This is a genomic window from Blastococcus saxobsidens DD2, assembly GCF_000284015.1.
GTDB classification, from domain to species: Bacteria; Actinomycetota; Actinomycetes; order Mycobacteriales; family Geodermatophilaceae; genus Blastococcus; species Blastococcus saxobsidens_A.
The window spans coordinates 3,306,990-3,364,116 of the sequence record NC_016943.1 but is presented as its reverse complement, the minus strand read 5'-3'; the positions used below and the strand labels follow the sequence as shown (position 1 = coordinate 3,364,116).

54 protein-coding genes and 1 pseudogene (2 of these 55 only partly in view) are annotated in these 57,127 nt (G+C 72.0%); 41 read left to right on the top strand and 14 right to left on the bottom strand.

The features are described from left to right. The 9 genes from BLASA_RS15965 to BLASA_RS15925 all read left to right on the top strand — a co-directional run. Positions 1–856 carry the 3' portion of a nuclease-related domain-containing DEAD/DEAH box helicase gene (locus BLASA_RS15965; protein WP_041775804.1) on the top strand. The gene continues 656 nt to the left of window position 1, outside the view, so 856 of the gene's 1,512 nt are visible here — the last part of the coding sequence; its start codon lies off the left edge, out of view; its stop codon occupies positions 854–856. Next, complete coding sequence (locus BLASA_RS15960) at positions 853–4,038, top strand: helicase-related protein (RefSeq protein WP_014377242.1); 3,186 nt, start codon at positions 853–855, stop codon at positions 4,036–4,038. Before BLASA_RS15965 ends, BLASA_RS15960 begins: the two co-directional genes overlap by 4 nt. Continuing rightward, on the top strand, positions 4,019–5,824 hold the full coding sequence (gene drmB, locus BLASA_RS15955; RefSeq protein WP_014377241.1) for a DUF1998 domain-containing protein: 1,806 nt from the start codon (positions 4,019–4,021) through the stop codon (positions 5,822–5,824). The genes BLASA_RS15960 and drmB overlap by 20 nt, the downstream gene beginning before the upstream one ends. A gap of 141 nt (positions 5,825–5,965) precedes the next feature. After that, positions 5,966–7,018 (top strand): hypothetical protein, encoded by a 1,053-nt coding sequence (locus tag BLASA_RS15950; protein WP_166486565.1) that lies wholly within the window; start codon positions 5,966–5,968, stop codon positions 7,016–7,018. Then, entirely contained in the window at positions 7,015–7,446 is a 432-nt protein-coding gene (locus BLASA_RS15945; protein WP_014377239.1) for a hypothetical protein, read from the top strand. Before BLASA_RS15950 ends, BLASA_RS15945 begins: the two co-directional genes overlap by 4 nt. Positions 7,447–7,534: 88 nt before the next feature. Then, positions 7,535–7,969, top strand: a complete 435-nt coding sequence (locus BLASA_RS15940; protein ID WP_014377238.1) for a ribbon-helix-helix protein, CopG family — start codon at positions 7,535–7,537, stop codon at positions 7,967–7,969. After that, positions 7,966–8,319, top strand: a complete 354-nt coding sequence (locus BLASA_RS15935; protein ID WP_014377237.1) for a DUF5615 family PIN-like protein — start codon at positions 7,966–7,968, stop codon at positions 8,317–8,319. Before BLASA_RS15940 ends, BLASA_RS15935 begins: the two co-directional genes overlap by 4 nt. A 124-nt stretch (positions 8,320–8,443) precedes the next feature. Next, positions 8,444–11,704 carry a TM0106 family RecB-like putative nuclease gene (locus BLASA_RS15930; RefSeq protein ID WP_014377236.1) on the top strand — a complete coding sequence of 1,087 codons (3,261 nt, stop codon included), beginning with the start codon at positions 8,444–8,446 and terminating at the stop codon, positions 11,702–11,704. A gap of 86 nt (positions 11,705–11,790) precedes the next feature. After that, positions 11,791–12,567 (top strand): endonuclease/exonuclease/phosphatase family protein, encoded by a 777-nt coding sequence (locus BLASA_RS15925; RefSeq protein WP_014377235.1) that lies wholly within the window; start codon positions 11,791–11,793, stop codon positions 12,565–12,567. Positions 12,568–12,757: 190 nt separating this feature from the next. On the opposite strand, the gene BLASA_RS15920 is transcribed toward BLASA_RS15925, so the two are convergent. Together BLASA_RS15920 and BLASA_RS15915 are read right to left on the bottom strand one after the other, a co-directional pair. Next, positions 12,758–14,161, bottom strand: a complete 1,404-nt coding sequence (locus BLASA_RS15920) for an ADP-ribosylglycohydrolase family protein (RefSeq protein WP_014377234.1) — start codon at positions 14,159–14,161, stop codon at positions 12,758–12,760. Positions 14,162–14,226: 65 nt separating this feature from the next. Beyond that, positions 14,227–15,009 carry a thioesterase family protein gene (locus BLASA_RS15915; RefSeq protein ID WP_014377233.1) on the bottom strand — a complete coding sequence of 261 codons (783 nt, stop codon included), beginning with the start codon at positions 15,007–15,009 and terminating at the stop codon, positions 14,227–14,229. Positions 15,010–15,173: 164 nt separating this feature from the next. Here BLASA_RS15915 and BLASA_RS15910 point away from each other — a divergent pair, with 164 nt between their 5' ends. The 6 genes and pseudogenes from BLASA_RS15910 (at position 15,174) to BLASA_RS23605 (ending at position 20,196) form a co-directional block, all read left to right on the top strand. Continuing rightward, positions 15,174–15,821: a hypothetical protein gene (locus BLASA_RS15910; RefSeq protein WP_041775802.1), complete on the top strand. Its 648-nt coding sequence runs from the start codon at positions 15,174–15,176 to the stop codon at positions 15,819–15,821. A gap of 172 nt (positions 15,822–15,993) precedes the next feature. Next, positions 15,994–17,295: a 3'-5' exonuclease gene (locus BLASA_RS15905; protein ID WP_014377231.1), complete on the top strand. Its 1,302-nt coding sequence runs from the start codon at positions 15,994–15,996 to the stop codon at positions 17,293–17,295. Further along, positions 17,292–18,944: a nuclease-related domain-containing DEAD/DEAH box helicase gene (locus BLASA_RS15900; RefSeq protein ID WP_014377230.1), complete on the top strand. Its 1,653-nt coding sequence runs from the start codon at positions 17,292–17,294 to the stop codon at positions 18,942–18,944. Before BLASA_RS15905 ends, BLASA_RS15900 begins: the two co-directional genes overlap by 4 nt. Positions 18,945–18,954: 10 nt before the next feature. Further along, positions 18,955–19,272, top strand: a complete 318-nt coding sequence (locus tag BLASA_RS15895) for a hypothetical protein (RefSeq protein WP_014377229.1) — start codon at positions 18,955–18,957, stop codon at positions 19,270–19,272. Continuing rightward, positions 19,257–19,682, top strand: a pseudogene (locus BLASA_RS26595) (DUF6884 domain-containing protein); the annotation flags it as partial. The gene BLASA_RS15895 and the pseudogene BLASA_RS26595, both read left to right, overlap by 16 nt. A 301-nt stretch (positions 19,683–19,983) precedes the next feature. After that, positions 19,984–20,196, top strand: coding sequence for a hypothetical protein (locus BLASA_RS23605; RefSeq protein WP_051005042.1), 213 nt, complete (start codon positions 19,984–19,986; stop codon positions 20,194–20,196). 281 nt (positions 20,197–20,477) lie between these two features. Here the strand turns inward: BLASA_RS23605 and BLASA_RS25625 are convergent, their stop codons facing one another. Continuing rightward, positions 20,478–20,612 carry a zinc-binding dehydrogenase gene (locus tag BLASA_RS25625; RefSeq protein ID WP_014377227.1) on the bottom strand — a complete coding sequence of 45 codons (135 nt, stop codon included), beginning with the start codon at positions 20,610–20,612 and terminating at the stop codon, positions 20,478–20,480. A gap of 515 nt (positions 20,613–21,127) precedes the next feature. Here BLASA_RS25625 and BLASA_RS15885 point away from each other — a divergent pair. Further along, on the top strand, positions 21,128–21,778 hold the full coding sequence (locus BLASA_RS15885) for a DUF4352 domain-containing protein (protein WP_014377224.1): 651 nt from the start codon (positions 21,128–21,130) through the stop codon (positions 21,776–21,778). 174 nt (positions 21,779–21,952) lie between these two features. Here the strand turns inward: BLASA_RS15885 and BLASA_RS15880 are convergent, their stop codons facing one another. Beyond that, positions 21,953–22,861: a phosphorothioated DNA-binding restriction endonuclease gene (locus tag BLASA_RS15880; RefSeq protein ID WP_166486804.1), complete on the bottom strand. Its 909-nt coding sequence runs from the start codon at positions 22,859–22,861 to the stop codon at positions 21,953–21,955. 107 nt (positions 22,862–22,968) lie between these two features. Here BLASA_RS15880 and BLASA_RS15875 point away from each other — a divergent pair, with 107 nt between their 5' ends. From BLASA_RS15875 to BLASA_RS24605, 4 genes are all read left to right on the top strand, one after another. Then, complete coding sequence (locus BLASA_RS15875; protein WP_014377221.1) at positions 22,969–23,844, top strand: NUDIX hydrolase; 876 nt, start codon at positions 22,969–22,971, stop codon at positions 23,842–23,844. Between the two features lie 239 nt (positions 23,845–24,083). Next, the gene (locus BLASA_RS23600) at positions 24,084–25,025 is read left to right on the top strand and encodes a DUF4253 domain-containing protein (protein WP_014377220.1); all 942 of its coding nucleotides are present in this window, start codon (positions 24,084–24,086) and stop codon (positions 25,023–25,025) included. A 12-nt stretch (positions 25,026–25,037) separates the two neighbouring features. Continuing rightward, positions 25,038–25,754: a helix-turn-helix domain-containing protein gene (locus BLASA_RS15865; RefSeq protein WP_331371100.1), complete on the top strand. Its 717-nt coding sequence runs from the start codon at positions 25,038–25,040 to the stop codon at positions 25,752–25,754. Further along, complete coding sequence (locus BLASA_RS24605; RefSeq protein ID WP_014377218.1) at positions 25,751–26,671, top strand: hypothetical protein; 921 nt, start codon at positions 25,751–25,753, stop codon at positions 26,669–26,671. Before BLASA_RS15865 ends, BLASA_RS24605 begins: the two co-directional genes overlap by 4 nt. A 26-nt stretch (positions 26,672–26,697) precedes the next feature. Here BLASA_RS24605 and BLASA_RS15855 read toward each other — a convergent pair whose 3' ends face one another. Beyond that, on the bottom strand, positions 26,698–27,198 hold the full coding sequence (locus tag BLASA_RS15855; protein WP_014377217.1) for a hypothetical protein: 501 nt from the start codon (positions 27,196–27,198) through the stop codon (positions 26,698–26,700). A 63-nt stretch (positions 27,199–27,261) separates the two neighbouring features. Between BLASA_RS15855 and BLASA_RS25620 the strand changes: the two genes are divergently transcribed. The 4 genes from BLASA_RS25620 to BLASA_RS15835 all read left to right on the top strand — a co-directional run bounded on the left by BLASA_RS25620 (position 27,262) and on the right by BLASA_RS15835 (position 30,538). Beyond that, positions 27,262–28,506, top strand: a complete 1,245-nt coding sequence (locus tag BLASA_RS25620) for a plasmid pRiA4b ORF-3 family protein (RefSeq protein WP_014377216.1) — start codon at positions 27,262–27,264, stop codon at positions 28,504–28,506. A 120-nt stretch (positions 28,507–28,626) separates the two neighbouring features. Then, the gene (locus BLASA_RS15845; protein WP_331371099.1) at positions 28,627–28,998 is read left to right on the top strand and encodes an NUDIX domain-containing protein; all 372 of its coding nucleotides are present in this window, start codon (positions 28,627–28,629) and stop codon (positions 28,996–28,998) included. A gap of 26 nt (positions 28,999–29,024) precedes the next feature. Further along, positions 29,025–29,420 (top strand): hypothetical protein, encoded by a 396-nt coding sequence (locus BLASA_RS15840; RefSeq protein ID WP_014377213.1) that lies wholly within the window; start codon positions 29,025–29,027, stop codon positions 29,418–29,420. A gap of 275 nt (positions 29,421–29,695) precedes the next feature. Further along, the gene (locus BLASA_RS15835; protein ID WP_014377212.1) at positions 29,696–30,538 is read left to right on the top strand and encodes an ERCC4 domain-containing protein; all 843 of its coding nucleotides are present in this window, start codon (positions 29,696–29,698) and stop codon (positions 30,536–30,538) included. A gap of 92 nt (positions 30,539–30,630) precedes the next feature. On the opposite strand, the gene BLASA_RS15830 is transcribed toward BLASA_RS15835, so the two are convergent. After that, positions 30,631–31,530 (bottom strand): SMP-30/gluconolactonase/LRE family protein, encoded by a 900-nt coding sequence (locus BLASA_RS15830; RefSeq protein WP_014377211.1) that lies wholly within the window; start codon positions 31,528–31,530, stop codon positions 30,631–30,633. 140 nt (positions 31,531–31,670) lie between these two features. On the opposite strand from BLASA_RS15830, the gene BLASA_RS15825 reads away from it, so the two are divergent. After that, the gene (locus tag BLASA_RS15825; protein ID WP_014377210.1) at positions 31,671–32,876 is read left to right on the top strand and encodes an HNH endonuclease signature motif containing protein; all 1,206 of its coding nucleotides are present in this window, start codon (positions 31,671–31,673) and stop codon (positions 32,874–32,876) included. Positions 32,877–33,196: 320 nt separating this feature from the next. After that, the gene (locus tag BLASA_RS15820) at positions 33,197–33,895 is read left to right on the top strand and encodes a hypothetical protein (protein ID WP_014377208.1); all 699 of its coding nucleotides are present in this window, start codon (positions 33,197–33,199) and stop codon (positions 33,893–33,895) included. A 55-nt stretch (positions 33,896–33,950) separates the two neighbouring features. Here BLASA_RS15820 and BLASA_RS15815 read toward each other — a convergent pair whose 3' ends face one another. After that, entirely contained in the window at positions 33,951–35,042 is a 1,092-nt protein-coding gene (locus BLASA_RS15815; protein WP_014377207.1) for a DUF5925 domain-containing protein, read from the bottom strand. Between the two features lie 95 nt (positions 35,043–35,137). On the opposite strand from BLASA_RS15815, the gene BLASA_RS15810 reads away from it, so the two are divergent. Then, on the top strand, positions 35,138–38,320 hold the full coding sequence (locus BLASA_RS15810) for a carboxyl transferase domain-containing protein (RefSeq protein ID WP_014377206.1): 3,183 nt from the start codon (positions 35,138–35,140) through the stop codon (positions 38,318–38,320). 16 nt (positions 38,321–38,336) lie between these two features. Here BLASA_RS15810 and BLASA_RS15805 read toward each other — a convergent pair whose 3' ends face one another. Next, entirely contained in the window at positions 38,337–39,452 is a 1,116-nt protein-coding gene (locus BLASA_RS15805) for a transglycosylase domain-containing protein (RefSeq protein ID WP_014377205.1), read from the bottom strand. 128 nt (positions 39,453–39,580) lie between these two features. Between BLASA_RS15805 and BLASA_RS15800 the strand changes: the two genes are divergently transcribed. The 3 genes from BLASA_RS15800 to BLASA_RS25170 all read left to right on the top strand — a co-directional run bounded on the left by BLASA_RS15800 (position 39,581) and on the right by BLASA_RS25170 (position 41,265). Next, positions 39,581–40,519, top strand: a complete 939-nt coding sequence (locus BLASA_RS15800; protein WP_014377204.1) for a Rieske 2Fe-2S domain-containing protein — start codon at positions 39,581–39,583, stop codon at positions 40,517–40,519. Beyond that, positions 40,516–41,004: a hemerythrin domain-containing protein gene (locus BLASA_RS15795; protein ID WP_014377203.1), complete on the top strand. Its 489-nt coding sequence runs from the start codon at positions 40,516–40,518 to the stop codon at positions 41,002–41,004. The genes BLASA_RS15800 and BLASA_RS15795 overlap by 4 nt, the downstream gene beginning before the upstream one ends. 111 nt (positions 41,005–41,115) lie before the next feature. Further along, on the top strand, positions 41,116–41,265 hold the full coding sequence (locus tag BLASA_RS25170) for a hypothetical protein (protein ID WP_014377202.1): 150 nt from the start codon (positions 41,116–41,118) through the stop codon (positions 41,263–41,265). A gap of 67 nt (positions 41,266–41,332) precedes the next feature. On the opposite strand, the gene BLASA_RS15785 is transcribed toward BLASA_RS25170, so the two are convergent. Together BLASA_RS15785 and BLASA_RS15780 are read right to left on the bottom strand one after the other, a co-directional pair. Next, positions 41,333–42,118 carry a hypothetical protein gene (locus BLASA_RS15785; protein WP_014377201.1) on the bottom strand — a complete coding sequence of 262 codons (786 nt, stop codon included), beginning with the start codon at positions 42,116–42,118 and terminating at the stop codon, positions 41,333–41,335. Further along, positions 42,115–43,053 carry an ABC transporter ATP-binding protein gene (locus BLASA_RS15780; protein ID WP_014377200.1) on the bottom strand — a complete coding sequence of 313 codons (939 nt, stop codon included), beginning with the start codon at positions 43,051–43,053 and terminating at the stop codon, positions 42,115–42,117. The genes BLASA_RS15785 and BLASA_RS15780 overlap by 4 nt, the downstream gene beginning before the upstream one ends. A gap of 168 nt (positions 43,054–43,221) precedes the next feature. On the opposite strand from BLASA_RS15780, the gene BLASA_RS23585 reads away from it, so the two are divergent. The 9 genes from BLASA_RS23585 (at position 43,222) to BLASA_RS15740 (ending at position 50,793) form a co-directional block, all read left to right on the top strand. Then, complete coding sequence (locus BLASA_RS23585; protein ID WP_014377199.1) at positions 43,222–44,529, top strand: sensor histidine kinase; 1,308 nt, start codon at positions 43,222–43,224, stop codon at positions 44,527–44,529. A 73-nt stretch (positions 44,530–44,602) separates the two neighbouring features. After that, the gene (locus tag BLASA_RS15770; RefSeq protein WP_014377198.1) at positions 44,603–45,253 is read left to right on the top strand and encodes a response regulator; all 651 of its coding nucleotides are present in this window, start codon (positions 44,603–44,605) and stop codon (positions 45,251–45,253) included. A 25-nt stretch (positions 45,254–45,278) separates the two neighbouring features. Then, on the top strand, positions 45,279–45,914 hold the full coding sequence (locus BLASA_RS15765; RefSeq protein WP_014377197.1) for a hypothetical protein: 636 nt from the start codon (positions 45,279–45,281) through the stop codon (positions 45,912–45,914). Between the two features lie 71 nt (positions 45,915–45,985). Further along, positions 45,986–46,123, top strand: coding sequence for a hypothetical protein (locus tag BLASA_RS25165; RefSeq protein ID WP_014377196.1), 138 nt, complete (start codon positions 45,986–45,988; stop codon positions 46,121–46,123). A 40-nt stretch (positions 46,124–46,163) separates the two neighbouring features. Next, on the top strand, positions 46,164–46,385 hold the full coding sequence (locus BLASA_RS15760; RefSeq protein ID WP_014377195.1) for a hypothetical protein: 222 nt from the start codon (positions 46,164–46,166) through the stop codon (positions 46,383–46,385). A 28-nt stretch (positions 46,386–46,413) separates the two neighbouring features. Beyond that, positions 46,414–47,364: a D-2-hydroxyacid dehydrogenase family protein gene (locus BLASA_RS15755; RefSeq protein WP_014377194.1), complete on the top strand. Its 951-nt coding sequence runs from the start codon at positions 46,414–46,416 to the stop codon at positions 47,362–47,364. Then, positions 47,361–48,344 carry a 2-hydroxyacid dehydrogenase gene (locus BLASA_RS15750; RefSeq protein ID WP_014377193.1) on the top strand — a complete coding sequence of 328 codons (984 nt, stop codon included), beginning with the start codon at positions 47,361–47,363 and terminating at the stop codon, positions 48,342–48,344. The genes BLASA_RS15755 and BLASA_RS15750 overlap by 4 nt, the downstream gene beginning before the upstream one ends. Continuing rightward, on the top strand, positions 48,341–49,024 hold the full coding sequence (locus tag BLASA_RS15745; RefSeq protein WP_014377192.1) for a maleylpyruvate isomerase family mycothiol-dependent enzyme: 684 nt from the start codon (positions 48,341–48,343) through the stop codon (positions 49,022–49,024). Before BLASA_RS15750 ends, BLASA_RS15745 begins: the two co-directional genes overlap by 4 nt. 356 nt (positions 49,025–49,380) lie before the next feature. Further along, entirely contained in the window at positions 49,381–50,793 is a 1,413-nt protein-coding gene (locus BLASA_RS15740; RefSeq protein ID WP_014377191.1) for an IS1380 family transposase, read from the top strand. 181 nt (positions 50,794–50,974) lie between these two features. Here the strand turns inward: BLASA_RS15740 and BLASA_RS25615 are convergent, their stop codons facing one another. Beyond that, a complete protein-coding gene (locus BLASA_RS25615; protein WP_231839649.1) occupies positions 50,975–51,631 on the bottom strand; it encodes an IS630 family transposase in 657 nt (218 codons plus the stop codon). A gap of 14 nt (positions 51,632–51,645) precedes the next feature. Continuing rightward, a complete protein-coding gene (locus BLASA_RS25610) occupies positions 51,646–52,113 on the bottom strand; it encodes a helix-turn-helix domain-containing protein (RefSeq protein WP_231839474.1) in 468 nt (155 codons plus the stop codon). Positions 52,114–52,385: 272 nt separating this feature from the next. Here BLASA_RS25610 and BLASA_RS15725 point away from each other — a divergent pair, with 272 nt between their 5' ends. Then, on the top strand, positions 52,386–53,570 hold the full coding sequence (locus BLASA_RS15725; RefSeq protein WP_014377188.1) for a CaiB/BaiF CoA transferase family protein: 1,185 nt from the start codon (positions 52,386–52,388) through the stop codon (positions 53,568–53,570). Between the two features lie 146 nt (positions 53,571–53,716). On the opposite strand, the gene BLASA_RS25605 is transcribed toward BLASA_RS15725, so the two are convergent. Next, positions 53,717–54,343, bottom strand: a complete 627-nt coding sequence (locus BLASA_RS25605) for a DDE-type integrase/transposase/recombinase (protein WP_014377187.1) — start codon at positions 54,341–54,343, stop codon at positions 53,717–53,719. Between the two features lie 15 nt (positions 54,344–54,358). Continuing rightward, complete coding sequence (locus BLASA_RS25600; RefSeq protein WP_014377186.1) at positions 54,359–54,958, bottom strand: transposase; 600 nt, start codon at positions 54,956–54,958, stop codon at positions 54,359–54,361. Between the two features lie 1,223 nt (positions 54,959–56,181). Here BLASA_RS25600 and BLASA_RS15715 point away from each other — a divergent pair. Beyond that, positions 56,182–57,127, top strand: partial view of a TAXI family TRAP transporter solute-binding subunit gene (locus tag BLASA_RS15715; RefSeq protein ID WP_166486563.1) — the 5' portion only. It continues 152 nt past the right edge of the window; 946 of the gene's 1,098 nt are visible here — the first part of the coding sequence; its start codon is at positions 56,182–56,184; its stop codon lies off the right edge, out of view.

Here is a 57,127-nt window from a genome sequence, read left to right as displayed (position 1 = left end):
AGCCCTCGCCCGCAGTCCACGGCTGCTCGTTCAGGGGGGCGCGGGCACCGGAAAATCCTTGGTCCTTGCGGAGGCCGCGAAGCAGGAGGCGGATCAGGGCCGCCGGGTACTCGTAACCTTCCGCTCGCCCCACTTGAGTCAGTTCTTCGAGGCGCACCTGAGCGACCGACGCGTCGACGTGGTCCCGTTCGAGGCGCTGCCGAGCGACAGGCAATGGGACGTGGTCCTGGTGGACGAAGCGCAAGATCTCATGAACGCGTCAGACATGGATCGCCTTGACACTGTGCTGGAGGGTGGTCGCGCCGCTGGCCGCTGGCGCATGTTCCTCGATCACAACAACCAGGCCCATGTGGACGGCACCTTCGACGGTGACGTCCACGCACTCGTGGGCGCAGAGGCCGTTCCTGTCGACCTCGACACGAACGTGCGGAACACGCGCGCCATCGTGCACGTGGTGCAGACCTACCTCGGGGCCGACGTCGGCGACCCGGGCATCGTCCACGGGGAGCGAGTCGTCTGGCACGAAGTGCCCGACGACACGAACTTCACCGATGCGGAGGCCCTGGCTGAAAAACTCGTCAGCGGTGGTGCTCGCCGCGGCAACGTGCTGATCATTCGGGTGGCGTCTGATGAGCTGCCTACCCGTAGCCCGCGCGGCTTCGTCACAACTTCCCCCCGCTCTGTGAAAGGCCTCGAAGCCGACCACGTGGTGGTCTGCGACCTCCCGCACGAGTTCGACGACATGGGCACGGCCGGCTTCTACGTGGCCGTGACACGCGCCCGCGTCTCACTTCACCTCGTCTGCTCACCGGCGGACAGGGAGCGACTCAAGCGCCTGCTGAAGGGACTCAAGTGACGCTCACCCCAGCTCAGCACGAGGTCCTCGAGCACCTGCGAGCCAGCTGGATCGGTCCGGACGGTGGGCCGGCGGAGTGCGTGACTAACCTGCCCAACCGGCAGTACGCGGTGGGCATGCTCTTCCCGGCTGATGCGACGGCCGAGGTAGACGCCACCGCTGGTGGCGCGGATCCCGACGTGCTGGCCGATGTCCTCCCGGGCGAGCTGGAGGAAGCAGACGCAGGCGTGCCGCTGGCGGAGGATTGGAGGCCCGCGTCGGTTGCCGTCTCCTTCCTGACCGACGCGGCCTCGGTCCATGTCAGCTTCTCCGGCGGCACTTACGCCTTGCTTGACGACGACGGGCCTCGGCGGTGGCAGCGGCGGCCCTTCGACTTCGAAAGCCTGACGGTCTCGCGTGCGGCACCCAAGCGGGACGTCATGGCGGGTGACGTGCCTGTGGAAGTCGGTTCCCGCTGGCGGAACTTCGCCGGCGGTAGACACCTGGTGACCGTGCACGCTCGTGTCCTGGCGAAGTCGGCAGGCGACGATCGCCTCGACATCCCTTCGATGTTGTTCCAGGTGGCCCTTGCGGTCAGGCCGGCAGATGGCGGACGGATCCACGAGTACGACACTCTCCGGGGTCTGGACCTGGACGCCGAGGCGCGTGAGATCCGACTCCGGTACCGGGCGCGCAAGGTGTTCGCCGTCGGACATGGCATGGCGGCCGACTGGCTGATGCGGGACGGCGTCTGTTCCAGCGTCTCATTGGACCCCGTGCCCTCCTTCATCGTCCCGGCGGTCGAGACCACCGGCTTCCGGGCCGGCACTGCGGAGGCGCAAGCACTGGAGCTGGCGCACCTGGCGATGATCGATTGCTGGCCGGATCAGGTACTGCCGAGCTTGGAAGCCTTCGTGGGGGCCTTCGAGGTCTGGGTGCGGGAACAGGAGGATCGCGTCGCGGGTTTCGAGCGATCGGCCGCGACCGCCCACGCGATCGTCGAGCGTTGTCGCACGTCTGCTGAGCGCATGCGTGCGGGCGTCGACCTCCTGCGTGAAGAGCCGGAAGTCCGCACAGCCTTCGCACTCGGCATGACTGCCATGCGGCTGCAGATGCGCCAGGCCCCCGTCGCACGAGGAGATCGGCAGAAGCCGGTGACGGAGCCACAGTGGCGCCCCTTCCAACTCGGCTTCCTGCTCGTCGCGCTGGCCTCGACACTCGACGAGCGACATGACGACCGCGAGCTCGTCGACCTCATCTGGTTCCCGACGGGCGGCGGGAAGACAGAGGCTTACCTCGCCCTGGCCGCGGTCGAGATCTTCCGCCGTCGTCTGGCGGACGGCGCCAAAGGTGGCGGTACGGCTGTCCTGACGAGGTACACCCTTCGGCTCCTCACTGCGCAGCAGTTCCAGCGAGCCTCCTCGCTCGTGTGTGCCATGGAGCTGATGCGAAGGCATGGCCAGCACGGCGACGACCGTGTTCGAGGCATGAGCCGTTTCTCCATCGGGTTGTGGGTCGGTAACGACGTCACTCCCGGGTCCAGGAGCGCGGCCAAGGGCGCGCTCGACCGACTGCGCAAGGCGGCGCATCCGGAACAGGCGAACCAGTTCCAGGTCGAGGCCTGCCCGTGGTGCGGAACCGCGCAGGTCCCGCGGCAGAAGTCCCTCGACCCGCGGGCGTACGGCTTCCGTCTCGACGGAAAGGACTTGGTGATCCACTGCACCAACGTGCACTGCGAGTTCCACGAGGAGCTGCCGGTCCAGGTCGTCGATGAGCTGCTCTACGAGCAGCCGCCGACCATCCTGCTCGCGACCGTTGACAAGTTCGCGCGTCTGCAGTTCAAGCCCGAAGCCGGCCGGCTGCTGGGCATCGGTACGACCTTCAGGCAGCCGTCGCTCGTCATCCAGGACGAGCTCCATCTTCTGTCTGGACCACTCGGCACGACCGTCGCCGTCTTCGACGCCGTCATACAGGTTCTGCTCGGGCGATCCGGTGGTCGCCCCAAGATCGTCGCCTCCACCGCCACCATCCGCTCAGCCGCCGAGCAAGTGCGAGGGCTGTACGGACGACAGGTCGCGCTCTATCCGCCTGCCGGGTTGGACGAGGACCGTACGTTCTTCTCCCGACCGGTCGAGAGTGGCGAGGGACGTCTCTACGTGGGTCTGATGCCGCAGTCGGTCTCACAGGCCTCGGCCGCCGTGGCAGCAGCTACGCCCTTGCTCGAGGTGCCCGAGGTCCTGAAGGTGGCGTCGCCGGCAACGCCGCGCGACGCCTACTGGACTGCGGTGATGTACCACAACAGTCTGCGAGAGCTCGGCCGCACGGGGACGCTGGTCGTGGACGACGTGAACGGGAGGCTCGAGCCTCGTTCCGAGCGGCTCTCACTGCACCTCCGCCGTGTCCGAGCCGATCGCGTTCTCGAGCTGACCAGTCGTCGCGGACCTGAGGAGCTGCCCAACGACCTGCGGGAACTCGGCCGCAGTGTGGATGAGTCGGACCAGGCGGTCGACGTCGTGCTGTCGTCGAACATGCTGTCGGTCGGCATCGACGTGCCTCGACTGTCACTGATGCTCATGGTGGGTCAGCCGAAGACGACAGCCGAGTACATCCAGGCGACGAGCCGTGTCGGTCGGGGCGACACACGGGGTGTGGTCGCAACGCTCTTCAGGTCCAACCGTGCCCGCGACAGGTCGCATTTCGAGACCTTCCGCGGTTATCACGACGCCCTGTACCGCGGTGTGGAACCGACCAGCGTCACTCCGTGGTCGTTGGCGTCGCGGGACCGCTCGCTGGCAGGCGCCTTGGTGGCGCTGCTTCGGCAGTCCCTCACCGAGCTGGCGCCCAATGCTGCTGCTGCTCGATTCGACCTCGAGGATGACCATCTCAACGCAACGGTGGTGAAGTTGCTGGACGGCCTGCTGCAGCGGGTCAGCGCCGCGGATCAGGACGAGTACGAGGAAACCGAGGAGCATGCTTGGCGACTGATGCGGGACTGGGATCGTCGGGCAGCGCAAGCACGGGAATCCGACGTGGACCTGGTCTACGACCGCCGCCCGGGCGACGACCTGGGTCTACTGAAGAGGTTCGGCCAGACAGGCGAAGGCTGGCTGGTAGCGGACTCCATGCGTTCGGTGGATCCGAACGTCGCCGTCGAGGTGCAGGAGCCTTTCGAGGAGAGGTCCAGTGGAACCGATCAAGCATGACCTGCGCCTGTCGGAGGTGATCGCGCCCTTCGGTGTGGGCGCCATCGTCGATATCCGCGGCGAGTCGCTGATGGCACCGGACACGTCCTGGTGGCACCGCCAGCATGCGCCGGAGATCCACTGCGAGCGGTTGTCCTTGCGTCTGGGTGGCGGTGAGCTGCGGCAGCCGCCGGCCCATGCGGGACGGTCGGGCAAGGACACCAGAGGGCTGACGTACTGGCGCTTTCCGGCCTGGCGCTTCTGCGAGCGCTGCAGCAAGTTGTCGCAACTGACAGGGAAGAGCAAGGGTCGCTGGAGCAACACCTGCGGCTGTGGCGGCGCGCTCGTCCCCATGCGTTACGTGGCCGTCTGCACCAAGGGCAGCCACATCCAGGATGTCCCGTGGTTCATGTGGGCACACCGGGGTGCGGACCGCGGCGTCACCGACGCTGTTCGGCACTGCCGTGCCTACAAGGAGTTGAGCTTCGTTCGTTCCGCCAAGCAGGGTGAGGGCCTCGCCGCGCTCCGCGTCTCCTGCGCTGCCTGCAAGCGCTCCCGCCCGCTGTCGGAACTCGTGCTCAAGGACGCCTTGTCGCGGGACGGCATCCGCTGTACCGGTACGCAGCCGTGGGAGGACTCCAGTCAGGCAGCGCCGTGCGAGCACAGGCTGGCAGCGGCGCAACGCGGCGCGACCGGCAATTACATCGCCGAGCGCCTGTCCGCGTTGGACATCCCCGAGGAGCGACCGGCATCGCTGGAACTCTTGGACAAGGTTCAGGCGCACGTGTACTTCGAGAAGGTGGTCGCCGACAACGGGGGGCCGCAATCCGAGATGGTCGCGGGGTGGATTGCCGACGAGCTCGGCACGACGAAGGAGATCATCCTCGACCTTGCCGCCGGTGGGGAGCAGGTATCGAGGGACGCTCCTCTCCTCGAGCTCAAGGACGGGGAGTGGGCAGCCTTCTTGAAGAAGCTGGGCGCCGGACGGGACCGAAGTGGCGGCGACTTCGTGGTCGACGGCGTCCCCGTCCAAACGCGGCAAGGGTGGCCGGTCGCCCTCGCCGACAACCTGGTGTCAATCGGTCAGGTCCGACGCGTCCGCGAGGTGCGTGCGCTGCGCCGCTTCCAGCGGTGGAACACGGACGCCGACTTCATCGGCCCCGATCTGGGTGTGGATCGCCGGCGTCGACCGGTGTACCCCGCCGTCGAGATGTTCGGTGAGGGCATCTTCCTGCGCTTCGACGAGATGCTCTTGCAGGAGTGGGAGCAACAAGATGCCGTCATCGCACGCGCCGACATCCTGCGTCGACGTCGGGGAGAACTGCCGTGGGCGGCGCGACTCGATGTTCCTGAGCCGCGGTTCCTCGCACTGCACACCATTTCGCACCTGCTCATCCGACGGCTGGCCTTCGCCAGCGGATACTCGTCGGCATCGCTGCAGGAGCGGATCTACGCGCAGACGGACCGTCCTGACCGCACTGCCGGCATCCTCATCTACACCGCGGCCGGCGACGCTCAGGGCACACTCGGAGGCCTGGTGAGGCTGGGGGCGCCCGAGGCCCTCATCCCGTTGCTCGCGGCTGCCCTCGTCGACGCCGATGTCTGTTCGAACGATCCCGTCTGCATCGAGAGCGATCGGCAGGGAAGCGAACAGCTGAATCTGTCTGCTTGCCACGGCTGCACGCTTATCAGCGAGACCTCGTGCGAGACGTCGAACCGCCTGCTCGACCGCCAGCTCGTCCTCGGCGGCAGGCATGTGAAGGGGCTGCTGGAGGCTGTCCTGACGGAACTCCGCAGCGCCGAATGACCGAAAGTCCCGCACGCATCACCGTACGAAGCGGAGACGGTCGAGTGACGCAGCGCCGGGGACCTATCAGAGGCAATCCCGACCACATTCGTACCGCCGACACCACCCGCCCGAGGTGCCTCGTCTGATGTCGCGGCCGGCATGGTGCGCCCCGGGAATCGAGCGATGAGCCCTTACGGTCGTCGCCGACGACCTGGATCACTCATGCCGGAGGACAAAGCCGTGGTTCTACCCCTCATCCCTCTCGTCCTTATCGGGCTCGGCACCAGCACGGGCGTTGGTGGACTGGCCACCGGCGTCATGGGCGCTCTGAAGATGAAGGACGCCGGGGCGACCGCCGAGGCGGCCCAGAAGCGGTACGACGAGTCGCTGGCTCGCACCGAGGAGCGCGTCGGGAAGAGCAACGAGCGCATTCACGGGTACGGCCAGCAGCAGGAGCAGGCCCGGCGGCTGGTGATCGAGCGGATGGCGGCCTTCATCGAGCGGCACAGCGCGCAGGTCAAGCAGAGCGCAGCGCAGTTTCTCGCGGGCATCGATGCGGAGCAGCGTGAGATAGAAGGGTTCGCCGGGGCCCTGACCGCGGACGTGAACTGGCTCAAGGGCGCCGGTATGGCTGCCTTGACCGGAGCCGGCGCTTCCGCGGGCATCCCGAGCGCGGTCACTGCCCTCGGTGCGGCCAGCACCGGCACCGCCATCAGCTCGCTGTCTGGCGCCGCCGCACAGAACGCCACCATGGCCTGGCTGGGCGGTGGATCGCTGGCTGCCGGCGGGGGCGGTGTTGCGGTCGGAACCGCCGCTCTCGGGGTGGTGACCATCGGCCCGACGATGCTCATCGGCGGTCTGACTCTGAATGGTCAGGGCGAGAAGGCGGTGACCAAGGCGAAGGAGTACGAGGCGAAGGTGGCCGTCGCGGTCGAGGACCACGCGGCCTTCCGTTCGTTCCTCGACACGCTGGACACGCGGGTCGACGAAGTGAGCGGCGTCCTTGCCGGACTCGTGGAACGTGCCCAGGAGGCTCTCTCCACGGTGGAGCAGCCCGACTTCGACTGGAAGCAGCACGACGCCGAGTTCCAGCGCGCGATGTCGCTGACGCGCGCGGTGCGGGACATCTGCACCGTGCCTCTCGTCGCCGACGACGGGCAGATGAACTCGGACGTGACCCGCGTGATCCTCACGTACAAGGAGATGAAGTGACGGTCGCCAAGAAGCCGGTGGAGGGGGTCGTCCTCCCGCCCGCTGCGTCCGCGCTGCGCGCGGCGGACGCCCTCGGGGCGCTCAGCAACGTCATCGAAGGCGCCCGCGATTACCTGCGCCTGCGCGAGGAGGAACAGACCAAGCGGGCGAAGATCGACGCCTACGCCACGGTCGAGGTTGCTCGCATCCAGGAAGCGAGCTCCTTCCTCAAGCACTACTTCGAGCAGGTGTTCGCGGAGCGGTCCACGACGATCGACGGCCTCTTCCGCCACCTCGACGTCGCCATGACCAGCGGAGACGGAAAAGCCACCGACGCTGCGCTCCAGGGGATCGTCGACCTGGCCAAGTCGTCACCGCTGGTCGACATGGGCGACCTGAGCCAGGTCCGAAAGGCGATGGACGACCCGGACCACGTGTGGGAGCTGTAGGCGGCTCGGACGCACGATCGATCGGGAACCTGACGCAGCCTCGGCTGCTTCCGTACCGACCAAGGCCCGCCGTGGCTACGATGTAGTCATGGCGACGCCTCGTTCCGTGCGGTTGTCCGACGACGTACTCGGTCGACTCACCGACCTGGCCGGCCGGCGTGGCGCCTCGGTCTCCTCCACCATCGAACGGCTGCTCGACGAGGCGCTGCGTCGGGAGGCTCATCCGGGGATCACCTTCCGGGACGGCCCGAGCGGTCGGCGGGCCGGACTGGCGGCCGGCCCGGACGTCGACGAGGTGATCCGGACCCTCCGTGGCATCCACGAGGAGCGACCGCAGGACGTCGTCGCCGCGGTTGTCGAGATGACCTCGCTGACCGAGGTGCAGGTGCGTGCTGCGGTCGCCTACTACGCCGACCACCCGGCCGAGATCGACGCCAGGATCGCCGCGAACGAGCGGTCCGCCGAGGAACTGGAGGCGGCCTGGCGTCGCCAGCAGGAGATCCTGGCCGGCCCGAGCCGGTGAGGCTGCTGCTCGACGAGATGTACCCGCGACGGCTCGCCGAGCAGTTGCGAGCCGAGGGCCACGACGTCGTCGCCGTCGTCGAGCTACCGGACCTGGTAGGTCACGAGGACGCCGACATCGCGCGCTGGGCCCGGCAAGCCATGCGCGTCGTGGTCACCGAGAACATCGTCGACTTCGCCCCGCTGGACGTCGAGGAACATGCCGGCCTGCTGCTGGTCAACGCCCGCCGCTGGCCGCGTACGCCGAGTGGGCTACCGCGGTTGCTGGCGGCTCTGCACGCCTGGCTCGACGCCCGCCTCGGCGTCGACGACCGCAGCAGGCGGGGTGCCGGCTTGGTCGAGTGGTTGTGAGCGCGCCGTTCCCCGGGCGGCGCCGTCCGTGACAGGGTTCCGAAGGCCCGACTCGCAGCACCACGGGGGAACGTTGCCGCACTCACCGATGTCCGTCGCGCTCGACCCGAGCGGGAACTGAGCCATGCAGCGCATCGACGCCCGGCTGGTGCTCAGCCCCAGTGACCTGACCCGGCACCAGGAGTGTTCCCACCTCACCGCGCTGAACCTCGCGGTGGCCGATGGACGCCTGCAGGCGCCGCTCGACGGGCCGAGCGACCAGACGGTCCTCGTCGCCGACCTCGGGATCGCCCACGAACTCCGCTACCTCGAGTCGCTGGAGGCCGCGGGCCTGCGCGTCGCCCGGCTCCAGGACGCCCGCAGCGAGGCGGCCACCCTCGACGCGATGCGCGCCGGCTACGACGTCATCCACCAGGCCACGCTCTCCGACGGCCGCTGGGGCGGCCAGGCCGACTTCCTCCTCCGCACGGAGGCTCCCTCGGACCTGGGGGAGTGGTCCTACGAGGTCGCCGACGCCAAGCTCGCCCGCCGCATCAAGGTGCCGGCCCTGCTGCAGATGGCCACCTACGCCGACCGGCTCGCCATCCTGCAGGGCCGCGAACCCGAGCACATCTCCGTGGTCACCGGTGACGGCGAGGGGCACCCGTGGCGGCTGGTCGACGTCGCCGCCTACGCCCGTCGCGCCCGCACCCGGCTGGAGGGCTTCGCCGCCGACGTCCCGCCTACCGAACCCGTCCCCGTCGCCTACTGCGACCGGTGCGCGTGGCAGCTGCGCTGCGCAGGCGAACTGCGTGCCGGCGACGACCTCAGCCTGGTCGCCGGCATGCGCCGCGACCACCGGGCGGCACTACGGGACGTCGGCGTCGCCACCCTCGAGCAGCTCGCCGACGCCTCCGACGAGATCCTCAAGGCCTCCGGGATCAGTCGGGGAATCCGCGAACGCCTGCGGGAGCAGGCCCGGGAGCAGCTGCGCGGCCGGGAAGCCGGCATCCCCACCCGCACGCTCCTGCCGCCGCAGGTGGCCCAGGGCCTGCTGCGACTGCCCGAACCCAGCCCCGGCGACCTCTACCTCGACTTCGAGGGTGACCCGCTCTCCGGGGACGGCGACGGGCTCGAGTACCTCGCCGGTCTCGGCGACCGCGCCGGAGACTTCACCGCCCTGTGGGCGCACGACCGCGACGCCGAACGCCACATGGTCGCCGACCTGCTCGATCGCATCGTGGCCGCCTGGCGTGCAGACCCGGGCATGCACGTCTACCACTACGCCGCCTACGAGGTCAGCGCGCTCAAGCGGCTCACCGCCCGGTACGGCGTCCGCGAAGCCGAGCTCGACCAGCTGCTGCGGGCCCAGCGATTCGTCGACCTCTATCCCGTCGTCCGCCAGTCGATGCGGATCAGCAAGGACTCGTACTCCATCAAGAAGGTCGAGGCGTTCTACGGGCGCGAGCACACCGGCGACGTCGCCGACGCCATGTCCAGCGTCGTCGAGTACGAGAAGTGGTTGACCGACCGCGATCCCGCCCGCCTGCAGTCGATCGAGGACTACAACAAGGACGACGTCGACTCCACCCGCGAGCTGCACGACTGGCTGGAGGCCCAGCGGACCGAGCTCGAGGCGCTGCACGGCCCCCAGTCGCGCCCCACCGTGCCCGAGGTGACCGGTCCCGCGCCACGGGCGGACGCCGAGGTTGCCGAGCTCGCGCTGGTCGAGCGGCTCCAGGAACGCCGGCAGGACCTGCTCGGCGACCTCGTGCAGTGGCACCGCCGCGAAGCCCGCCCCGGCTGGTGGGAGTTCTTCAGCCGTGGCGACCTCGAGGACGAGGAACTGATCGAGGACCGAACGGCGATCGGTGGTCTGTCCGGCGGCGGTGAGATCGGCGCCGAGAAGAAGAGCAAGCTCTACGCCTTCACCTTCCCGCCGCAGGACACGAAGCTCTCGGTCGGCTCGAAAGCCTTCGACGTCGACACCCGGGTCCGGGTCGGTGAGGTCCGTGAGATCGACCCCGTCGCCGGCCGGGTCGTGGTCAAGAGCACCAAGCCGCCCGCCGGCCCTCGTGGTCTCGGGCCGGAAGGTCCGCTCGACGACCGCCCGATGCGGGAGTCGATCGCCGCCACGGCCGAGGACGTCCTCGCCGGCCGCCCCTCGCTCGCGCGGGCGCTGCTCGACCGCGTCGTCCCCGCGGACACCCGGCGGCTGCCGGGGGAGGAGGCCGGGGACGCCGTCGTCCGGATCGGCCTCGCGCTGGACGGGGAGGTCCTGGCCGTGCAGGGGCCGCCGGGCAGCGGGAAGACGCGGGCGGCGTCACGGCTCATCCGTGAGCTGCTCGACGCCGGCAAGACCGTCGGCGTCACCGCCACCTCGCACGCGGTCATCGGCAACGTGCTGACGGCGGTCGGCCGGCCGGCGCTGCAGAAGTGCGAGGAACGCCAGTCCTGTGGCGCCCCGGGCGTGGAGTGGTCGAAGGACGGCGACGACGTCGCCGACCGGCTGCTCAGCGGGTCGGTGTCGCTGGTCGGCGGCACCTCCTGGTTCTGGTGCCGGTCCGACCTGGCCGAGGCCGTCGACGTGCTCATCGTCGACGAAGCCGGGCAGTTCTCGCTGGCCAACGCCGTCGCCGTCGCCCGCTCGGCGAAGTCGCTCGTCCTGCTCGGGGACCCGCAGCAGCTGGCCCAGCCGATCCAGGCGCTGCACCCTGGCGACTCGGGGTGCTCGGCCCTCGAGCACCTGCTCGAGGGCCACGCCACCGTGCCCGCAGACCGCGGCGTGTTCCTCGACCGCACCTACCGGATGCACCCGGCGCTGACCGCATTCGTCTCCGATCTCGCCTACGAAGGGCGGCTGGAGTCAGCGGCCGGACGTGAGCGGATCGCCGTCCTGGACGGGGCAGCCGTCTCCGGCAGCGGGCTCGCCGTCCGGTTGGTGGAGCACGGGAAGCCGTCGGCGGCGGCCTGCGCCGACGAAGCGGCGGCGGTCGCGGAGCTGTGGCGCTCGCTGCAGGGCGTGGGATGGGTGGACGCTGTCGGCGTCGAGCGGCCGGTCGGCGCCGGCGACGTGCTGGTCGTCGCGCCGTACAACCACCAGGTCGGGCTCATCCGCGAGCTGCTGCCGGACGGCGCGCGGGTCGGGACGGTCGACAAGTTCCAGGGCCAGGAAGCGCCGGTCGTCATCTACTCGATGACGTCGACCAGCGCGGAGGACGCCCCGCGCGGCGTCTCGTTCCTCTACGACCTGCACCGGCTCAACGTCGCTGTCTCGCGGGCGAAGGCGCTGGCGGTCGTGGTGATGAGCGAGCAGCTGCTCGATGCCGCGGTGCGCACTCCGGAGCAGTTGCGCCAGGTCAACGCGCTGTGCCGACTCGTCGAGATGGCGACCGTCGTCGGCTGAGGAGGCGGGCGCACCTCGACCGCCGGTTCGTCCCCTCGCCTTACCGGGCGCCTCTCGCCCTGAAGCCCTGCACGCAAGGAGTCCCGTTGCTCATCGGAACCTGGAATGTCAACCTGCGTTCATCCATCACCTCGACCCCCGCCTCGGACAAGGCCGCGTGGATCCAGCACCTGGGAGTCGACGTCTGGCTGCTGGCCGAGGTGCACGCGGACTGGAGACCTCGAGGTCGCGAGCTCATCGTCTCACCGGAGAGACAGTTCGATCCGGGCAAGCAGCGGTGGGCCGGTATCGACACATGCCTTCCTCACGTCCCCTTGCGGACCGCGGGTGACCCGGAACATGCGGGGGAGGAGAGCTTGGTGCTGGCCCGCCTCCAGGTCGATGACGCGAAGTTGCCAACCGTCCTGGTCGCCTGTTCGGTCCTTCCGTGGAAAAACCCCGGAGATTTGTGGCCGCGGCTCCCGGGCGGCGGCCAGGCCGAGAAGTTCCGCCACATCCTCGACCACCACGTTCGTCGGATCGACTCCGAACGACAGGACGGTGAGCCCTTGATCTGGGGTGGTGACTTCAACCAGCACCTGAACCGGCCGTTCGAGGGCGCGACCGTCGAGGGTCAGAAGGCACTCCGCGAGGGCTTCAGCTTCCTCGGTCTGCTGGTCTTGACGGAGCGGGCCGAGCACCTAGACCCCGGCATGTACTCGATCGACCACCTGGCCGTGAGCTCTTGCCTCGTGGCCGGCGAGCAGATCGCCGGCGTGCACAGGCCCGCCTGGGAAGGCCGCAAGCTGAGCGACCACCCCGCATATACCGCCATCGTCGGCTTGCAGACCCCGTGCGGCCGAGATGGCGCAGCGTCGTCGTGACTGGGTGCGGTCGTCGTAACGCCGAGCCTGGACCTGATGGACGCCGTGGCCGCCGCGTCACGCGCCATCGAACGGCGGGACGGCCTCCCACGCCGCCACCCGGAGGCCACCTCGAGCGCCCGCTCCGCCCGGTGCAGTTCGAGATGGCGCCTGGGTCGGCTGGGCGGTCCTTGATTCCGCCCTGCCGTTCCTACCGGCCAGCCTTGGACAGTCGCTGCAGCGCAGCGGTGAAGCTGTCGTTCCACAGCCCGAGGTGCGGCCAGCGCTCGGCGACGTGCGCCGTGGCCTCCTCGACCGACATCCCCTTCTCGCGCACCAGCCAGCCGCGCAGCACGAGCCCGGTTCGTGAGGCGCCGCCGTGGCAGTGCACGAGCAGCCGGTGCCCCTCCTGCTGCAGCGCGGCCATGTCATCGAGAACGTCGGCGAGCATGACGTCGAGGTCGGCGTTGTGCTCGTTGTCGGCGATGTACGCCATCCGGTGCACCGGGTGCGGGAACGGCTCGCCGAGCCGGCACAGCGAGATGACCGCGAAATCCTCCTCGCTGTACCGGGCGCCGTCGAGATTGCCGGCCCAGATGCCGGGCAGCACCTCGGTCGGGCCGATCCGCGGAATCACGCCCGGGTCGTAGTTCTGCTGCACCCCGCCGTCCAGCGTGGCAGCGAGCTGCTGCAGGTCAGCCAGATGCCAGACGCGACCTCCGTGCCCGGGCACCCGTCCGTGCACCACCGACGCCCACCGGCTCGGGACGCCACCCATCCCGTACACCGCGCCGGCCAGTCCGCCGGCGACGCAGGCCACCGCGTCGGTGTCCCCGCCGAGGTCGATCACCAGCCGCAGCACCTCGGCGAAGTCGCGACCGTTCCGCAGGGCCCACACCGCCTGGCCGAGCGTCGGCCACACCGCGCCGTTCGACTCGGTGGCCTGGTCAGGCGTCCAGGCCGGCGCCAGCACGGTCGCCCACCGCTCGCGGTGTTCGGGCAGCACCGCCTCCAGCGCCGAGGGGATCGCCGCCAGCGGGTCGTCGCCGTCCAGCGCCACCCGCATCAGCTCGTGGAAGACCGCGCAGCCCTCACCGGCCGACGGGTCGCCGTGGGTGAGCGCGGAGATCCGCCGGGCGGCGTCCATGGTCGGCTCCCGCCCGTCCCGGGAGAACCGGATGGCGGCGGGCGTCGTCCGCATCAGCGAGCCGTTGCCGGCCGCGTGCCCGGAGCGGGCGAAGTGCTCGGCCGCGGCGACGTCCCAGGGCCGGCCCGAGCCCAGGACGGCGCGCGTCTGGTTGCCGATGTCCGGCGGCCCGGCGGCCGCCCAGGTGCGGAACCGCTCGAAGACGTCGGCCTCGTCCAGCCCGCCGCGCTCCACCAGTGACGTCGCCACGAGCAGCGCCATCTGGGTGTCGTCGGTGAACTCACCCGGCTCCCAGTCCAGCGAGCCACCGCCGCACATCTCCGTCTTCGATCCCCGCGCCGGCACCGGGAAGCGGGTGGAGAACTGCCCGGGCGGTCCGAACTCGAACGGTGCGCCGAGGGCGTCGCCGACGGCCGAGCCGACGAGCGCGCCGGCCACTCGGTGGGAGCGGTGCATGCGCGGGGTCACTCCGGCATCCTGGCCGACGGCGGTGCCGCGCGTGCGTGCGGCGCCGAATGAGGCTCGTGGCTTCGTCAGCGGGCCTGGACGAGCAGCGGCTGGGCGACCTCGCCGATCGAGCCGCGCACGTCGGAGAGCTCGCCGTGGCACAGCCCGATGCCGTCGGCGGCGATCTGCGTGCAGCAGGCCAGGTGCACCCACTCGCCGTCCGGCTCTCGGGTCAGGTGGGTGGTCATCCCCGGCGGGATGGACCACCAGCTGTCGATGGGCAGCTCCACGGAGATGCCGTTGGCGGCGTCGGCGGCGATGAGCGCGCGGTCGAGGCCGGTGAGGGGCAGGCCGGCGACCAGGGGGACGCGCACCCGGGTCCAGACGTCGGCCGGCCCGGGGTCCTCCGGCGACCCGGCGGTGTAGCGCCACTCGATGGCCTGCCCGTAACCCCAGTCAGGTAGGCCGAACAACACCTCGGGCGAGGAGTCGGGGACGGCGGGTGGCGGGGTGAGCTCGGTGACCACCGGCGGTGTGGGCCCGACGGCGAGCGACCACACGCGCGCGACGGCGACGGTGCGGCCCGCCACGGTCATCACCGCCTCGGTCAGGTCGATCCGCCGTCCGGGTCGTACGGGGGATACCTCGACGGCCAGCTCGCGACGGGGGATGGCGCCGAAGAAGTCGACGCTGATCCGCGCCGGGCGGGAGCCCGCACCGGTCGCCCGGGCGGCGTCGGCGGCCACGTGGGCCAGCAGCGCGGACGGCGGTCCGCCGTGCTGGGCGCTGTGGTCCCACGGGCTCTCGGTCGCCCGGGTGGGCGCGAACCGGTTCTCGCCCAGCGGCAGGTAGAAGGCCTCGAACTCCATGACGGGCAGTCTGGCCGAGGTGGTCAGCCGGCGACCGGGCGGACGTGCCGTCGACTGATCGGGTGGCACTGCGGCGAACCCTGCCCGGGCGGCCGGTCGTTGTCGGTGGTGCCTGCCATCGTCCGCCACTGCCGTCACGGGACGGCACGAATCAGGGGAGTGGCATGGGCGGATCGGTAGGTGTGCAGGCGGGGCGGGTGTGCCCGGAATGCGGCAAGGAGGACTCGGTCCCGGTCGTCTACGGGATGCCGGTCGGGGACGACTTCGAGCAGGCCGAGCGCGGCGTCGTGGCACTCGGCGGATGCGTGATGATGCCGGGGGAGACGGCGGACTTCGTCTGCCGTAGCTGCGGGCTGGAGTGGGGGAGCGCCTCCGACCCCACCGCGGACGAGGCCGAGTTGGCCGGGCTGCTGGACGTCGAGTACGTCGACCTCGTGTGCGCCCTGGGCACCGGCTGGCGGCGCGAGCCCATGTCGCGCGGCGAGGGCATGGCGCAGTGGTTCGTCAGCGGGGAGCCGGCGCAGCTCGCGGTCGGGGTCCTCGGCCCGTGGTTCGTCCTGGACCGGCCGCTCACCGGCTGGGGGCGGCGCCACCCCGACCCGCTGACCGGGGAGGAGCCGCGGTTCAGCCGCGACGACCTCCTCCACCAGCCGCATCTCGTCGCCGAGATGGCCGAGGCCATCGCGTCCGGCCGGCGCCGGTCGTTCCGCTGGTGCCGGACCTGCCGCCGGCCCACCGCGCCCGAGGCGTTCGTCGCCTCCAAGAGCTCGTGCGCGCAGTGCGTCGCCGCCTTCGGCGACGCGTACGAGTGACCCCGGCCGTTCTGCAGGGACCGGAGGGGACGCCTGCGGGTGCCCTGGGGCTGGTGGGGCGGGTGCGGACCGGTACGGCCCGAAACCCGCGGTTCCGTCGCCCCGCTGTGTCATGGTCCGCCGCGTCCGCACCCTTCGGTCGACGTCCGGCCGCGAGCGCGAAGGAGCCGTCGTGACCGTTGCCGTCGTCGACGTGGAGACCACCGGCCTGTCCCCGCGGACCGACCGGGTCGTGGAGATCGGCGTCGTCCTGCTCGACGACCGCGGCGAGGTCGAGGCCGAGTTCGAGACCCTGGTCAACCCGGGCCGGGACGTCGGCCCGACCGGGCTGCACGGCATCAGCGCCGGCGACGTCGTCGACGCGCCAGCCTTCGCCGACGTCGCACAGCACCTGCGCTCGCTGCTCGTCGGCCGGGTCCTCGTCGCCCACAACGCGCTGTTCGACCTGCGCTTCCTCGCCCGCGAGTTCGGCCGCGCCGGGCTGCCGACCGCCTTGTCGCCGTCGCTGTGCACCATGCGCCTGGCACCGCTGTTCTTCGGGTCCGGCACCCGGTCGCTCCAGGCGCTGTGCGGCTTCCTCGACATCCCGCTCGTGCACGGCCACGCCGCGCTGCACGACGCCCGCGCCACCGCGGAGCTCATGCTGGCCATGCTCGCCTCCGACCTCGGTGGCGGATCGCTGGCCGGTGCGGGTGTCCGGGTCGATTTCGCCGACGACGGCAGCTACCGCGGCTTCGAGGCCCTCGACGGCGGCTGGGCCGACCTGGTCGCCGCCGCGACCGCGTACGCGGACGGCAGCACGTGTCCGCCGTGCCGGACGCTGCCCCGCGACGCCGCGACCGCCGCCGTCCGCGAACGGGACGGCTATCTCGCCGGCCTCGTCGCCTCCCTGCCGGCGCTGGACGACGCGCCGCCCAGCATGGCGCCGTACCTGACCGTGCTGGACCAGGTGCTGGAGGACCGGCTGGTCAGCGTCACCGAGGCCGACCAGCTGGCTTCACTCGCCGGCGAGCTCGGCTGCGGGCCCGACCACGTGACGGCCGCGCACCGCATCTACCTGGAGGCGCTGGCCACCGCCGCGTACGCCGACGGTCTCGTCACCGAGGGTGAGCGCGCTGACCTCGAGCGCGTGGCGGCGCTGCTCGGCATGCGCAGCAAGGACGTCGACCTGGCGCTGTCGGTCGTCCGCAGCGGCGCGCAGGTCTCGCTGCCCCGGCGGGCCGAGGTGTTCTCGCCCGGTGACCGGATCGTCTTCACCGGAGCCATGAGCCGCACCCGCGACGAACTCGAGCAGGCCGCCCGGGACGCCGGCCTGCGGCCGATGTCGTCGGTGTCGAAGCAGACCGGCGTCCTCGTCTGCGCCGACCCGCACTCCCAGTCGGGCAAGGCCAGCAAGGCGCGGGCGCTCGGCGTCCGGGTGATCAGCGAGGCGGTGTTCTGGGAGGCGCTCTCGGTGACCGGGGCACGCACGTGACCGCCCGCCTGTTCCCCGACGACCCGCAGTTCGCCCACGCCTCCGAAGAGCTGTTCGTCCGGACGCTGCGCGACCAGCTGCCCGACGACGCGGCCGTCTTCTGCAACGTCCGGCTGAGCGGTCGCTCGCAGGACCGCGAGGCCGACGTCGTCGTCGCCTGGCCCGGCGTGGGCGTCGCCGTCGTCGAGGTCAAGGGCGGCAGCGTCTCCCTGCAGCGGGGGGAGTGGCGGCAGGGCGGGGACGGCACCGACCGGGTGATCCACCCGGTCGACCAGGCCGTCTCCTGCAAGTACCTGCTGTGCGACTACCTCGCCGAGCACCCGCGCTGGTCCGCCGGCCGGCCCCGGACGGCGCACCTCGTCGCGCTGCCGGCCACCACGCTGGCATCGGACTTCATGGCGCCCGGCCTCGCCCGCTGGATGGCGATCGACACGACCGACATCCCGCACGCCGCCGCCCGGATCAGGGCCGCGCTGGACAAGGTCCGCGACGAGCCCGACCCGCCGTCCGCCGAGGACGTCGAGGCGCTCGTCGACTGCCTGGCCGGCACCGCCATCCCGCAGCAGCACCTGCTCGCCCAGCTCGCCGAGCGCGAGGCCGCCTGCGACCTGCTCACCAGGGACCAGGCCAAGGTCCTCGACCTGCTGGCGTCGTTTCCCCGGGTGGAGATCCGGGGCGGCGCCGGCTCCGGGAAGACCTGGCTGGCCGTCGAGAAGGCCCGTCGCCTCGCCGCGGACGGTCAGCGGGTCGCGATCATGTGCTACTCGCGCGGCCTGGCCGAGTTCCTCAAGCGACGCGTCGAGACGCTGCCGAAGCGGCAACGGCCGGGCTACGTCGGCACCTTCCACAACCTCGGCATCGGCTGGGGCGTGGCTCCGGGCTCGGACGACGACAGCCGCTACTGGGAGGAGTTCCTGCCCGCGGCGATGGTGTCGCTCGCGGCGGAGCTCCCGGAGGGCGAACGGTTCGACGCGATCGTCATCGACGAGGGGCAGGACTTCGCCCAGAGCTGGTGGGACGCCGTGCTGGCGGCGCTTCGTGACCCCGACGCCGGCTCGCTGTACGTCTTCTCCGACGAGGGCCAGCGGATCTTCGCCAGGCAGGGACGGCCGACCGTCGACCTGATGCCCATCCCGCTCAATGAGAACCTGCGCAACACCAAGCAGATCGCCGGCACCTTCTCCAGCCTCGCGCCGGAGCAGATGCGGATCCGGGGCTCGTCCGGTGTGCCGGTGCGGTTCATCCAGTGCTCGTCGGAGGACGCCGTCGAGGCGGCCGACGACGTCGCCGACGCACTGCTGGGTGACGGGTGGCCGCCGGAGTCGGTGGCGCTGCTGACGACGCACCAGCGGCATCCCGTGCAGCGGGAGCGCCAGGAGGACGGTCAGGACGCCTACTGGGAGACGTTCTGGCAGGACGACGAGGTCTTCTACGGGCACGTGCTCGGCTTCAAGGGGCTGGAGCGGCCGGCCGTCGTGCTGGCCGTCAACGGCTTCCGGGACGAGGCGCGCGCGAAGGAGATGCTCTACGTCGCGCTGTCCCGTGCCCGCGACCTGCTCGTCGTGTGCGGGGATATGGACCTGATCCGGCGGGTCGGAGGGGAGGCGGTCGCACGACGACTGCTGGACTCGCTCGCGCAGACCCACTGAGAGGGATGACGTGGAGTTCATCCTCGACGGCGTCACCCACTCGCTCGACGCGGCGACGGTCCCGTCGGTGCTGCGCGACGTGGACCCAGAGCCGGTCCGCGAGCGCTGGATCGACATCGACGGTGTCCGCTGGCTTCCGAAGCAGGTCCTTGCGCTCGCCACCGGCCTGGACCGGGCCGATTTCACGTCCCACCGGGACTCGGGCTTCTCGAGCGCCTCGGCTTCCGCACCAGTCCGTGGGGTTGAGGCCGGCAGCCAGCCGGACCAGGGCGGACGGCGGCTCGTCTGCCTACCGAGCGAACCGGCGGCCAGGTGGACGTCGGCGTAACGGCCACCGCTCCCGACGACGCGGACATCGTCCTGGTCGGCTGCTCCGGGTCGAAGGCAGCCGGCCCGGCCCGCGCGGCTGAGCTCTTCACCGGTGCCGCGTTCCGGAAGGCGCGCGACCTCGCCGTCCGATCCGCGAAGCCCTGGTACGTGCTCAGCGCCAAGTTCGGCCTACTCCACGCCGACGAGCTGATCGCGCCCTACGACGTCTACCTGCCGAAGCAGTCGGCCCGGTACCGCGGCGCCTGGGCGGACTGGGTCGTGGCACAGCTCGGCGAACGGCACGTCTTCCACGGTCTGACCGTGGAGGCACATGCGGGGAGCGCCTACTGCGAGCCGCTCGTCCGTCCGCTCACGGAAGCTGGTGCCACGCTCACCCAGCCCCTTGCCGGACTGGGACTGGGTCGGCGGCTGGCGTGGTACGGCGGCTCGACAGGCGGCGCTGACGAGCCGGTGGGTGACGCTATCGAAGTTCCGGATGTGGCTCATCTGCTGGACCAGCGCAGCGCGGTACCCCCGAGCGAGTTCCTCGCTGCCGGGCGGTCGGCATCCGACCGGCCCGGGCTCTACACCTGGTGGGCCGACACACAGGGTGCCGATGACCTGTCCGCCGGACTTGGGCACCGCGTCGCGCCGGGGCTCGTCTACGCCGGACGGGTAGGCGGCATCCGACGCCAACGGCGTCAGCTCGACCAACACCCTCTGGGGCCGGGTGGCCACGAGGCACCTGGGCGGCAACCGCGAGTTCTCGACCTTCCGCCTGACGCTGGCCGCCTGCCTATCCCGGCTCCGCGAGCAGCCGATCGCGGAATCAGACCTCACGACGTGGATGCACACGCACCTGCGGGTGGCCGCGCTGGCGCTACCGCCGGAGCAGGTGACGGCCGGGGGGCTCTCCTGTTGCAGCTCAGCGGTGCGCCGTTGAACCTGCGCGACGTCCCGCGAACACCGTTGCGCACAACATTGAGCGCCCTTCGGTCGTCCGTCAGGGACCGCTGAATCCCGCCGTTCACATCGCCTGGTCATCTGAGCGGTCGGTCGACTGACCGACTCGAGAGCAAGCCGCGCGAAGGTAGACGAGCGGGCGCTGGAGCCTGGCAGGCTGACGTGTGCCACCGAGCCGACCGCCATCGGAGTGCACGTCGAACGAGTCAGCCCTCCGCGCCTCGTGCGCGGACAGCCGGCCAATGCCGTGCGAATGAGAACTCAGTCCCCGGGGACGACGACGGCGCGACCGCGGACCGTGCCCTCGTGCAGCTTCCGGTAGGCGTCCGGCGCCTGGTCGAGGCCGTACCGCTCGGCCTCCACGTGGATGGCCCCCGCGCGTGCCAGGTCGAGCACCTCTATCAGCTCCGACCGTGTGCCCTAGTAAGGCGTCCGCACCGAGGCCCCATCGGGGGTCGAGAAGGAGCCGGTGGACGGCAGCCCCTACCGATCCCGACAGTCCTTCCACCGCCGTCTAGCGTCCCCGACTTTCGGCGATCTCCAGGGGGCGGCGCGGCGGCACCGATAACCTGCTGAACGGCGGCAGTGCATGGTGCGGCATCGTCCCACCGGCCACGTGCTCGTGCCGACTTTTCCCGAGTAGTGATCGACGCGATCGGGAAGCCGATGGGAAGGCCGTCGATGCGGCACTTGGCTATGCCGCCGTCTCAGGAACACGGCGACCGATCGACGGTGGCGGCTGCGAGCAGACCGTTGGCTCCGTTCCTACTGTGACCCATGAGCCGGGTGCAGCGCGGGTTGTCGTCACCTGACAGAAGTCGGCGTTGTGTTCGGCTACTGCGCGCCGCCACGGTCGGTATCTCCTCGCCTAGGTTTCGGAACAAGACCACTTCCGAACAACGGGGGACAAAATGACGTACGCACCGGCGCCGGAACAGCTGCCGCAGCAGCCCCAGCAGCAGCCTCAGCAGCAGGCCAAGAAGCCGACCTACAAGCGGCTCTGGTTCATCATCCTGGCAGTCATCGTCGTGTTCGCCATCGCAGGCAGCCTCGGTGGTGGAGACGAAGCAGACACGGCTGGAGCTTCGGGAGCCGACACCGGCACCGACGCCGCCGCCCCGGCGGTCGGCGACGTTGCCGAAGTGCCAGTCGAAGCAGACTCGGGGAACCCCGGCATCGGCGAGCCGGCTGCGGACGGCAAGTTCAACTTCGTCGTGAACGGGGTGGACTGCAGCGCTACGGAGATCGGTAGCCAGTACGCGAACACGACCGCGCAGGGTCAGTTCTGCATCGTCGACGTCACCATTACCAACATCGGGAACGAGGCGCAGTCCTTCTTCGGTGACAACGCCAAGCTGTTCAACGCGGAGGGGCAGCAGTTCTCGGCTGACAGCGAGGCCGCCATCTACCTCGAAGACTCATCGTCCCTCTACGAGGAGATCAACCCGGGTAACACGTTGAGCAGCAAGGTTATCTTCGATGTCCCGGCCGGCACCACGCCGACCGCCATCGAGCTGCACGACTCGGCGTTCTCCGGTGGAGTGACCGTCGACCTGCAGTGAGCTAACCCAGCTGAACTCGGGCTCCCCGCCGGTCACGGTGGGGAGCCCGAGCACGTTGGGTGCCTTGCGGTCCTTGGATCCGGGGCGTCCCGAACTCGCACGGTGCGCCGAGGGCGTTGCTGACGGCTGGGCGGGCGAGCGCACCTGGGACGCGATTCCTGCGCGGCACCTGCATCACCCGATCAGTGCCACACCTTGGAAGACTTGCTCCCGGTGCCACACCACGTGCCGGGCCGCGGGCAGGGCGGTGCCACGGCGTGGTCGTAGCCGGTTCCCGTGCAGGTCATAGATGGCGCGCCCGTTCGCCGTCCGCGCCGAGAACCGTTGCGACACAACGACCGCCAAGTCCTCGTCCAGCCCGAGCATGCCTCGGTCGAACAGCTTGTGGTGCAGCGAGCAGAGGGCCAGCCCGTTATCCAGCTCGTCCGGGCCGCCAAGCTTGAACCAGCGGATGTGCGCCGCCTCGATGCCGACGACGGCACCGCCCGCCGCCCCGTCGAAGCCGCAGAAGGCGCACTGCCGGTCCCACGCCTCGATCACGGCCGCCGGCCATATCCGGCTGCGCTGCCGCTGCTCCTGCGTGCCGGCGTCGACCGCGATCCCACGGCGGTCGAGCAGGTCGGGATCGAGGCCGACGGCGACGAGCACGTCCGGGCCGATGGTGGCGGGGAAGTGGCTCTCGACGAGGCTCCGCGCCGCCTCATCGAGCAGTTCCGGCCGGTCCTTCAGCGCCGCCTCGAGCGACGCCTCCAGCCGACCGGTCACCCCCTGCCGGAGGGGGCCGACCGTGTCCATCGGGACGTCCTGGTCGAAGGTCCACACCTTGTCGGCGCGCAGCCGGGTGAACGGGTACGCCGCGCTCTGCGCGCGGCCGGTTCGCGAGGTCGGTCCGAAGTCCTCCAGCAGGTCGGCCAGCTGCTCCTCCGCCTCGGACCAGGGCAGGGTGCTCGTCCCGTTGGCGGCCAGCCGGCCCAGCGCGAGCAACACCAGCAGCGGCTTGTGCGGTGATCGCCGGCCGTCCTGCTGGTGCTGACGTAGCGACGCCAGCTGGTCGAGGAGCTGTCGTGCGGAAGGATCGTTCAGTGACACGTCCGCCACCCTGCCGCACGCCGGCTGCAAGTGGCGCACGGATACGCCGATCCGCTCGGCGCCAGGCTCGTCCGCCGAGCGACGGTGCGAGCATGAGGGCCATGCCTGCCGATCGGACCGAGCTCGTCGAGCGTTACCTGCGCGGGGAGACCGACGTCGTCGAGCCCCGGGACGCTGCCAGCGTGGTCCTCCTCCGCGACGGTGCGGCCGGCCTCGACGTCTACCTGCTCCGGCGCCGTCCCACGATGGCCTTCGCCGCCGGGATGCACGTCTACCCGGGCGGCTCGGTCGACCCCCGCGACCGCGAGGCCGCCGAGCACTGGGCCGGCCCACCGCCCGCCGAGTGGGCCGAGGCCTTCTCCTGCGACGCCGTGCTGGCGGTCGCGCTCGTCTCCGCGGCCGTCCGCGAGACGTTCGAGGAGTCCGGCGTCCTGCTCGCCGCACACCAGGACGGGACGCTGGTCACCGACACGACGGGGGAGGACTGGGAGCGCGACCGGCTGGCGCTCATCGAGGGCACGCTGGCCCTCAGCGACTTCCTGGAGCGACGGTCTCTCCTGCTGCGCGCCGACCTGCTCCGCCCCTGGGCGCACTGGGTCACGCCCGAGTGGCAGACCCGCCGGTTCGACACCCGGTTCTTCCTCGCCGCACTCCCGTCCGGTCAGCGCACCCGGGACGTCGGCGGCGAGGCCGACCGGGTGACCTGGCTGCCGGTCACCGAGGCGTACCGAGGGTTCCGCGACGCGTCGCTGACCATGATGAACGCCACCGCGTCCACCCTGCGCGACCTCACCGCCCATCCGGACGTGGCCTCCGCGATGGCGGGGTCACGCCGCATCCGGCCGATCCTGGGCCGCCCGGTGCTCATCGACGGCCGGCTGGACTACCTGTACGACGGGGACGACGGCCCGGCCCCTCTGGCTGAGCTGGTCGAGCCGTTCGCGGCGTCCGACGCCGACCCGGGCGGCGACACCTGATCCGACGACCGACGTGCCGGTCCAGCTTGGCCGGGACAGCCGTCCGCGGGACGAGCCGACTGTCGGCGTCCCCCCGGGATCGTCCAGGACGGCGGCGAGGCACCGAGCCAGGCCTTCACCCGGCTGGCTCCGTCCAGCGCGGAGCGGCGCCGGTCCTGGGGGTCTGTGGATCCGACGGTCGTGTCCACAGATCTCTCCGAGGGCTCTCGCTCCGGCAGACGCTGCGCCAGGGTCTGGGCATGTCCCGATCTCAGCGGTACCTCCGCCCTTGGTTGCTCGACATGGCGATGTCCGACACGCGGATTTCCGTCCCATCGCTCGCGGACGTCGGCGTCCCGTCATCGCTGCGTCCCGAGCTCCCCGCAGCCGGTCGGCTACGGCTGGGCGACGTCGACCTCGGTGCCGGCCGCCCTGTCGTCGCGCGGGACCTCGCCCCCGAGGCGGGACCCGTGCCCGCGCCGGCGCTCTGGCTGACCGACCGTGGAGGCCCCGACGAGGCGGCCACCTGGCGGCGACTGGTCGACCTCTTCGCCGAGACGGGCTTGTGGCCCCTGGTGCTGACGCCGCTCGGTGGTTACGCCCCCGACCGCCCCTGGGGCTCCGGAGAGCTCGAGCCGGTTCCCCAGGCGCATGTGGATGCGCTGCACCCGGAGGCGGTGCTGGCCGAGGGGTGGGCGGACAGCCTGGTTCCCATCGGGACCGATCCGTACGTCGAGCACCTGCGCCCGTTCGGCGCGGAGTTTCCCGGGCTGTCGGCGTCGCTGCGTCGTGCAGATCCTCCCGCTTCGGTGCCGGGGAGCGCGATCGACCTGGGGAGATGGGGGCGGATCGGCCTGGTGCCGTGTCGTCGTCCCTCCGACGCGATCGCCTCGATCGGCTGGCACGGGGCGATCAACAGCAGAACTGCGGCCCAGGTCTCCGCCGTCCTCCGTAGCTGGGAGGAGCGGTTCGGGATCGTTCTCGCGGGACTCGGGTTCGCCACGCTCACCCTGCTGGTGCCGTACCCGCCGGCGGACGAGTCGGAGGCGCTGCCGATCGCTGCGGAGCTGGCAGCGCTGTGCCCTGATGTGCTGTCGGAGGACGGCCCGGTGGACGGCTTCGGCTACGCATCGGGCGGCACGGTCGAGGGCCTGGCCCGGCTCCTCGTGGACCGCCCGGTCTGGAAGCTGTGGTGGGACTGAACCGGGGCGTCGATTGCCGGCCGGGCCGGCACCGAGTCCAGCGGCCGGTCTGCGGGGGGCCCCCAGGCCGCCGAGCGTCTCGGCGTCGAACCGGAGCAGGTCCGCCGGCTGATCCGTGCCGGACAACTGGCGGCCCGCAGGGTCGGTCGAACGCTCGTGCTCGACGAGGATGCCGTGGAGGGTCGGGCGCGTCTACCGATCACGGCAGGGCGCGCCCTGGCCCCGCGGACGGTGTGGGCCGCGCTGTGGCAGCTCTCCGGGGAGGACGTCGACTGGTTGCTGCCCGCTGACCGCTCCCGGCTGCTGACCCGGCTGCGGGGCTACGACGCCGAGCGGCTGGTCGCCGCCTCTCGCGATCGCGCCGATCGCCACGAACTGCGGGTGCTGCCCGCCTACCGGGACCGGCTCCTCGCCACCGCCGACGCCGTCCCCTCCGGCCTGACCGCGGCGGCTGCCGTCGGCGCCGACGTCGTCGCTGCCGAGGCCGCGGCCGAGGTGTACTGCACCGCAGGCACGCTGGACGCGCTGCGCCGCGAGCTGGGCCTGTCCGAGCGGGGGAACGCCAACCTGGTCGTGCGCGTGCCTCGGTACGAGCGGCTGGGGCTGACCGGCCGCGCCCACATGCCGGCCGCGGTCGTCGCCGTCGACCTCGCCGAGTCGCCCGACGTGCGCACCCGGCGAGCTGGCCTGGACCTGCTCGCCGCCGCGCTGGGCGACCTCACCCGGTGACCGGCGCCGGGGCAGCGGAGTTGCGGGTCGAGCTGCCGGCGCTGGCCGGCCCGTTGGACACCCTCTGGGACCTCGTCCTCGACCTCGCCGGGCAGCTGCCGCCGACCGGCTGGGTGCTCGTCGGCGGCCAGATGGTCATCCTGCACGGGCTGCTCGCCGGTCGGGTGGCCACGCGGGCCAGCCAGGACGTCGACGTCCTCGCCGACCTGCTCACAGACGAGGCCGGCCTGGTGCGCTGTGTGCGCGCGGTGCGAGATCTGGACCTCGAACCGCAGCCGGACGCCGCCGGCAAGGTCTACCGCTTCGTCCGGGCCAGGGACCAGGCCGGCGCCGACGTCCTGGCCCCGGATCAAGATCACACGCCCCCGCGGCGGCGGCTGCGCACGGTCGGTGGGGACACGATCCGCATCGAGGGCGGCACCCAGGCCCTGCAGCGGGCGCTGGCGGCTGTTGCTGGGTTGAGGGTCGTTCATGGGCTGGCAGCGCAGGCGCCGGGGCGGTGGAGAGCGGACGACACGACCGCGATCAGGGTCCAGTGGCCGCCGCCCCTCAGGAGAAGCCGTGATCCAGCTCGATGCCGGGCAGTCGCTGTCCCGCGCCGCCCGCACCGCCGGATCCGGGGCCGGCAGCTACCCCCGGCGTCACAGTTCTCCCGCCGGCAACACGCGACCTGGGGTTTCCCCGGAAGTGCTGGGAGAGGCCTGCCGACGTCCTTACGCTGGGAGCAATCCACGGAAGGACGGGTTGTGAGTAAGCACCTGCTCGACGAGACCGCTGAGTTCACGATGCCCCGGATCGGGCGGCACGCCGCTCCCGAGACGGGCGAGCTGGAGGTCACCCAGCGGTTCGACCCGGGGTTCCAGCAGCGGCGTGCGATGCCCAGCCCCCAGCAGGGCAGGGTCGCAGAAGTCCGCTGAGCCCTGAGTCGTCCCCACAGCGCCGGCTACTCCTGCCCGGTCGGCCGGGCCCCACGGATCCGGGCTCCGGCGCCCCACCGGCAGGCGGTCGGCGCGGCGTCGGGGCGAAGGTCGCCGGTGTCGATGGCCAGCACCTCCTCCCACGCCGGGCCGACGCCGAACCGGACGACGTCGTCGAGATCGCCGGTGAGGACGACCTCCTGCGTCGCGGAGAGCTCGTTCAGCATCGGGACGGCGGCGTCGTCGCCCGCATAGCGGGCGGCCACGGTGACCTCCACCCGGTCGCCGGGCGCGGTGGCGTGCAGGCGGTGCTCCTTGCCGAACTTCCCGGCCTCCGACACATCGAGCACGTCGCCGTCCGTGGCCCGCACCTCGACCTGGCACACCACGCCCTCGGGAACTCCCATCCCGCGGCCGGGGCCGTGCAGGACGCGCAGTGTCCCGCCGACCCCGCTGTCGGCGAACCGCCGGTCGTCGCCGTCGGTGTAGTCGTACGGGTACTTCCCGGGCTTCCGTCGCCGTCCCATCACCAAGCCTCCTCCGCCGGTCCGCCGTCGTTCGGATGTCCCACCCTGGCAGGCTGCCGGGGCATGGGACCCGACGTCGTCGACCTGCTCCGGGCGATCTCTCGCCATGCCGAGCTTCGCCAGGCGGTCCACGACGCCGACCTGCACGCGGCCCCGCCCGCGCCGGAGCCCGACGTCGTCGAGCCGTACCGCTGGTTCCTCGCCCGGATCGGCGACGGTGTGACGCTCACCGGCGCGGGCCACCTGCCGCCGGCGCTGGTCGCCGAGACGATGCACGCCCTCGGCTGGGACGCCGACTGGCTCGGAGCCGGCAACCGGGAGAGCCTGACCGTCCCCGTTGCCGAACTGCGCGAGAGCGCCCGCCGGCTCGGGCTCGTCCGGGTGTACCGCAACGAGCTGCGACCGACGACCGTGGGCCGGCGGCTCGTCGACGACCCGGCCGGCCTCTGGCAGCACATCGCCGCCCAGCTGCCCACCGGGCGCAACGGCAGCGACCGCACCGCGGGGTTGCTCTGGCTGCTGGGCGTCGCCGCCGGGCGCGCGCATCCCGAGGACGCGGTGGCCGCCGGCATGACCGTGCTCGGCTGGGTCTCCGGCGGGACCGGCCGGCCGCTCGATCGACACACCGCGTTCCTGGCGGTGCGCGACACGACCTGGACCGTCTTCGAACGGCTCGGCCTGCTCGGCAAGCGATATCGCGACGAGCCGCCGACCCCGTCGGCGGTCGCGCTGGCGCGCGCCGCGCTGCTGCACGACCAGCCGCCCGTGGCCGGCAGGCGGGTGCCGGCGGTGGAGCTGACCGTCACCCTCCGAAACGTCGAGCCGCCGATCTGGCGCCGATGCGTCGTCCCTGAACAGGTGACGCTGCGGGACCTGCACGGTCTGCTGCAGGCCGCCATGGGCTGGCGCGACGCGCACCTGTGGATGGTCGAGCTCGACGGCGTGCAGTACGGCGACGTCGAGGACATGGACGACCTGGGCGACCCTGGGGCGGTGCGCGTCGGCTCCCTCCCGGACGGCACCGTCTTCCGCTACGACTACGACCTCGGCGACGGCTGGGAGCACGACGTCCGCGTCGAGAGCCATCGGGCGGCTGAGGCGCCGACCTGCCTGGACGGCGCCCACGCCTGCCCGCCCGAGGACTGCGGCGGGCCGCCCGGTTACGCCCGCCTCCGGGAGGTCCTCGCCGACCCGGGTCATCCCGAGCACCCCGACCTCACCGGCTGGCTCGGTGGCCCGTTCGACCCCAAGGCCTTCGACGCCGCCGGGACCAGTCAGCGGATGCGACAGCGCCGGAGGACGCGCTGACGTGGCACGCGCCGCTGCCACCCTGAGCCGCATGCCACCCGTCCACAGCTCCGGCGTCCTGCTGTTCCGCCGTCCCGGCGGCCGGGTCGAGGTGCTCCTCGGGCACATGGGCGGCCCGTTCTGGGCGACGAAGGACGACGGCGCCTGGTCGATCGCCAAGGGGAGCACGACCCGGGTGAGGACGCCGAAGCCGCCGCCCGCCGCGAGTTCGCCGAGGAGCTCGGCCTGCCGGTCCCCGCGGCGGACCTGCACCCGCTCGGCGAGCTGAAGGGTCGCAAGGTGCTCGCCGTCTGGGCAGGGGAGGGCGACCTCGACGTCACCGCCGTCCGCAGCAACACCTTCGAGCTGGAGTGGCCGCCGCGCTCGGGACGCCTGCAGGCGTTCCCCGAGATCGACCGCGCCGCCTGGTTCGACCTTCCCACCGCCCGCACGAAGATCGTTCCGGGCCAGGTGCCCTTCCTCGATCGGCTGGCCACCCACCTCGCCGGTTGAGCCGGCCACCCCGAGAGGAGCTGCAGATGCATCCCGTCCTCGCCCGCTACCTCGACGAGCGGCCATGGTCGCAGGGGCGCACGCGTCGCATGGTGGCCGGGCTGCACATCCTGCAGGAGCTCGCCCGGACGGGTGTCCGGCCGGTGACCTACAAGGAGTTCGCGGAACAGTTGCAGCCGGGGCTGGCGCCGCTCGCGGCGGGCCGGGTGCTGGCCGACATCGGCGAGTTCTGCACCGACGCCGGCTGGCCGAACGTCACCTGCTTCGTCGTCTCCGCCGCCACGGGCGAGTGCTCGCCCGGCTGCCGGCAGATCGGCGACGAGGGCCCGGTCGTCGCCCGGGAGCGGGCCCGGCTCGCGTACGGGGTGCACGGCGGCGGGCCATTGGTCGACCCGGCCACGGTGGACGCGACCGGGCGGTGATCGCCGACCTCGCCATGCGGTCGCCGACCTCACCCTGCAGCGCGGGGTCGGCGACCGCCCGGTGAGTCCGGTGGCCCCTGGGTAGGTCGTGCCACGGCCGGATCCTGCCGTCGTCCCTCCCGGGTGGCGTCCCGCCAGGCCGGTGCGCCGTGCCAGGCTGAGCTCGTGGTCGACGACCTGCTGGTGGCACGCAATCCCGACCCCGGGTCGGCGCTGCCCTATCTGGTGCGCATCCCGCTCGGTCCGGCCGGGGTCGTGGTGAAGGCGAAGGAGCCGTGGCCCGGGCGAGCAAGGTCTACTGCCACCGGGCGGACGAGTGGCCGGCGGACGCCGAGATCGTCGAGCGGCACGCGGTCCGGTCGTGCTCGCGCCGCGGTCCCGCGATCGACCTGGTGCTGGCGCGGGCCCGGGAGAACCGCTCACAACTGGTCGTCACCAGGGCCCGCGGCCGCGAGATGATCTTTTGGCAGTCGCCCCGGACGACGAAGCAGGCCCGGCCCGGGGTGCACCTGCCCACCGCCCGCGCACACGGGCAGGTGCTCGACATCCTGGTCGACAGCGGTGAGAAGTACCCCTACGCGTTCGGTGCCCAGCAGGCCACCACCCGGCGGCGGCGGCTGGCCGCCGGCGACTACGCCGTCGAACGCGACGGCGCCGTCGTCGCCGCCGTCGAGCGCAAGACCCTGGAGGACCTCGCCGGCAGCCTGCTGTCCGGGAAGCTGACCTATGCCCTCGCTGACCTCACGGCGCTGCCCCGCGCCGCCGTGGTGGTCGAGGACCGCTACAGCCGGCTGTTCAAGCTCCCGCACACCCCGGGCGCCCGCGTCGCCGAGGCGTTGGCCGAGGCTCAAGCACGCTTTCCCTCGGTGCCGATCGTCTTCTGCGAAACCAGGCCGCTGGCGCAGGAATGGGTCTACCGCTGGCTCGGCGCCTGTCTCGCCGAGCTCGGGGCGGCACGGTCGACCGCGGACCTGGAGGACTCCTTCACACCCGGTAACCCGGTGCCGGAGGCGCCACGGACGTCGGCCCAGATCCGGGCCTGGGCTCGAGCGCAGGGCATCGAGGTCAGCGACCGCGGGCGCATCCCGGCCGACGTCCTCCGCCAACTACAGGGGTAGCTCCAGGCCGCCATGGCCGCGACGCTGCGGCCCGAGCTCAGCGGGGCGCCGTGCTGAGCGGCTGCCGCGGTTCACCGCTTGGCACCGGCCGGTCAGGGGAAGCCGGCGTGCGGGACGGCGACCTCCGTCGTCACCAGCACCGCCTCGCGCACCGGTGCGCGGGTGTGCTCGTAGAAGTCCGGGGCGCAGCACATCAGCAGCTGGCGGCCGTCGTCCCCACCGAGCGCGCAGGCGAAGACCCCCATCCCGTCCGGGGCCGGGATCTCCTCGGCGATCGCGCCACCGGCTGCGACCCGGAGGACGCGGGAGTTCAGCCCGTCGGCGAGCCAGACGTGGCCCTCGGCGTCCATCGTGCAGCCGTCGGGTGCGACCACGACCTGCCCGATGAGCTCCTCGACCGAGTTCCCCACCGGCTCCGCCCCGAACGACGCCCACACCCGCCGGCCCGACAGCGAGCCGTCCGCGGCGATGTCGAAGGCGGTGAACCGGTTGCCCCAGGTCTCGCCGACGATCAGCGTTCCGCCGTCCGGGGTGATCACCGAGCCGTTCGGGAACCGCAGGTCCTCGGCCACCACGGTCACGGTGCCGTCGGGGTCGACCCGCTTCACCGACGCGGACGCCGGCGCACCGCCGCCCATGAGGTCGAAGCCGAAGTCGCCGACGAACGCCCGGCCGGACGCGTCGACCACCATGTCGTTGAGGTGCCCGCCGCAGACGTCGGAGAGGTCGGCGTGCGTCGACACCCGGCCGTCGGTCACGCGCAGCAGCCGGTGGTCCTTCATCGACACGACCAGCAGCGAGCCGCCGGGCAGCCAGCCCAGCCCGGACGGCTGGTTCTCCACCTCGACGACGACGGTCTCGCCGCCCTCGGGTGCCACCCGGCTGACCGTGTGGCGGTAGAAGTCCGACGCCCACCAGGCGCCGCCGTGCCACCGCGGCCCCTCGAAGTACGAACCGCCCTCCAGCACCGTCCGGAACGCTCGCTCTGCCATGCCTCCGGACGCTACGACGTCCCGGCGGTCAACACGACCGGAGCAACCGTGGACGGCCTCCTGACCTGTGGATTCGTGTCGCGGCCTGTCACTGGCCAGGAGTAGCATTCGTACATCAGTTCGAGCGGCGAGGAGGTGTCGTGAGCGAGCTGCAGTCGGCCCTCGACGCCCTGGCCGCGGACGACGTCCGGAGTCTGCCGCCGCGCCAGCAGCTGGACGAGATCACCGAGCTGCTCGAGGCGCGCAACCGCATCGACGCGCAGCTCGCCCGCCGGGTCCGGGCCGCGGAACTGCAGCAGGCGCCCGAGGACGACGGCATGAGGTCGATGCAGTCGTGGCTGCGCGGTCGCGGCCGGTTGAGTGCTGCGGCCGCCGGTCAGCTCGTCCGCAACGGCCGGGCGCTGGACCACCTGCCGGCACTCGCCGCCGCCTTCGCCGAGGGTGCCGTGACGGCCGAGCAGGTCGCCGTCGTCGCGCCGGTCGTGAAGGAGGACCGGCGGACGGCGGCGCTCGCGCTGGGTGTCGACCTCGCGGATCTGGATGAGGTGTTCACCGCGGTCGCCGCCTCCCGCGACATCCGGCAGCTGGGCCGGGTGGTGCAGCACTACCTCGCCCGGCTCGACCCCGACGGGCCCGAGCCGGATCCCACCGAGGAGCGGGGGCTGACCCTCTCGACATTCTCGGACGGCACGGTGGTCATTCGCGGCCAGCTCGACGCCGTCGGCGGGGAGAAGCTGCAGGCGGCGCTGGAGGCGGTCGTCCAGGCCGACCGTCCGAAGGGTGACCTGCGCACCCGCGCCCAGCAGCTCGCCGACGCGCTGGTCCAGCTCGCCGACAACCAGCTCGCCTCCGGCCACCTGCCGTTCCTGCGCACGGTCAAGCCGACCGTCGTCGTCACCATCACCTCCACCGACCTGTTCGACCCGGCTCCCGGCCCGGCCAGCGCCACCACCGCGTTCGGGAGCCTGCTGTCGGCCGCCAAGGTCCGCCAGCTGGCCTGCGACGGCAGTGTTGTCCCGGTCCTGGTCGACGGCGACGGCCTCCCGCTGGACATGGGACGCACCAAGCGGGTCTATCCGCCGCACCTCCGCCGGGCCGTCGAGCTCCGCGACGACACCTGCGTCTTCGCCGGCTGCGGTGCGCCGAAGTACTGGTGCGAGGTGCACCACCTGATCCACTGGCTCTTCGGCGGTGAGACGTCGCTGGAGAACGGCGCCCTGCTGTGCGAACGGCACCACACCAACGTCCATCACGGGTTCCGGATCGAGCGAGATAGCCAGGGCCGATGGCACACCTATCGGCCCGACGGCACCGAGATCCTGATCGGCACAGCGCTCGCCTCCTGAGCCGTGCCGTACCCGGTCGCGGGGTCCAGCGGGTGGTCACGAGCGGGTGAGCGGCCGTCGCGCGTATGGGTGACGGGGCGAGCCCGTTTCTCACCCCTCCGAGGGGGATATCAGCACTTTCCGTAACCAACGGCCCGCATGGACGGTGCGCGCTCCTAGCCTTTGGTCGCTCACCGTCACCGGAGTTCCGCCCAGGCAGGCTTCGATCAGTCGCACGACGGTGGCGTTCCACGGGGGGATCTGCGACGCGGCGTGAGCCGTTGCGTCTGCACCCCACGGAAGACCGGCGGGGGTGCGGCCCGCCACGGGGGGGACACGCTGTGGCTGCACGGACGTCGAAGGACGAACGGTTCGACCCGTCGTACCGCTCGCTGCCCGTCTACTGGCCCGTCCGCTGGCGGCTCGTGTGGAGCGCCCGCAGCGACCGGCGCGCGGGCCTGCCCATCGGCCTGAACGCCGACACGACCACGGTGCTGCGCGACCTCGTCGCCCGCCGGGACGACGCCTGCGAGCACGAGCGCACCCGGTACTACGCCGACATCCGGGCCATCGACGTGCGCCTGGCCGAGATCGATAGCCAGCTCACCGCCCTGCAGCGCGACCTGGCCGTCCGTACCGAGCAGGCCATCCGCGCCGCCGTCCGGCCGACCGAACAGGAGCTGAACCGCCGCAAGCAGGGGGAGGGGGACGTCCCCGCCGAGCTGGTCCGCCAGCGGCGCGCCACCGAGCACCGGCGGACCGTCGAGGCGGCCAAGAGCGAGCAGCTCGAGGCCCAGCTCCGGCTCGACGCCACCCTCGCCGAGGAGGCGCAGCTGGAGGTCCGCCGGCAGAACCGGGCCGATGTCGCCCGCTCCCGCGTGCTCCGCCTCGTCGAGTACGCCGACCGGCTTGCCGCCGTCTACCGGCGCGCCCTCATCCGCCGCCACCCGCAGCGTGAAGCCCTCGTCACGAGCTGGATTAGTACGCTCGCCGCGCCACCGGCCTGGGTGCTCACCGACGACCTCACGCCGAGCAGGTGACGGCGGGCGGTCTCACCGCCGCCGGGACCGGATCGCCTGCGACGGACGTCGTGGGTCACAGGTAGCCACCGACCTCCTGCGCGAAGGCGTGCGCCGGGTGCGTGCGCTCCTCGCGGATCGCGTACAGCTCCGCCAGCGTCATCGGCCGCTCGGGGGCATCGGTCGACCCGCCCAGCCACGCCTGCGCCTCGGCCGGCGAGAGGCGCTCGAACTCCACCTGGCTCAGGCAGCGGCCCGGCCGGGTGACAGCCGGGTGCAACCGGCCGACGTCCTCGTTCGTCGTGAGCAGCACCAGCACCTGGAGGCCGTGCCCGAGGATGCCGTCGCACAGGTTGAGCAGCCGGCCGAGCGATGCGCCGGCACGTGCCTTGGCGTCGGACCGCAGGTAGTCGTCGCAGTCCTCGGCGACGACCAGGCGCCAGCGCCCGTCGTCGTCCTCGTCCTCGTCGATCCCGGCCACCTGCAGCAGGTACTGCGGCTCGGCGAACAGCCGCTCCGGGTCCATCACGTAGTGCGGCCGGCACCAGTCCGCCCACTCGCGGCTGAGCGCACGCACCGCCGTGGTCTTGCCCGTACCGGGCTCCCCGTGCCAGAGCACCAGCCGCCCGACCCGGCCGGACATGTCCCGTGCCGCCATGAGCGGGACCAGCGACTGCCTCGTCCGCCCCGCGTAGTTCGCCGCGGCGTCGGCCCACGCCGGTGCGGTGACGTGGCGGGAGGACTCCGAGCCGCCTCCCTGCGCGTAGGACCAGAAGGCCATCTGCACCTCACCCTCGGGTGCCGTCGCCACCAGCTCCGCCCCCGCGACGACGTGCGCCACCAGCTCCTCGACGGCGGACACGTTCGCACCCACCACCTCGACCGTCGTCATCCGGTGCTGCACCTCCACCTTCGCCAGCAGGCCCGGGAGCGCCACCACGACGGCGCGGCTGCTCCCGTCCTTGCGGTCGAGACGGACGACCGCTTCCTCGGGCAGCAGGTCGAGCGGATCACCGGCGGCACCGGTCACCTCGCCGGTCCGCTGGTAGGGCATGCCGCCGTCCCACTGGGCCTGCAGCAGCATGCCGCCGGCGAGGTCGAAGCGGTCGAGCCACAGACCGGGCTGCAGGAAGCGGTGCGGAGGAGGGAGCGCGGGGTCGTCGGTCACGGGACTCCAGGCGTTCGAGGGGTGCGCCGGACGGTAACCCGCAGGTACGTCGGAACGGGGACGCGAGTGCCTGCGGGCCGTGCGAGCATCGCCGGGTGCCTCGCCTGCTGATCGCCAACCGCGGTGAGATCGCCGTCCGCATCGCCCGGGCCGCGGCCGCCGAGGGCATCACCTCGGTCGCCGTCACCGCCGCCGACGAGCCGGACGCGCCGCACCTCGCCGCCGCCGACGAGGCCTACGTGCTCGCCGGCAGCGGTCCGGCCGCCTACCTCGATGCCGCCGACGTCGTGCGGGCGGCGCTCGCCACCGGCTGCGACCTCGTCCACCCCGGCTACGGCTTCCTCTCCGAGACCACGGACCTGCCGGAGGCCTGCGCGGACGCCGAGCTGACCGTGGTCGGCCCGCGGCAGGACACCCTCGCCGTCCTGGGCGACAAGGCAGCGGCCCGGGACGCCGCCGTCGCCGCCGGTGTCCCCGTGCCGCGGGGTGGCGACGGCGACCCGGCAACCGTCGCCGGCCTCCTCGAGCGCACCGGCGCCGTCATGCTCAAGGCCCGGTTCGGCGGCGGCGGCCGGGCCACCCGCATCCTCCGCCGGGGCGACGACGTGGCGGCTGCCGTGGCCGAGGTGTCCGACGAGGCCCGCGTCGCCTTCGGCACCGGGGCACTGCTGGCCGAGGAGCTGGTCGAGAGCGCCCGGCACATCGAGGTCCAGGTGCTCGGGGACGCGCACGAGCACGTCGTCGTCCTCGGCGACCGCGACTGCTCGCTGCAGCGCCGGCGGCAGAAGGTCGTCGAGATCGCCCCGGCGCCCGACCTCCCCGACGACGTCCGGAAGCAGCTGCACCGGTCCGCGGCGGCACTGGCTGCCCAGGTCGGTCTGCGCGGCCTCGCCACGGTGGAGTTCCTGGTCCGGCCCGGGTCCTACGTGTTCCTCGAGTGCAACCCGCGGCTGCAGGTGGAGCACACCGTCACCGAGGAGACCCTGGGCCTGGACCTGGTCCGGCTGCAGCTCCGGGTCGCCACCGGCGCCACGCTTCCCATCCTCGGCCTCGCCGACGGCGCGCCCCGGCCGGTCGGCTGGGCGGTGCAGGCGCGGGTGAACGCGGAGACGCTCAGCGCCGACGGCGCCGTCGTCCCCTCCGCCGGGACGATCACCGGGCTCGTGCTCCCCGGCGGTCCGGGCGTGCGGGTCGACACCGCTGCCCGCCCCGGCACCGAGCAGAGCCCGCGCTTCGACCCGCTGCTGGCCAAGGTGGTCGTGCACGAGCGGCACGGGAGCCTCGCCGACGCGCTGCGCCACCTCGACCGTGCGCTGGCCGAGACCCGCGTCGACGGCGTCGCCACCAACACCGCCTTCCTCCGCGCGCTGCTGACCCACCCCCACGTCGCGGGCGCGACCACCACGTTCGTCGACGACCACCTCGCCGACCTGGCCGGGGACACCGTCGAGGTCGAGCAGGGCGAGGGGCTGCGCGCCCCCGTGCCGGGCACCGTCGTCGCCGTCGAGGCCGGGCCCGGGAGCGCCGTCGAGCCCGGGGGAGCGGTGGTCGTCCTCGAGGCGATGAAGATGGAGCACGTCGTCGCGCTCCCGTCCGGCGGCACCGTGCGCAGCGTCGCGGTGCGGGTCGGCGACACCGTCCGGCAGGGCCAGCTGCTCGCCGACGTCGAGCACTTCCAGCCCGGGGAGCAGGAGGCGGCGCGGGAGCTCGACCTCGATGCCGACCGTCCGGACCTGGCGGAGGTGCGCCGCCGGCACGAGACGGGGCTGGACGAGCACCGCGCCGAGGCCGTCGCCAGGCGGCACGCGCAGGGCCGGCGGACCGCGCGGGAGATTCTGGCCGACCTCGTCGACGAGGGCAGCTTCCTGGAGTACGGGCCGCTCGTCTTCGCTGCCCAGGAACGTCGCCGGAGCAAGGAAGAACTGCAGGAGCGCACCCCGGCCGACGGGGTGGTGGGCGGGCTCGCGGACGTCAACGGCGACCTGGTCGGGCGGGAGCGGAGCGCGGCGGTCGTCGTCTCCTACGACTACACCGTGCTCGCCGGCACCCAGGGGATGCGCGGCCACCTGAAGAAGGACCGGCTGTTCGAGCTCGCCGAGCAGCGGCGGCTGCCCGTCGTCCTGTTCGCCGAGGGTGGGGGAGGACGGCCCGGCGACGTCGACTCCACGCACGTCTCCGCGCTGGACACCATGGCGTTCACCCTGTTCGGGAAGCTGTCGGGTCTCGTGCCCACCGTCGGCATCGCCAGCGGCCGCTGCTTCGCCGGCAACGCCGCGCTGCTCGGCACCTGCGACGTCGTCATCGCCACCGAGGACGCCACCATCGGCATGGGCGGCCCGGCGATGATCGAGGGCGGCGGGCTGGGCGTCGTGGACCCCGACGACATCGGCCCGATCGACGTCCAGCACGCCAACGGGGTGGTCGACATCCGGGTCGCCGACGACGCCGCCGCCGTCGCCGCGGCCCGGCAGTACCTCTCCTACTTCCAGGGGCCGGTGCAGGACTGGACCGCGCCCGACCAGCGGGCGCTGCGCCACCTGGTGCCGGAGAACCGCAAGCGGGTCTACGACATGCGGGCGGTGCTGCGGGCACTGGCCGACGAGGACTCGGTGCTCGAGCTCCGCGACGGCTGGGGGCACGGCATGATCACCGCCCTGGCCCGGGTCGAAGGAGCACCGGTCGGCGTGCTCGCCAACGTGCCCACCCACCTCGGCGGGGCCATCGACGCCGACGCCGCCGACAAGGCCGCCCGCTTCCTGCAGCTGTGCGACGCGCACGGGCTGCCGGTCGTCTCGCTCTGCGACACCCCCGGCTTCATGGTCGGCCCGGAGTCGGAGAAGACCGCCACCGTCCGGCACTTCTCCCGGCTGTTCGTCATCGGCGCGAACCTGTCGGTGCCGATCGGGACCGTCGTGGTGCGGAAGGCCTACGGCCTCGGCGCCCAGGCCATGGCCGGCGGCAGCCTGAAGGTGCCGCGGTTCACCGTCGGATGGCCGACCAGCGAGTTCGGCCCCATGGGTCTGGAGGGTGCGGTCCGGCTGGGGATGCGCCGGGAGCTGGCGGCGATCGAGGACGACGCCGAGCGCGCCGCCTTCTACGACGCCGCGGTCGCCGCCGCCTACGAGAACGGCCGCGGGCTCAACGTCGCCGCCCACTGGGAGATCGACGACGTCATCGACCCCGCCGACACCCGCCGCTGGATCGCCACGCTCACCCGCGAGGTCGCCGCCACGCCCCGGCCGGCGGGGCGGGTGCGACCGCACGTCGACACCTGGTGACCCAACGGCCCGGACGTCAGGCGGTGCCCTCCGCCGCGATCAGCTCGGCGACCTCCTCCGGGCGGCTGGTGCAGTGGCCGTCCGACTCCGGCTGGTCGGACGCGAGCCCCTCGATGCCGGCGTCCTCGACCGGCTGGAACCCGAGCCGGTCGAGGTGGCGGGGCACCCGGGCCTGGGCGTTGAGCACGTGCGAGCGGGACAGCCAGCCGAGGCCGTCGTCCACCTGGAAGTCCAGGCCGCCGCCGGGCGCGCGGCGGACGTGCCCGGGGGAGGGGAGCAGGCCGACCAGTTGCACGGCCTGCGCGGCGGACAGCTCCTGCGGCGGGGAGTCGAAGTAGTACCAGCCGGCCGCGCAGACCCCGTAGATCGTCGGGCCGAACTGGGCGTAGTTGACGTAGAGCTCGAGCATCCGTCGGTCGTCCACGAGGGCGGCGAGCTCGACGGCCAGCCCGGCCTCGACCGCCTTGCGCCAGGCGCTGAGCTCCTGGTTGAGGAACAGGTTCTTGGCCATCTGCTGCGGGATCGTCGAGCCGGAGGGGTCCTCGTCACCGGACAGGTGGGCCTGCGCGCGGCTCCACAACGCATCCCACTCGAAGGCGCCGGAGCGGTAGGGGAGCGCGGCATCCTCGTGCGCGAGAACCGCGGCCAGGAAGTTGCGGGAGACGTGCTCGACCGGCACCGACTCCTGGACGACGTCGCCAGGATTGGCCAGCATGAAGGCCGTCGTCGGCGGGTCCACCCAGCGCAGCGAGAGCACCACCAGCGCCTGGACGACGGCGACCGCGGCCAGCACCCGGATGACGCGGCGGGGCAGGCGACGGCGGGGCCTCCTCCCGATGCGGTCGAACCGCCCGCGCCGGTCGCGGCGGAGCCGTTCCGGTCGGGCCGGCGCGGCCGGACGCTGGGGCGGGGCCGGCGGGAAGGAGCGTCCGGGCGCCGCCGGGGGCCACGGGGGACGGGGCCGGTCGTCCACGTCCGGCGGGGTGGCGTACCAGTCGTTCCCGGCGGGTGGCGGCCGGTCGAACCGGGGACGTCGGGGCGGCTCGTCGTACGGCTGCTGCTGCGGCCGGGTGTCGGCGGGCCGGCGGCGCAGCCGGCGGGTCGTGCGGGGATCCGGCTCGAAGGAGGCCATGAGGCGGGTGCTCCCGTGGTCGGCGTCGAGACGTCATCGTACGGCGGCGTCCCGCGGTCGCCGCTGACGTCGTTTCGACGTGCGTGCGCTGGGCACGGGCCCTGGATGGGTCGACGAGGAGCGGGCCGGTGACCGTGCGCGCCGTGCTGGAACGGGCCGTCCAGGCCGTCGAACGATGGCAACTGCTCGACGCGCCCGGCTACCAGGTCGAGCACGCGCTCTCGCTGACCTTCCTCCTCGCCGGGAGGCAGGCCCGGCGACTGCAGGACGTCCTGCACGGGGTCTGGCTCGGCCACCCGCTGCACCCGGCCCTGGTCACCGTGCCGATCGGCGCCTGGAGCGCCGCCCTGGTGCTCGACGGCCTCGACGCCACCGGCCGCGGTGGTCCGGGCGCCGGCCACGCCGCCCGCACCGTCGTGCAGCTCGGCGTCGGCGGAGCGGTGGCGTCGGCCGCCACCGGGTTGACCGACTGGCAGTACGCCCACGACGAGGGCCGGCGGGTCGGGCTCGTGCACGGCGCCCTGAACAGCACCGCCCTGGGGCTCTACACCTGGTCGCTCACCGACCGCGCCCGTGGCCGCGCAGCCCGCGCCCGCGCCAGCGCCGCCGCCGGCTACGCCCTCACTCTGACCAGCGCCTACCTCGGCGGCGTCCTCGCCTACCGCTACCGGCTCGGCACCGACCACGCCGACCGGAGCAACGAACCGCGCCGCTTCGTGCCGGTGATCGAGGAGTCCGAGCTGACCGAGGGGACGCCGGTCGCCGTGAGCGCCGACGGCGTGCCGGTCGTGCTGGTCGCGACCGACGGCGGGGTGCGCGCGGTCGGCGGCAGCTGCCCCCACCAGGGCGGGCCGCTGGGGGAGGGCTGGCTGCACCGGCAGGAGCTGGTCTGCCCCTGGCACGGCTCGCGCTTCGACCTCGAGACCGGGGAGCCGGCGCAGGGGCCGGCCACGGCGCCGCTGCCGTGCTACGACACGCGCATCCGCGACGGCGCGGTCGAGGTGCGGCGACGGGCCCGCTGGCGCAGCCCCACAGCGATCACCACGGTCGAGGAGGCATCCCGGTGAAGGCCGACGAGGTGCTGATCGCGCACCACGACGTGCTGCGCGGGCTGCTCCGCGATTTGGTGGAGACCACCGAGGCGCAGGCCGATCGGCGGGAGGAACTCCGGGACCGGTTCCTGCGGGAGATCGAGATCCACGCCCAGATCGAGGATGAGCTGTTCTACCCCGCCGTGCCGGACGTCTCCCCGCTGCTGGCCCTCGCCCACGCCGAGCACCGGCAGATCGACGACCAGGTCGCCACGGTCATGCGCATGGACGTCACCGACCCCGAGTTCCGCACCGAGGTCCGCATGCTCGAGCAGACGGTGCGCCACCACACGATGGAGGAGGAGCAGCGGATGTTCCCCCAGTCGCACGCACTGGGGGAGGAGCGGCTGGACGAGCTCGGCGAGCAGCTGCGGGCGCGGCAGCGCGAACTGACCGCGTCCGGTGGGATGCGGCTGATGATCCGGCTCAAGCGCGCGACCCTGCGCCTGACCAAGGCATAGCGGTCCGCCACCTGGCGCCGGGCTGACCGGGTGGGCCGGATCGACGGACGGTGCGGTTGGCTGGGCCCCGCGCTGGGCACGGACCCGGCAACCGACAACGAGGAGGCGAACATGGGAATGATGCGGAAGCTCATCGCGTCCGGTGTCGCGGCGAAGGTCTTCCAGGAGGCCAAGAAGCCGCAGAACCAGGCGAAGATCAAGAAGTTCATCTCGGACTTCCAGAAGAAGAACAGCGGCGGCGGCAAGGGCCGCATGCGCTGAACGCAGCAGGCACGGCAGCGCCCCCTCACCCGGTCCCGGGTGAGGGGGCGCGGCCGCGTGCCCGGCCCTATCCGGCGTCCCGCCGCAGCAGCGACCACCCTCCGGCCGTCAGCGCGACCCCGGACCAGCCCACCAGCAGCGCGGTCGCCTGGGCCGCGGTCATGTCCGGCTCGCCGAGCAGCGTCCAGATCGCGCCCGAGCCCGGCAGCAGCTCGCCCAGGTGGCGCATCCACTCCACGCCGAAGGCCGGCAGCATGAACGGCAGGACCAGTTGCAGCAGGAACACCGTCGCCAGCGCGCCGGCGGTGCTGCGCAGCAGCAGGCCGACGCCGACGGCCAGCAGGCTCCCGGCGAGGAGCACCGCGGCGATCCGCCCGAGGCTGTCCGCCACGTCGGCGAGCGACAGCGTCAGCTCCGGGGCGATCAGCCAGGCGGCGACGTTCGCGGCCACGGCGAGCAGCACCCCGGCGACCGTGGCCACGACCACCGGCACGGTGACCCGCGCCGCCAGCAGCACCCCGCGCCGCGGCGTCCACTGCAGCGTCGGGCCGATCGCCCCGCTCGCGTACTCCTGCGTGACCGCCAGCAGCGCCAGAACCAGCAGCGCGAACTGACCGGGCAGCACGCCGAACTCGCCGGCGAACGTCACCGGCTCGCCGGCCAGGAACCCGTCCGATCCCTGCGACATGTCGAACGCCGCGGTGGCGCCGATGCCGACGATCGTGACCGCGGCGGCCAGCAGGCACCACCACGTCGTCCGCACGGTGCGCAGCCGCAGCCACTCGGCCGCCGCGGCGCGTACGAACACCGTTCCGGTGCCGGGCTCCGGCACCGGCACCGCCACCGCGGTCATCGCTGCACCAGCCCGGCCGGCTCAGGCGTGCCCGCCACCCGGTACTGCACGCTGTCCCCGGTGAGGTCCAGGTAGACCTCCTCGAGGGACGAGTGCTCCACGCTCAACCGGTGCACGGCCACGCCCACCTCCAGCGCGACGTCGCCGACGGTCTCCGCCGTCGTGCCGTCGACGAGCAGCTCACCGTGGTCGGTGGGTTTCACCCGGAGCCCGCGGCGCAGCAGTGCGCCGGCGAGGTCGTCGGGGGCCGGCGTCCGCACCCGCACCTGTCGCTGCCCGGCGGCGCCGCTCATGACCTCCTGCATCGAAGCGTCCGCGATCAACCGCCCGCGGCCGATGATCACCAGGTGGTCGGCGGTCTGCTCCATCTCGCTCATCAGGTGGCTCGACAGCAGCACCGTGCGACCCTCGTCGGCCAGCTCCCGCACCAGGCGCCGGATCCACCGCACGCCGTCGAGATCCAGGCCGTTCATCGGCTCGTCGAAGAGCAGGACGGCGGGGTCGCCGAGCAGCGCAGTGGCGATGCCGAGCCGCTGGCGCATGCCCAGGGAGTAACCCTTCACCCGTCGCCGTGCCGCGGGGCCGAGCCCCACCTGGTCGATCACGTCGTCCACCCGGCGCAGCGGGATGCCGTGCGTCCGGGCGGCGACCCGCAGGTGGTCGCGGCCGCTGCGCCCGGGGTGCACGGCGCCCGCATCGAGCAGCGCGCCGGCCGTTCGCAGCGGCTCGCCCAGCTCGGCGAACGGGCGGCCGGCGACCAGCACGGATCCGGCGGTGGGCCGGTCGAGGCCGAGGATCATGCGCATCGTGGTGGACTTGCCCGCGCCGTTGGGCCCGAGAAAGCCGGTCACCGTGCCCGGCTCGACGTCGAAGGTCAGGTCGTCGACGGCGCGTACGGCACCGTACTGCTTGGTCAGCCCGCGCACTTCGATCATGGTCGAGGTCCATGACGGGAGAGAGACGAAGTCATGACACGCAGCGTGTCGGGCGGAGGGGGCCGCGCGGATCACCCCGCAGCGCCGACCTGGGTCCCCCGCGCGGGGGAGGACGGCAGTGCGCTCGCGGGGGAATCGCCGGACCGGGCCGTCGGCCAGGATCGAGCCATGCCTCCGACGACGTCCCTGCGCGGACGCGGTGCCCTGGCCGCCCGGATCCGCGCGCTCCTCGCCGACGCGCGCCCGGGCTGGCCCGGCCGGGCCCTCTACGCGCTGGCGAGCCTGCCCCTGGCCGCGGTGTACGCCGGGGTGTACGCCGCGCTGATCGGGTCGGTGGTCGCGCTCGTCTACGGCGTCGGCGTGCTGCTCGTCCTGGTGGTGCTGGCCGCGACCCGCGGGTTCGCCGGCCTCGAGCGCCGGCTGGCCCGCACCCTGCTCGGCGTCGACATCCCCGACGGCGAGCGGGTGCTCGACCAGCCGGGCCTCGTGCGCCGGGGCAAGCGGCTGGTCTTCGCGGCCGACACCTGGCGGGCGCTCGGGTGGCTCGGCGCGCGGGTGCTGATGGGGGCGGCCACCTTCGCCACCCTCACCTTCGGCACCGCCGCCTTCGTCGGGTTCGGCTGGAGCACCGAGTGGAGCCATGAATGGAACCCGCTCACCGCGCTGCCGCTGCTGGCGCTCATGGCCGTCGTCGTCGTCCTGACCCTGGCCGTGCTCGACCTGCTGGTCCGGCTGGCCGCGTCCGTGGCACCCCGGCTGCTCGGCACCGCGCCCGAGCAGCGGATCGCCGCACTGCAGCAGAGCACCCGCCGGCTGGCCGACCGGAACAAGCTGGCCCGCGACCTGCACGACACCATCGGGCACGCGCTCACCGCCAGCCTGCTGCAGGCCACCGCCGCCCGCCGCACGCTGACGCCCGCGGACGACCGGCCGGTGCAGCCGGACTTCGCCCGCCAGGCGCTCGGGCACATCGAGACCAACACCCGTGCCGCGCTCGCCGAGCTCGACCGGGTGCTCACCGTGCTCCGGGCCTACGAATCGGGAGCCGCGGACGGGGGCCATGACCCCGCCCCCTTCGCGGCCCCCTCGCTCGCCGATCTCGAGGACCTGCTCGCCGGCCTGCGGGACGGCGGCCTCCCGGTGGCGCTCGTGGTGGACGGCGAGGTCGACGACGTGCCCGCCGGCGTCCAGGAGCTCGCCTACCGGGTAATCCAGGAGGGCACCACGAACGTGCTGCGGCACGCGGGGACGCCGCTCACCGTCGCCCAGGTGGTGCGCAGCGGCGACACCCTCGTCGTCCGCGTGTGCAACGAGCGGGCCTCCCAGCTGGACAGCCGGCCGGGGCCCGGTGGCGGGCGCGGGCTGGCCGGCCTGCGCGAACGGGCGGCCGCCGCCGGCGGCACGCTGACCGCCGAGCCATCGGCCTCCGGCGGCTTCGATCTCTGCGTCACCCTGCCGCTGTCGGGCGCCGCGTGACCGAGCGTGCGAGGTTCCGCAGAGACACAGCACCCCGCGGCACGGGGACGACGAGCGCCAGCGAGGAGGGCCCGTGACCGCGCTGCGGCTGCTCCTCGTCGACGACGACGTGCTCGTCCGCTCCGGGCTGCGGGTGATCCTGGACAGCGAGGCCGACCTGACCGTGGTCGGCGACGCCGGCACCGGGCGCGCGGCGCTCGAGGTGGCGGCCGCGACCGATCCCGACGTCGTCCTCATGGACGTCCGGATGCCCGACATGGACGGCATCGCCGCTACCGCGGAGCTGGTCGCCCGCGACCCGGTGCGGCCGCGGGTGCTGGTGCTGACCACCTTCGAGGACGACGACTACCTGTTCCGCTCGCTCCGGGCCGGGGCCAGCGGCTTCGCGCTCAAGCGGGCCGACCCCGACGAGCTCATCGACGCCATCCGGGTCGTCGCGCGCGGCACCTCCCTCGTGCTGCCCGATCTGACCCGCCGGCTGATCGCGACGCACGCGCCGTCCCGTGCGCGGGGCACGGCCGCCCTGCCGGAGCTCACCGGACGCGAGGCCGACGTGCTGCGGCTGGTGGCCGGCGGGCTGTCCAACGCCGAGATCGCCGCCGAGCTGCACCTCAGCCGCGAGACGGTGAAGACCCACGTCAGCAGCGTGCTGCTCAAGCTCGGCGCCCGGGACCGCACCCAGGCCGTCATCGCCGCCTACGAGCGCGGCTTCATGGCGCGTTGACGGTCGCGCGATAGCGTGGCGAACGGTGAAGACGCGGGAGGAGCGCTGGCAGGAACGGCTGGCCGTCCCGGTGCTCGTCGCCGCGCTGGCCTCGATCCCGGCCATGTTCCTCACCGTGGCCGAGGGCACGCTGGGCATGGCCGGTCACCTCATCGACATCGTGAGCGGGCTGGTCCTGGTCGCCGAGACGGTCATCCTGTTCGTCGTCGCGGAGAGCAAGCGCGCCTGGATCCGCGGGCACCTCGGCCTGATCGCGCTCACCGTCGTCGTCGTCCTGGCGGTGATCTTCGCCCTGGGCCCGGCCCAGGTGCTGCGGCTCGTCCGCACCGTCGGGGCACTCCGCATCCTGCGCGCCGGACGCATCGTCAAGGCCGCCCGCAGCGTGAGCGACCGCATGGGCTTCACCGGCAAGCTGGCCCACATCGCGGCGGCCGGCGCGGGGCTGCTCGTCGCCGTCTTCGTCGGGGTCGTCCTCGCCGACCCGACGTCCCGCTCCCGCGACCTGGTCACCGCCGTGCTCGGCGACATCGGGACGCCGGTCGTCGTCGCGCTGTCCGCGGTCGCCGGCGTCGTCCTCGGGGCCGCCACCTACCTGCTGGCCCGCGACCCGGGCAGCGGCCCGGACGCCGAACCGGACGCCGATGGTCGTCGCCCGGCGTGACGGCCGCATGACGATCCTGTCGGAGAGGGTTCCCAACGGCATCCATGGGCACCGCACGAGGCATGGGACTCATGAGCAAGTTCGCCAAGGCAGGCGTCGCCAAGAAGGTCATGGACGAGGCCAAGAAGCCGCAGAACCAGAGGAAGATCAAGGACGCGATCTCCAGCTTCACGAACAAGGGCAAGAGCGGCGGCTCCAAGCGCCACTGACCGGCCCGGGACGACCGCACGTCCGGAGAGGAGCACGGCGATGACCGAAGGATCGATGACCGGCCGCCCCTACGGCGGCGTGAACGACCCGTCGGAGGAGGACGGCCTCCCCGGCGAGGTCCCCGAGAAGGACCAGGTCGGCGCCGCGCCGGAGCAGTCACCGCGCGCTGCGCAGGGCGAGATGAGCGATGACGGCGCCGGGGTGCCCGGCGCAGGGACGTCCCCGAATGCGGCCGGACCGCCGGACGCCGGAACGCGCTGACCTGAGGAACGTGTAGTAGACCGGGGACGTGCACCGCATCGCCGTCCTCGACGACTACCAGTCGGCCGCCGCCGAGTTCTCCGACTGGTCGCAGTTGCCGGAGGCGGCCGAGGTCGTGGAGTTCCACGACTCGGTCGCCGACCCGGAGGCCGTCGTCGCGCGGCTGCAGTCCTTCGACGTCGTGGTGGCCATGCGGGAACGCACCCGCTTCAGCCGCGAGGTGCTGGAGCGGCTGCCCGACCTGCGGTTGCTGGTGACCACCGGCATGCGCAACAAGTCCATTGACGTCGCGGCCGCCACCGAGCTGGGCATCACCGTCTGCGGCACCGCGTCGCAGGCGGCGTCCACCGCCGAGCTCACGTGGGCGCTGATCCTCGCCAGCCTCCGGCACCTCCCGCAGGAGGACGCCGCGATGCGCGCCGGCGCCTGGCAGCAGACCGTCGGCGGCGACCTCGAGGGGGCCACCCTCGGCGTGATCGGCCTCGGCCGGCTCGGCAGCCGGGTGGCGCGGATCGGCGGTGCCTTCGGCATGGACGTCGTCGCCTGGAGCCAGAACCTCACCGACGAGCGCGCGGCTGAGGTCGGCGCCCGCCGGGTCGAGCGCGACGAGCTGTTCGCCACCTCCGACGTCGTGACCATCCACCTGCTGCTGTCCAAGCGGACCCGCGGGCTCATCGGCGCTGACGACCTGGCGCTGATGAAGCACACCGCCGTCCTGGTCAACACCAGCCGCGGGCCGATCATCGACGAGGCGGCACTGATCGACGTCCTGCGCCGTGGCGCCATCGCCGGCGCCGGCATCGACGTCTACGACGAGGAGCCGCTGCCGCGCTCCCACCCGCTGCGCGAGCTGCGCCGCGCCGTCCTCACCCCGCACCTGGGCTACGTCACCCGCGGCACCTACGAGCTCTTCTACCGCGAGGCGGTGGAGGACGTCGCCGCCTTCCTCCGCGGGGAGCCGATCCGGGTGCTCGGGTGAGCCACGTCTACCTGTCCCGGCAGCTCACCCCGCCGGCGATGGTGGCCGCCCGCGAGCTCGGCCCGCCGCTGGTCGTCCACGACGACCCGGACACCCCGCCGTCGCGCGACCAGTTGCTCCGCGGCGCGCAGGGGGCGACGGCGCTGATCACCCTGCTCACCGACCGGGTGGACGCCGAACTGCTGGACGCCGCCGGCCCGGGGCTGCGCATCGTCGCCAACTGCGCGGTCGGCTTCGACAACATCGACGTCGATGCGGCCCGCACCCGCGGCGTGGTCGTCACCAACACCCCCGGCGTGCTGGACGAGGCGACCGCCGACTGCGCCTTCGCGCTGCTCCTGGCCACCGCCCGACGGCTGGTCGAGGCCGACCGGTTCGTGCGCAGCGGGCGGGAGTGGATCTGGGGTCCGCAGTCGTTCGTCGGCCTGGACGTCAGCGGCGGGGCGACCCTGGGCATCGTCGGGCTCGGCCGGATCGGGATGGCCGTCGCCCGCCGCGCGGCAGCCTTCGGCATGCGCATCCGCGCCACCGGCAGTCGCGCCACCGGCGACGAGGCCCGCGGGTACGGGGTCGAGGCCGTCGAGCTGCCGCGGCTGCTGGCCGAGAGCGACGTCGTGAGCCTGCACTGCCCGCTGACTCCCGACACCCACCACCTGATCGGTGGCCCGGAGCTGGCCGCCATGAAGCCGACCGCGATCCTGATCAACACCGCCCGTGGGCCCGTCGTCGACGAGGCGGCGCTGGTCACCGCGCTCGAGGCCGGGGTCATCGCCGCCGCCGGCCTCGACGTCTACGAGGACGAGCCGCGGCTGCACCCCGGGCTGCGCGCGCTGGACAACGCGGTCCTGCTCCCGCACATCGGCAGCGCAGGTCGCGCCACCCGTGACGCGATGGGCCTGCTCGCCGTCGACAACGTGCGGGTCGTGCTGGCCGGGGAACCGCCGCGCACGCCCGTGCCCACCCGAGAGGAGACCGCATGACCACCCCGGAGATGCACTGGTGGGCCGAGGGAGAACTCGCCGTGGCCGGCACGGTCGACCGGCTGGCCGATGCCGAGCTGGCCGACCCCTCGGCGCTGCCCGGCTGGTCACGGGCGCACGTCATCGCGCACCTGGCCCGCAACGCCGACGCCCTGGTCAATCTGCTCACCTGGGCGCGCACCGGCGTCGAGACCCCGATGTACCCCTCCCGCGAGGTCCGCGACGCCGGGATCGACGCCGCCGCGGCCCGGCCGCCGGCCGAGCTGCGGGCCGACTACGTGGCAGCCTGCCGCCGGCTGGCAGAGACGATGGAGACCACACCCGCCGACTCGTGGACGGCGCCGGTGCGCAACGGGCAGGGCACGACCGTGCCGGCGTCGGCGGTGCCGTGGATGCGCGCCAAGGAACTGTGGGTGCACGGGGTCGACCTGCGCGCCGGCCTCACTTTCGCCGACCTCCCGGCCGGCTTCTGCACCGAGCTCGTCCACGACGTCCTCGGGCTCTTCGCCACCCGCGGGCAGGCACCGGAGGTCACCGTCGTGGCCACCGACGTGGACCGCAGCTGGGGGAGCGGGGCGGCGCGGATCGAGGGCCCGGTGACCGCGGTCGCCGCGTGGCTGACCCGCGGGGACGCCTCCGACCTGCGCGGCGACGTCCCGTTGCCGCCGACCTGGATCTAGAGGTCGGCCAGGGACGTTCGTGGCGGTCGGCGTGGTTGCTCCCGCCTACGAGCCCTACTCATGACCGCGGTGCTCGACGTGCCCGTCGAGATGGGAGGTCTCGCTGAGCAGGTCGCGGTCGTGACCGGACGATCGCCGCCTCGTCGACCGAGCCTTCACACGGCCCCGGGAAGACCGGCGCGGGATTGCCCCGCTACGACGAGCGCGCCATCTCTTCCCCGGTGGGGGGCTCCTAGCCCGGGGCTTTCACGGGGTGGCTGCCTGAGCGGGTGTTGAACAACTGAAAAGTGCTCCTGACCAGCAAGGATGGGTCTTGTCGAGGGACCTGTCCGAGCCGTTCAAGGAGCACCTTCCAGGTGAACAAGCGTAGCCGTTTCTATCCCCGCCTCACGGTCGACACGGCCGACGTACCAGCGGTCGGTCAGGCCGGTGGCGTCCTGCTGACCGAGACCGTCCGGGCCAGCGGCCTGGACTCGGCGATGGCGGCGGCGCTGTCTCCGTGGCGCAAGCCGCTGGCGATCCACGACCCCGGCAAGGTCATCCTCGACCTCGCAGTCACCCTTGCGTTGGGCGGGGACTGCCTGGCCGACATCGCGCTGCTGCGCGCCGAACCTCGGGTCTACGGCCCGGTGGCCTCTGATCCGACGGTCTCCCGGTGCATCGACGCTTTGGCCACCGATGCACCCGCGGCGCTGAAGGCGATCAACATCGCCCGCGCTGCTGCGCGGGCTGCGGTGTGGGGGCTGGCCGGGGAGCACGCCCCCGGCCACGCCGCCGACGCCTCCGCGCCGCTGATCATCGACATCGACGCCACCCTGGTCACCTCGCACTCGGAGAAGGAGCAGGCCGCACCGACGTTCAAGCGCGGGTTCGGCCACCACCCGCTGTGCTCGTTCGTCGACCACGGCCACGAGGGCAGCGGGGAACCCCTATCGGTGCTGCTGCGGGCCGGCAACGCCGGCTCCAACACCGCCGCCGACCACATCACCGTGGCCCGCCAGGCACTGGCGCAGCTGCCCGGGCACCGGCCCGGCACCCGACCCGGCCGGAAGGTGCTGATCCGCACCGACGGGGCCGGAGCGAGCCACAAGTTCCTGACCTGGCTGCACGGGCAGCGGTTGTCCTACTCGATCGGCTTCGGGCTGCCGGCGAACACCGCCGAGCTGCTCAAGCTGCTCCCCGAGCAGGTGTGGACGTCGGCCTACGACGCGAACGACGCCATCCGCGAGGGTGCCTGGGTCGCCGAACTCACCGGCCTGCTGGACCTCACAGGCTGGCCGCCGGGGATGAGGGTGATCGCCCGCAAAGAGCGCCCGCACCCGGGCGCGCAGCTGCGGATCACCGACGCCGACGGGCTGCGGGTCACCGCGTTCGCCACCAACAGCACCCGCGGGCAGCTGCCCGCACTCGAGCTGCGGCACCGCCGCAGGGCCCGCGCCGAGGACCGCATCCGCTGCGCCAAGGACACCGGGCTGACCAACCTGCCGCTGCACGACTTCGACCAGAACCAGATCTGGTGCGCCATCGTCGCGCTGGCCTGTGAGCTCACCGCCTGGATGCAGATGCTCGCCCTCGTCGACCACCCCGCCCGACGCTGGGAGCCAAAACGGCTGCGCACCAGGCTGTTCACCGTCCCGGCCACCCTGGCCCGCACCGGACGGCGCCGGCTACTGCACCTGGCCGAACACCACCCCTGGGCCGCCGTCGTCCACGACGCCGTTATCCGGCTACGCGACCTCCTCGGCGGACCGGTAGCCGCTCCCGGCTGACCCACGCGTCTTCGTCCCGACGACCTGCACCACCCCGGACCGTGGAACCGGCGCCCACCCGAGCGACCTCGGCCGAAGCGTCACACCCCAACGTCAGAATCACGCCTCAGCGACCCACCGAGTCGCCTCCCGGCGATCACCGACGGGCGGACGAAAGATCCGGGCTAGTAGGCCGTCGCTTTCAACTGTCCGGGTATAGGTGTCGCAGTTTCACCCGGGCGTCTGCGGTGGTGAAGTGCCAGGTCACTTGGCGCTGGTCGGCGTTGGTGGCCGACTGCCAGGCGGCGAGCTCGGTGTTGAGTACGCCGAGATCGTCGATACGCCGGGCCAGGCATTGACCGGTCAGGGCGGACAGTTCGATCTCGGCGATGTTCAACCAGGAGCCGTGCTTGGGGGTGTAGTGGATCTCCAGTCGCTGCGCCAACGCGAACGCCTTCTCGGGCGGGAACGCCTCGTACAGCGAGCCGATGGCGTGCGTGTTGAGGTTGTCCATTACCAGCACCACCTTCTCCGCGTCGGGGTAGTCGACGGTGAGCAGCTGGTCGACCTGGCGCGCCCAGTCGAGCTTGGTGCGCCGCGGTTGGGCGTCGCAGCGGCGCCAGCCGCGCAGCGGTTCGACCCACAGGAAGATGGAACAGGTGCCGTTGCGGACGTACTCGCTGTCTTCCTTGCGGTCGTGGCCCGGCGTGGCCGGGATCGGGTCGCGCGCGTGGCCGAGCAGCTGGTAGGGCTTTTCGTCCATGCACACCACCGGGCGCGCCGGGTCGTGTGGGCGGGCGTAGACGGCCAGCACGTCCTCCATCCGCGCCGCGAACTCGGCGTTCGCGTGCGGCGGGATGGTCCAGCACTGCTTCAGATGAGGACGCAGTTTCGTTTTTTTAAGACCCGGCCGATGGTCGAGTGATCCAGACTCGGGATGTCGTCGACCAACGCGACGTGCTTCTCCAGCAGCCGCAACGACCAGCGGGCATACCCTTCCGGCGGGGCCGAGCAGGCCAGCTTGACCAGCCGGGCCTCGACCTCGCCGGTCACGATCGGCTCCACCGGCGGGGTGGCCCGCTTCTTGCGGGTGATCGTCGCCTGCACGTCACCGCCACGCTCGGCGTAGACCCTCGACGTCTTCATCACCGTGTCGACATGCACCCCGACACGCTCGGCGACCACCTGCTGGAGCGGTACCGGCCCGTCGCGGTCGGGATCGTTCTCGTCCAACTCCAGCAGGATCCGGGCCCGCCGCACCTGCTGGGCCGGATGCGATCCGGTCCGAACCAGCCTGGTCAGCTCCGTGCGCTCCGCCGGACTCAACACCACCGGCCGCATCTTCGTCCTCGACATCATCGACTCGCTTCTGGCGGGCGGAAGGGGAAGATGTCCCGCCACGAGCATCAAACCGCCGATAAGCGGCGACGCGCTACTAGTCTCGATCACCCCTCCGGCTAAAGCCATGAAAGGCGCGCCTACCACTGCGTCTTGGGGCGGCCAGTAACATGGCCACACGCTCGATGATCAATCTTGTGCCCGATCCGCTTGTTTGAGGAGCGCCAGGACGAAGTCGATCGTTGTCTCGACATCACAGAGCTGCGGAGGTTCCTGTGGAGGATCTGCCACTGGCCGGCACCGTCGTCGTCGCCCTCGAGCAGGCTGTCGCCGCCCCGTTCGCCACCCGACAACTCGGTGACCTCGGCGCTCGAGTGATCAAGATCGAGCGTCCTGGCGTCGGGGATTTCGCGCGCGGCTACGACGACGCCGTCGATGGGACCAGCACCTTTTTCTTCTGGCTAAACCGCGGTAAGGAGAGCCTCACCCTGGACGTCAAGTCGCCCCGTGGACGGGAAGTGCTCGCACGACTGCTCGAGAGAGCCGATGTGTTCGTGCACAACTTGGCCCCAGGTGCGGTGGACCGGCTGGGTTTTGACCGCGAGACCCTCACGTCAACCTACCCACGGCTGGTGTCCTGCGGGCTGTCGGGCTACGGGCACGGCGGCCCGTACGACAACAAGCGGGCCTACGACCTGCTCGTCCAGGGTGAGGTCGGCACGTCATCGACTACGGGGACACCGGAGCAGGGCGTGCGCATCGGCCTGTCGATCGCGGACATCTCCGGTGGGATGTATGCGTTCGCCAGCGTGCTCTCGGGGCTCCTCGGACGGACCCGCACCGGGCGGGGTGCGAATCTGGAGACCACCCTCCTGGATGCTCTGTCGGAGTGGATCTCCCCCGCTCTGTACCAGGCCCTGCACGGAGGGGTGTTGCCGCCGCGGAGCGCCGACTCGCATCCCTCGCTGTACCCCTATGGGCGCTTCCGGTGCCGTGGAGGTCGAGAGCTCAACATCGGGATCCAGAACGACCGAGAGTGGGTGCGGTTGTGCACGGACGTCCTGGGCCGTCCTGATCTGGCCCACGATCCCAGGGTGGCCCGCAACATCGAGCGCTCGAAGAACCGTGACTTCGTCGACGAGGTGATGGAGGCGGCGCTCTCGCAGCTCAGCGTCGAGGAGGTCACCGAGCGGCTGGACAAGGCAAATATCGCCTTCGGCATGGTGAACGACATGGCCGACCTCGCCCAGCATCCTCAACTGGCGGCTCGGGACCGGTGGCGTGATGTTGAGACGCCGGCGGGCAAGAAGCGGGCACTGCGGCCGCCGGTGGACCTGCCCGCGGGAGAGGCTCCCATGGGTCCGATCCCGACCGTGGGGGAGCACACCGACTCGATTCTCGCGTGGCTGGGCTACGAACCGCAGGACATCGCAACCATGCGTGACACCGGCGTGTGTTGAGAACCGGGCCGCGCAACCGCTCGACCGGCGGGACAGCTGGCATGCGCCTCTCTGGACATCGACGAAGGTCCTCCTGATGTGCGGGGGAGCGTCGCCCCCGCTGTTCCCCTCGGCCTGACCGGGCAAGACCCCCGTGGTGACTCATGTCAAGATGCGCGCGTAGCGGCCTTCGTTGGCTCAGGAGCGGATGCGCGCGTGGTGATGGCCTGCACCGGGGGCTTGGCCGCGGCGCGCGCCTTGCTGGTGGTCAGGGTGAGCAGCTCGGCGGTGAGGGCCTGGATCTGCCGCTGGATCGCTGCGGGGTTCAGCCCGATGAGGGCGTCTTTCATGATCGTCTTGTCCTCGGCGGTGACCGCGTCGTGGCGCTCGGCCCGGCGGTGCGGCGTGGTCGGCCGGTCGTAGCGCTTGGTGACCTTCGCGCCGTCGCGGACCTTGGACACCAGTTTCTGCTGGGCCAGGAAGTAGTTGGTCATCTGCGACTGCAGCACCCAGATCTTGTTCAGCAGCCGCAGCTCGGCGGGGGTGTCGTAGCGGTGGTAGCCGACCACGGTGCGCACCACCGCCCAGTTCTTCTGCTCCACGTGCGCGCCGTCGTTGGAGTTGCCCGGACGGGACCGGGCGAAGGTGAACGTGCGCTGCTCGCACCAGGCGAGCAGGTGATGGTTGATGAACTCCGAGCCGTTGTCGGAGTCCACCCCCAGCAGCGGGAAGGGCATGATCTTTGCGATCTCCTCCAGCACCGCGATCACCCACTTGCGCACCTTGTTGGGCACCGACCGGTTCTCCGTTCAACCGGTGGCGATATCGGTCACCGTGAGCGTGTAGGCGTGGTCCCCGACAGCGTTGCCGCCCTCGTGGCCGACCAAGTCGATCTCCACGAACCCCGGTACGGCGTCGTCCCACTGCGCCCACGTGCGGATCGGGATCGAGTCCTTCAGCAGTGACCCGGGCTTGGTGTGGCTGCGTCCCCGCAGGTCCAGCGCGGCCCGGTACTCCGCGAGGCGCCGGTCCATCGTGGCCGGCGACATCACCATCAGCGCGGCGGCCAGCTCGTCGCTGACGTCGAGCTCCCCGAAGCGCCGCAGGGTGGGCACCAGCTCACCCATCACCGGGGCGAGCCGCTTGCCCGTCGGCGCGTCCAGCACCGCCCAGCAGAACCGCAGCACCAGCACGACGTCGACCCCGTACCTCGGGGCCCGCGGCTGACGTGCACGCACCACCTTCGGCTTCAGCGCCGAGGCCAGCGCCTTGCGCGCGTGGTTGCGGTGCCAGCCCGTGGTCGCGCACAGCTCGTCGAGGATCGCGCCCTTCTCCGCCCTGCTCGCCCGCCGATACCGGGTCGCGATGGCCTTGGTCACTGCCTGGCGCTGGCCCATCGTCAGTTCCATCACCAGGGCTCTACGCGCGCATTCACCGGTGAGTCAACGACCACCCCCACGCGCGCATGTTTGGTGAGTCAACGCGACCCCTTGCTGGCGTGCGGGGGGAGGGGGCACGATGCACCAAGCTCGACGGCCGGGAGACCATGCACACAGCTTTCCGTCCGCCATGGCTGTCGGCGCCGGCCTGCTCGAGGACCCGCTGACCGGCTCCGCCGCATGAGGCCGTCGGCCCCGACGGATGCGGCGACGTGGCTGCATGGTCGGCGAGGCCCGACCCGCTCGTGGTTGTCAGCCGGGACGCCGGTCGACGTGGGGAGGGCATGGCGGAGAAATCGGACGGCCAAGGCCCGGATAGCGGCATCGGCAGATGGACGCATCGAGACGTTCTACACCACACCTGTGCCATGCCGGCTCTGGTGATCCTCCGGCATCCTCGGCGTCCGACTTCTCGTTGCCAGGTCACGATGCATGTTGTGGCCATGTGGCCATGTGGCCATGTGGCCATGTGGCCGCGAGGCAGCGTGCCGGTTGCCGCCGCGGTTGAGTCGGGAGCCGGGTCGTACGTCCGCAGCCGGTCGACGGAGATGACGATGCCGCAGCGTTGAGCGAAGGCGACCTCGCAGCGCAGGGCCCCGCACGTGTCGCCGGCAGTGATCCTCAGCTGAGCGGCCATAACCGACCTCCTGGCCCGACCCCGGCGAGCAGCGTGGTGGGAATCCCGGCGCGGTCCGTGCCGCCCGGCGGCAACGGCAGCCGGGGGGCCACGACTTCCGGGGACCGATGGAGGCGGACTGACACGAGAATACACCTCCTGGCATCCGGCGTGGGACAACTGAAAAGAACGCAATTGAATGGCGCATTCATCGGCGCGGGACGCGATATGGCGGAATGCAACGGGTAGGCCACGAAGACGTGCAGGCCTTGACCCCTCCGCGATCCCGCCCATAGTGTCCTGGATCACGGAGGGGATCTGCGACACAATCAGGCTTTTGGCACCACAGTCGTCAACCGCCAGACCAAAGGGGCTGGAAGTGCACCCTGGCCATGAGCCAACCCGGAAGGCCGCAGGAATCCGAGGACGCCGCCGGCGTCCACGGTGATGAACGTGCAACAACCCCGCTTTCCGGGGACGCATCCCCGCGCAGCCACGTCAGGTGCTGTCGCCACGCAAGGGTCCGCCCGGCGAGTCAGATAGCCCCTACTCAGGAAGGTGCTCCCGTGCACATCGCGTGAGCACCGGCCGACAGACGTCGAGGGAAAGGAACTCCCAAGTCATGCGAACACTCAAGCCACTGGCCATTCGTTCCACGGCATTGGTGATCGCCGCCGGTGTCATGACCGCGTGCGGCGCCGAGGGCGGCGACGTCGACGCCGGTGCCGACGGCGGCGGCGGTAACGGCGACAGCGAGGCCGCCTACCCGGACGTGGACCTCTCGGGCACCTTTCTCACCGGCAGCAGCGGCGGCGTCTATGACGCCCTCGGCGGTGGTATGGCCGGCGTCATCAGCGAGGAAGTCCCGGGTATCCGGCTGAACCCGAGCAACCCGCCGAACATCTCCGTCGTGATCCAGCGGATCACCGACGGCGCGGCGGTGCTCGGCATCATGCAGGCCGATGCGGTGTACCGGGCCATCGAGGGGGTCGGTGAGTTCGACCAGCCTTACGACCAAGTGCGCTTCGTGATGGGGTTGTACGACAACGTCATGTCCCAGGTGGTCCTGGAGGACTCTCCGCTGAACACTTGCTCGGACGTCGCAGGCCAGTCCGTAGGGGTTCCCTCGGAGACCACCCAGCAGCTGGTCGCGGCCGTCTACGAGACGTGCGGGGTGTCGGAGTCCGAGATCGAATGGGTCTACCTCACTTACGCGGAGCAGGCTGCGGCACTGAGAGACGGCGACATCGACGTCGGTACCTTCACCGGCTATCCGAAGAACGCAACGGTGGAGGAACTCGCCGCGACGGCCGGGATCAAGTTCATCGAGACTCCGGACGAGGTCGTCGACACCTGGAACGAGGAGAACCCTCTGACCGCCTTTGCCACCATCCCGGCGGGGACCTACCCGGGGGTGGACACGGATGAGCGATTCTACGCCATCTTCGCCAACCTGATCACGAGCTCCGAGGTACCGGAGGACGCGATCTACGCGATCACCAAGGCCGTCACCGAGAGGGCCG

What these genes read in the sequence shown, in the direction of transcription:
- BLASA_RS25165 (WP_014377196.1), top strand. Translation starts at nt 45,986, where the DNA reads ATGAGCAAGTTCGCCAAGGCAGGCGTCGCCAAGAAGGTCATGGACGAG.
- BLASA_RS23600 (WP_014377220.1), top strand. Translation starts at nt 24,084, where the DNA reads ATGTCCCGATCTCAGCGGTACCTCCGCCCTTGGTTGCTCGACATGGCG.
- BLASA_RS15930 (WP_014377236.1), top strand. Translation starts at nt 8,444, where the DNA reads ATGCAGCGCATCGACGCCCGGCTGGTGCTCAGCCCCAGTGACCTGACC.
- BLASA_RS25170 (WP_014377202.1), top strand. Translation starts at nt 41,116, where the DNA reads ATGGGAATGATGCGGAAGCTCATCGCGTCCGGTGTCGCGGCGAAGGTC.
- BLASA_RS15875 (WP_014377221.1), top strand. Translation starts at nt 22,969, where the DNA reads ATGCCTGCCGATCGGACCGAGCTCGTCGAGCGTTACCTGCGCGGGGAG.
- BLASA_RS15950 (WP_166486565.1), top strand. Translation starts at nt 5,966, where the DNA reads ATGGTGCGCCCCGGGAATCGAGCGATGAGCCCTTACGGTCGTCGCCGA.
- BLASA_RS25620 (WP_014377216.1), top strand. Translation starts at nt 27,262, where the DNA reads ATGGGACCCGACGTCGTCGACCTGCTCCGGGCGATCTCTCGCCATGCC.
- BLASA_RS25600 (WP_014377186.1), bottom strand. Translation starts at nt 54,958, where the DNA reads ATGGAACTGACGATGGGCCAGCGCCAGGCAGTGACCAAGGCCATCGCG.
- BLASA_RS15840 (WP_014377213.1), top strand. Translation starts at nt 29,025, where the DNA reads ATGCATCCCGTCCTCGCCCGCTACCTCGACGAGCGGCCATGGTCGCAG.
- BLASA_RS15855 (WP_014377217.1), bottom strand. Translation starts at nt 27,198, where the DNA reads ATGGGACGGCGACGGAAGCCCGGGAAGTACCCGTACGACTACACCGAC.
- BLASA_RS25610 (WP_231839474.1), bottom strand. Translation starts at nt 52,113, where the DNA reads ATGCGGCCGGTGGTGTTGAGTCCGGCGGAGCGCACGGAGCTGACCAGG.
- BLASA_RS15915 (WP_014377233.1), bottom strand. Translation starts at nt 15,009, where the DNA reads ATGGAGTTCGAGGCCTTCTACCTGCCGCTGGGCGAGAACCGGTTCGCG.
- BLASA_RS23585 (WP_014377199.1), top strand. Translation starts at nt 43,222, where the DNA reads ATGCCTCCGACGACGTCCCTGCGCGGACGCGGTGCCCTGGCCGCCCGG.
- BLASA_RS15760 (WP_014377195.1), top strand. Translation starts at nt 46,164, where the DNA reads ATGACCGAAGGATCGATGACCGGCCGCCCCTACGGCGGCGTGAACGAC.
- BLASA_RS15780 (WP_014377200.1), bottom strand. Translation starts at nt 43,053, where the DNA reads ATGATCGAAGTGCGCGGGCTGACCAAGCAGTACGGTGCCGTACGCGCC.
- BLASA_RS15885 (WP_014377224.1), top strand. Translation starts at nt 21,128, where the DNA reads ATGACGTACGCACCGGCGCCGGAACAGCTGCCGCAGCAGCCCCAGCAG.
- BLASA_RS15830 (WP_014377211.1), bottom strand. Translation starts at nt 31,530, where the DNA reads ATGGCAGAGCGAGCGTTCCGGACGGTGCTGGAGGGCGGTTCGTACTTC.
- BLASA_RS15745 (WP_014377192.1), top strand. Translation starts at nt 48,341, where the DNA reads ATGACCACCCCGGAGATGCACTGGTGGGCCGAGGGAGAACTCGCCGTG.
- BLASA_RS15910 (WP_041775802.1), top strand. Translation starts at nt 15,174, where the DNA reads ATGGGCGGATCGGTAGGTGTGCAGGCGGGGCGGGTGTGCCCGGAATGC.
- BLASA_RS15805 (WP_014377205.1), bottom strand. Translation starts at nt 39,452, where the DNA reads ATGGCCTCCTTCGAGCCGGATCCCCGCACGACCCGCCGGCTGCGCCGC.
- BLASA_RS15785 (WP_014377201.1), bottom strand. Translation starts at nt 42,118, where the DNA reads ATGACCGCGGTGGCGGTGCCGGTGCCGGAGCCCGGCACCGGAACGGTG.
- BLASA_RS15940 (WP_014377238.1), top strand. Translation starts at nt 7,535, where the DNA reads ATGGCGACGCCTCGTTCCGTGCGGTTGTCCGACGACGTACTCGGTCGA.